Here is a 56,782-nt window from a genome sequence, read left to right as displayed (position 1 = left end):
ACCCTTCCCATCCAGCGGCCCCAACTCACATTGGTGATGGGCAACGTGGCGGCGGCGCTGGTGGACCGCAATGGCAAGGTCGCCGCTTTCTCCGTAAACAGATGGGGGACGGAACAATGGCGCAGCGCCACGACCATCACGGAGATGCCGCTGGACGCGCGCACGCAGGAGACATTTGTGAGCGAGTTGCGCCGCCTGATCGCGGTCAACACCAGCATCCGCATGAAGGATTTGGGGTACTAGAGGCGTCCCAGCGCTGGCCTTGGGCTTGTCACAGCACAAGCCGCGCCAGCGCATCCCGAGCGTGGTCGCGTGTCAGATGCCCGTAGTGCCTCTCGATCATCAGCACCGAAGTTCCGCTGAGTTGTGCGACGGTGAGGGTATCCAGCCCGGAGTGGATCAGGTCGGTGATGACGCTGTGGCGGATCGCGTAGCAGGTCACGCCGTCAGGGAGCTTGGCCGCCGTCACCGCATCCTTGACCGGATACTTCCAGGCATCTTTGTCCCATGCCTTGCCGCTGGCACGGGAAAACAGCGGAGCTCCCGGGAGCTTGTCCTTGCAGAGGTCCGCAAAGAATGTCGCGGTGGCGTCTGGAAGGGTGATCTTGCGGTCTTTCCCGGCCTTGTCCCTGCCAATCGTTAGCGTCTTCAGCCGCTTGTCATAGCTGGCCACCGTAAGTGCTGCAAGGGCACCGGGCCGCAGGGGAATGAGGGACAAGCCCCGCAGCAGGGTCGCCAACTCTTCGGGCGCATGGATGACCAATTGCCGCCTCTGGTCCGCGTCAAGATAGATGTCACGCCGCCGATCCGCATTCTTGACAGGTAGCAGCTTGCTGCGCCAAGCAAAGTCGGATGTCACCAGCCCGTCCCTGTAGGCGAGATTCAGCGCTGCACGAAGGCAAGTCATGTCCCTATTCAACGAGCTGTCTGACCGCTTCTCGCCCCGCCTTGGTCCACTGGCTGTCGGCCTTTCGCGGAGTGACTTGCGCCAGCCTTCGATGTGGGCAGGTGTGAGCTTTGTGAGCTCAACGTCGGTGAGCTTCCGATCGGGCAGTACGTAAGCCCTAAACCGCGCCTGAACGTCGTCGGCAGCGCGAGTGCCTCTTGACTCGCGAACGTGCTCGACGTACCGGTCGCAGGCGTCGCGGACAGTCGCGGCGTGGGCGCTGCCACCTCTTCCGAGGTGCTCAAACCACTCCATAGCGGCCTTTAGCGCTGCGTCGTACCGTTGGTGCTCTGGAAGCTCTGAAAACGAGCCTAGCGGCTTATAGACCTGCTTCCCGGTGCCTTCATCCAGAAGGCGAGCCAACCATGTGCCTTCGCTCGTGGAACTCATCTTCCTGTAGCCGAGATAGCAGCCCTTGCTGATCTTGGTCCAGTACGGGTCGCGCCTGGGCTTGAGTTTGTGCCGTTCCGCGACCTTGGAAAGCGAGGTGGCCATTGGCGTGAGTGTGAAAAGAGTATGAAAACATTCTACGCTTTTCGTTGGACTTTGTGGGACAGTCTTCCTCGTCGTACAGAAGGAAAATGACGTCCGAGGAAGTCCAAGGAGGTCTTTCATCCCCACCTTGACATGGTGGGGGTCGTTGGTTCGAGTCCAATCGCGCCTACCAATCGTCCTTATCAATCACTGGTAAGCGATTCGTTTGTCCAACCAGGGCAAACAACTTCCCCGGTCCCCTCCTGCCATCGCCGCCTGCAAACTTGCGCGGCGCGTTCCGGTCTGCCTTGCGCGGAGCTCACAGCACGGCTTCGAGGTAGATCGCCGGGCCGCGGAACCTGTAGCTGAGCTCGCCGCGAAAGCGCTCCTTCGTGCCGCTCAACTGGTAGTCGACATAGCGGTACCCGAGCCCGGCGCCGAAGTTTTTCGAGAAGCGCCAGGTGACGGCGCCCATCAGGTTCAGGAGCGAGCCGTCGTACTTCCCATAGTCGAGCGACAGGTAGTCGGCGCGTCCGCGAATCATCCAGTCGGGGGACAGCAGGTAGCTGCCGTACAGGCCGAGCGTCGGCAGGGGCACACGCGCGTTCTCTTCGCTCTGGAAGGTCCCACTCAGAGGGGTCCCGCCCAACGCGCCCGAGCCCTGGCCGGACAAGGCGATGGCGAAGTCGGTGGCGTGCACGCCGAGGGCGGCGCCGAGTTCAGCCGTCGGGTTCCGCAGGAAGGAGTAGCCGGCGCTGAAGCGGTAGATCTTCGAATCGAAGCGGCTGGCCACATTGCTGGAAGCGGGAAATACAAGGTCGCCCCAGCGGATGTCGCGATGGATCGTGCCGGAGCCCTGGCGGTTGAGTTCGTAGTACTCGAACTCGAGGCGCCATCGCTCGCCCAGCCGAAGGCCCATCAGGAAGTAGGGAAGTGACTTGCTGTCCGACAAGCCGAGTTCGTCCTCGAACTTGACCTCCGTGCCCTGGACCGGGAGGCGGGGGACGTCGAAGCGGGCTGTCGATTCGATGGCCGGGCGGAAGCCTTCGATCTGGATCCAGTAGCGGTCACTCGGCCCCTCCGCCGATGCCGGGTCCGCACAGACGGCCAGCATGGCAGCGGCAAGAGCCAGCCAGTACGCAAGGCGCGCAAGAGCGCAGGGGTGCATTCCCGCTTATGTGCTTGTTCGAGAGAACCGTCGCGAGCAGGATGCCGCGAAACAGGGGACAGTGCCACGCACGCTCCCGCGACGTCAACCTCAGCAATAACTGGCGCTCTCGCACCAGCTCATCGGCATCGTGTGGCGGATTCGCGCTGTTCGATCGTCTCCGCCGAACCAGTGGCGCAAGATGGCCCCAGGGACTACGATGGCATCCGATCGGATCTCGTCATTCGGGTTCTCGTTCTGAAAGGGATCGCCATGGCTCATGCGCTCGACAAGACCCATGCCGTGCAACCCCCGGCCATGCCGAAAGTGCGGCGTGTGCCACTGGGAGCACCTTTCCACTGGCTGCGGCTGGGTGCGCGCGACCTGAAGCACAGCCTGGGTCCGAGCCTGGCGGTGGGACTCGCGGTCGCGGCCGCCGGATGGATGCTGATGGCGGCGACCTGGCAGCTCGCGCACCTGGCGCCGGCGCTGCTCGGCGGCTTCCTGTTCGTGGCGCCTTTCGCCGCCATCCCCATCTACGGCTATGCGCGCCAGCTGGAGCGCCGCGACAGCATCGATCCGACCGAAACACGCGGGGTGTGGCGCACCAACGCAGGATCCATTGCGCTCTTCGGCCTGATGCTCGCCGTCGCGCTCATCTTCTGGGAGCGTGTCGCGGCGATCGTGTTCGCGGTGTTCTATCGCGGCGAACCCTTGCAGATGTCGAACCTGGTCAGCATGGTCTGGTCGAGCGGCCATGTGCCGCTGCTGGTCGCCTTTGCCGCGGCAGGGGGCCTGATGGCCCTGGTCGTGTACGCCTTGAGCGTGGTGACCGTGCCGCTGCTGCTCGACCGTCCGGTCGACATCATCACCGCGGCCATCACCAGCTTCCAGTGCTGCCTGCGCAACCCCGGGGCGGCGCTGTTGTGGGCCCTGCTGATTGCGGCGATCACCTGGTTCGGCCTGGTCACGTTCATGGTCGGCCTGGTGGTGGTCTTCCCGTGGATCGCGCATGCGAGCTGGCACGCCTATCGCGAGATGGTGGTCCAGGAGCAGTGACGGCAGTTCAGCCGTTCTGACAGAAATTTCCCACTTCGCGCTGAGCTTTTCGTACCTTGCGCGGCGCGGTGGGACGCAGCAAGCTGCGCTTCAGGCGATCTTGCCTGCCAATCGCAGCTTGCTGGAAAACGATGCCCGCTTCGCAATGGCGCGCTGGAGACTGGGTCCAGGTGCGCAGCCGCGAGGAGATCCTCGCGACGCTCGATGAACAGGGGCGCCTCGATGGCATGCCCTTCATGCCCGAGATGCTGGCCTTCTGCGGACAGACCCTGAGGGTCTTCAAGCGCGCACACAAGACCTGCGACACCATCGCGTACAGCGGCATCCGCAAGCTGGAACGCACCGTCCAGCTGGAGGTGCGCTGCGACGGCAGCGCGCACGGAGGATGCGAAGCGGCCTGCTCCCTGTTCTGGAACGAAGCCTGGCTCAGGCCGGCCGCCGCGCCGGGCGCGCCCGAGCCGCTTTCGCGCGCCACGCCGGCGGCGCCGCGGGCGCGCGGCTGCAGCATCGAGCAGCTGATGGCGGCCACGCAGCAGGGGCAGGACCCCGAGAAGGGCCCGCGCTATGCCTGCCAGGCCACCGAGATCCTGAATGCGAGCCAGCCCATGTCGAACTACGACATGGGCCAGTACGTCGAAGACTATCGCTCCGGCAACGTCGGCCTGGGGACGCTGCTGCGCGGCACGGTGTACCGCGTCAGCATGTACGTCCTGCGGCGCGCCGACCGCTGGGGGCGGCGGATCGGGCTGGGGGATGCGCTGGCGAGGGCGGTGATGGCCGGCTACGACCTGCTGCAGCGGCTGCTGCCGCACGGCATTCCTTTTCCGCGGCGCCAGGGCCTGGTGCCGTCCGGACAGCAGACGCCGCAGCAGGGCCTCGGCGGGATCGGGCCGGGCAGCTGCGTTCGCGTGAAGCCCTATCGCGAGATCCTGGCCACGCTGGACGGCAGCAACAAGACGCGCGGGCTGTATTTCGACGCCGAGCATGTGCCTTATTGCGACAAGGAGTTCCGGGTGCGCTCGCTGGTGAACCAGATCGTCGATGAGCGCACCGGCTACATGCTGCGCTTCAAGTCGCCGTCCATCATCCTGGAGTCCGCCGTCTGCCAGGGCGCGTACAGCGACAACCGCATGTTCTGCCCGCGCTCCATCTACCCGTACTGGCGCCCGATATGGCTGACCCCGGTGGAGCGGCTTCGGGGCAAGGATGGTTCAGCGGCCGAGCTTTAGGGGTAAACCTTGGGGGTAGGGGGAGTCACCCCTTCCTAGAATCTGCTGCGATGCAACACATCGGGCGTGATCGACACACCCGAGCCAGGAGCGAGCCAGTGCAAAGCAAAAAAGCCAGCGGAGGAAAGCCCGCCCAGCGGGTGATCAAGAAGTACCCCAATCGGCGGCTCTACGACACCGATACTTCTTCCTACATCACCCTGGCCGAAGTCAAGCATCTCGTGATGGACAACGAGCACTTCGTGGTGCGTGACGCCAAGAGCAACGAGGACCTCACGCGCAGCATCCTGTTGCAGATCATCCTGGAAGAAGAGGCCGGCGGCGCACCCCTGTTCAGCGAGGCCGCCCTGGCGAACCTGATTCGCATCTATGGCCATTCGGCGCAGGCCTTCATGGGCACCTATCTCGAGAAGAACGTGCAGGCGTTCACGGAGATTCAGGCCAAGCTGGCCGAGCAGTCCAAGACCATCACCCCCGAGATGTGGTCGCAGTTCATGAGCGTCCAGAACCCCCTGATGCAGGGGATGATGGGCAATTACGTCGAACAGTCCAAGAAGATGTTCGAAAGCATGCAGGAGCAGATGCAGAAGCAGACCGAGCAGATGCTGGGCGCCTTCGGCATCTCGCCGCCCAAGCGCTGACCGGCCTCCGGGGCCGGGCCGGGCGCCTGAGTTCGCCCTCTGGGACAATACGGGGATGAGCGAAGTAATGGCTGTGGGCGAGAAGACGCCCAGGATCGGCTTCGTCAGCCTGGGCTGCCCCAAGGCGCTGACGGACTCCGAATTGATTCTCACGCAACTGAGTGCCGAGGGCTACCAGACCTCCAAGACTTTCGAGGGGGCGGACCTCGTGATCGTCAACACGTGCGGCTTTATCGACGACGCCGTCAAGGAGAGCCTGGACACCATCGGGGAAGCACTGGCTGAAAACGGCAAGGTGATCGTCACCGGCTGCCTGGGCGCCAAGGCGGGCGAGGGCGGCGGCAACCTGGTGCGGCAGATCCATCCCTCGGTCCTGGCGGTCACCGGACCGCACGCGACCCAGGAGGTGATGGACGCGGTGCACGCGAACCTGCCGAAGCCGCACGACCCCTTCGTGGACCTGGTGCCGGCGGCCGGCGTCAAGCTGACGCCCAAGCACTACGCCTACCTCAAGATCAGCGAGGGCTGCAACCACCGCTGCACCTTCTGCATCATCCCCTCGATGCGCGGCGACCTGGTCAGCCGGCCGATCGGCGACGTGCTGAAAGAGGCGAAGGCGCTGTTCGAAGGCGGGGTCAAGGAGCTGCTGGTGATCAGCCAGGACACCTCGGCCTACGGCGTGGACCTGAAATACCGAACCGGATTCCACGACGGCCGGCCGGTGAAGACGCGCATGCTGGAACTGGTACAGGCGCTCGGCGAAATGGCCGAACCTTTCGGCGCTTGGGTGCGGCTGCACTACGTGTACCCCTACCCCTCGGTGGACGAAGTCATTCCGCTGATGGCCACCGGCAAGGTGCTGCCCTACCTGGACGTGCCCTTCCAGCACAGCCACCCTGACGTCCTGCGCCGCATGAAGCGGCCCGCCAGCGGCGAGAAGAACCTGGAGCGCATCCAGCGCTGGCGCGAGGCCTGCCCCGAGATCGTGATCCGCAGCACCTTCATCGCCGGGTTCCCGGGCGAAACCGAAGAAGAGTTCGAGCATCTGCTGGAATTCATGCGCGAGGCCCGCATCGATCGCGCGGGCTGCTTTGCCTACAGTCCGGTGGAGGGCGCGGCGGCCAACGAACTGCCCGGCATGGTGCCGGCCGAACTGCGCGAAGAGCGGCGTGCCCGTTTCATGGCGGTGGCCGAGGAAGTCTCGGCGTCGAAGCTGCGCGAGCGCGTCGGTGCGACCATGCAGGTGCTGGTCGATTCGGCGCCGGCCCTGGGCCGCAAGGGCGGCGTCGGCCGCAGCTACGCGGATGCGCCCGAGATCGACGGCACCGTCAGGCTGCTGCCGCCGGAGAAGCTGAGCAAGCAGCTGAAAGTGGGGGAGTTCACGAAGGCGCGCATCGTGGGCGCCGAAGGGCACGACCTCATCGCGGTGCCGGTCTGACGAAGATGCAAACCCGCGGCCGCGCTCATCGTCGCGGCCTTGTCGTGGTCCGGCGAGTTCTCATGAACTCGCTTTCCTTCGCACCAAAAAATAAAGCCGGCTGCGCCGGCTTTATCATCTGTTTGGTGCCCAGGAAGGGACTCGAACCCCCACGATGTTACTCGCTAGTACCTGAAACTAGTGCGTCTACCAATTCCGCCACCTGGGCATTTCAGGAAAGAAAAGGATTCTAACATCAAAAATATCGACAACCTCTCGGGCGGCTTGCTCGACGAGATCGAAGGCGTGATCCAGGGACATCGCGATGGCCACGGATACGTGGTGCGCGACGACGGCGACTCCGACATCTACTTGCCGCCCAACGAAATGCGGGCCGTGCTGCACAAGGACCGCGTGAAGGCGCGCATCGTGCGGCACGACCGCAAGGGCCGTCCGGAAGGGCGCGTGGTCGAAATCCTCGAGCGGCCCGCCCAGCCGATCATCGGCCGGCTGCTGCACGAGAGCGGCGTCTGGCTGGTGGCCCCCGAGGACAAGCGCTACGGCCAGGACGTCCTGATCCCCAAGGGCGCCACCGGACTGGCCAAGCCCGGTCAGGTGGTGGTGGTCGAACTGACCGAGCCGCCCAGCCTCTATGGGCAGCCGGTGGGCCGCGTCAAGGAGGTGCTGGGCGAGATCGACGACCCCGGCATGGAAATCGAGATCGCGGTGCGTAAGTACGGCGTGCCGCACGAGTTCTCGGAAGCCTGCATCGGCCTGGCGCGCTCGCTGCCGGACAAGGTGCGGCCGGCTGACAAGAAGCGGCGCGTGGACCTGACCGACATCCCGCTGGTGACCATCGACGGCGAAGATGCGCGCGACTTCGACGACGCGGTGTACTGCGAGCCGGCCAAGGTCGGCCGCGGCAAGGGCTGGCGCCTGCTGGTGGCGATCGCCGACGTGAGCCACTACGTGGACACCGGCGGCGCGATCGACGTGGACGCCTACGACCGCGCCACCAGCGTGTACTTCCCGCGCCGCGTGATTCCGATGCTGCCGGAAAAGCTCTCCAACGGCCTGTGCTCGCTCAACCCCGAGGCCGACCGCCTGTGCATGGTGGCCGACATGCTGATCACCGGGACCGGCGAGATCCAGGCCTACCAGTTCTACCCGGCGGTGATGTGGAGCCATGCCCGCTTCACCTACACCGAGGTCGCGGCCATCCTGGCCAACACGCGCGGACCCGAGGCGGCGCGGCGCAAGGAGCGCGTGACCGACCTCATGAACCTGCACGACGTGTACCGCGCGCTGCTCAAGGCGCGCGAGCAGCGCGGTGCGGTGGACTTCGAGACGACCGAGACCCAGATCATCTGCGACGAGAACGGCCGCATCGAACGCATCGTGCCGCGCGTGCGCACCGACGCCCACCGCCTGATCGAGGAGGCCATGCTGGCAGCCAACGTGTGCGCGGCCGACTTCATCCAGCAGAGCAAGCATCCGGGCCTCTACCGGGTCCACGAAGGCCCGACGCCGGAGAAGAAGGAGATCCTGCGCAACTACCTCAAGGCCATGGGTGTCACGCAGACCATCACCGAGGACCCGCAGCCGGCCGAGTTCCAGCGCATCGCCGAGGCCACCAAGCAGCGGCCGGATGCCCAGCAGATCCACACCATGCTGCTGCGCTCCATGCAGCAGGCGATCTACACGCCGATCAACAGCGGCCACTTCGGCCTGGCCTACGACGCCTACACCCACTTCACCAGCCCGATCCGGCGCTATCCGGACCTGCTGGTGCACCGGGTCATCAAGGCCGTGTTGACGAACGAGCGCTACGAGTTGCCGACGTTGCCGACGCCTGGCGAGGCGCACGAGAAGCTGGCCCGGCGGCTGGCCGGCAGGGTCAAGCCGCCGACGCACAAGCTGAAGAAGCCCGCCGCGCCGCCCAGCCGCGAGCAGCAGGGCTGGGAAGCGGCCGGGCTGCACTGCAGCGCCAACGAGCGCCGCGCCGACGAGGCCAGCCGCGACGTCGAGGCCTGGCTCAAGTGCAAGTACATGCGCGAGCACCTGGGCGAGGAATACAGCGGCGTGGTCACGGCCGCCACCAGTTTCGGCATCTTCGTCACGCTCGACCAGATGTACGTCGAGGGGCTGGTGCACATCACCGAACTGGGCGGCGAATACTTCAAGTTCGACGAGGCCCGGCAGGAGTTGCGCGGCGAGCGCACTGGCATTCGCTACGCGATCGGCACGCGGGTGCGCGTGCAGGTCAGCCGCGTCGACCTGGACGGCCGCAAGATCGATTTCCGCCTGGTGCGCGAGGGTGAGGAACTGACGGCGCGGGCGATGAAGGACAAGGGTGCACCGCCGGCTGCCGGGCCTGCCAAGAAAGGCAGCGTCTCCCGCGCGTCGGCCAAGCGCTCCACGCGCAAGCCACCGTCGACAGAAAAACAGGCCAAGGTGGCGGCCAAGAAGGCGGCCGCCAAGAGCAAGGGCCGCCGCGCGCGGCGCTGACAGGCTGACACTGCGAAGGAATCGACATGGCTGAACAAGAAAAAAGGCGCGTGGCCGTGGTGACCGGCGGCGGCACGGGCATCGGCAAGGCGGCGGCGCTGGCGCTGCTGCGCGACGGCTGGCATGTGGCGCTGGCCGGCCGGCGCCAGGAGCCGCTGGATGCGGCGATCGCCGAGTCCGGCGCAGCCGGCCGCGCGCTAGCGGTGCCCACCGACGTCACCGACGCGGCGGCAGTCGAGGCGCTGTTCGCGGCCGCGGTCAAGGCCTGGGGCCGGGTCGACCTGCTGTTCAACAACGCCGGCATGGGGCTGGGCGGCGCGCTGCTGGAAGACATCGCCGTCGACGACTGGAAGCGGGTGGTGGACACCAACCTCAACGGCATGTTCTACACGATCCGCGAGGCTTTTCGCGTGATGAAGTCGCAAACGCCCAGGGGCGGCCGCATCATCAACAACGGCTCGATCTCGGCGCATGCGCCGCGCCCCAACTCCATCGCCTACACCTCCACCAAGCACGCGGTGACCGGCCTGACCAAGGCCGCGTCGCTCGATGGCCGCAAGTACGACATCGCCGTCGGCCAGATCGACATCGGCAACGCGCTGACCGATCTGGCCGCGCGCATGGCCAAGGGCGTGCCGCAGGCCAACGGCGAGATCGCGGTCGAGCCGCTCATGGACGTCGATGTCGTGGGGCAGTCGGTCCTCTACATGGCGAACTTGCCGCTGGAGGCGAATGTGCTGTTCCACACGGTGATGGCGACGAAGATGCCGTTCGTCGGCCGCGGCTGAATCGCTTTCTCCCTCACCTATCGGGGGAGGGTTGGGGCGGGGGCGCCTGCCAATCTGCCTGGGAGCGCCCCCATCCCAACCTTCCCCCGGAGGGGGAAGGAGAGAAGTCCCTCGGGCTCACCCAACAAGGCCGCGCGCCAGCGCCGACGCGGTGAGTGTTTCGGCCGGCGGCCACCGGTCGGCCGCCAGCCCGTGATCGAACACCGCGCCCGCAGCGGCTTGCTGCGCGTCATCCGACGTGCCCAACCGTGCCGCCATGAGCCCCGCCAGCACATCCCCCGTGCCCGGCGTGGCCAAGCGCGCATTCCCGGTGGGATTGATGAAAGGCGCGCGGTCCGGCGCCGCGATCACGGTCCCCGATCCCTTCAGCACCGCGACGCAGGCAAAGCGGCCGGCGAGGTCTCGCGCCGCGGACAGCCGGTCGCCCTGGACATCGGCCGTGCCGCGACCCAGCAGCCGGGCGGCCTCCAGCGGGTGCGGCGTGATCACCGTCGCCCGGCCACGCTGGCCGCGCGCGCGCAGCAGCGCCTGCAGTTGCGTGTCGGCGGCGATGGCGTTCAGCGCATCGGCATCCAGCACCAGCGCCCGGGCCGTCGACAACACCTTGGGCAGGACGGCGCGCACCGCTTCGCCGCCGCCGCAGCCGCAGGCCACCGACATGGCGCGCAGGTCGAGCGTCTCCCAGGCGCGCATCATGAGCTCCGGCTGCGCGCTGTCCAGCGCCGCTGCGCGTTCGTCGAGCGCGCCCACGAATACCCGGCCGGCGCCCGCATGCAGAGCGGCAGACGCGGCCAGCAGCACGGCGCCGGCCATGCCAGGCGCCCCGCCGATCACCGCGACGTCGCCCCAGGTGCCCTTGTGGGAGGCGTGGGGACGCGGGACCGCAGGCGGCGGCCCCGCCAGCCAGGCGGCCGGGGCTTGCGCCGGCGCGGAGATCCCCAGGTCGTCGAACCAGACCTGGCCGGCATGGTCGCGGCCCAGGGCCGTGAAGAGCCCGGGCTTCAGCGTGAGCAGGCTCAGGGTGTGGGTGGCGCGCACGGCGTCGCCGGTGCCAGTATCGGTGGCCAGCCCCGAAGGAAGGTCCACAGCCAGCACGGGCGCGCGCGCCGCGCCCAGTTGCCGTGCCCAGGCCTGGATCCGGCCTTCCAGCGGACGCGCGCCGCCGATGCCCAGCAGGGCGTCGATGCCGAGATCGAAGGCCGCCGGCGGCGCTTCGGCGAAGCTCACGCCGGCGCCGCGCGCGCGCTGCAGCGAGGCGCGCGCGTCAGCCGGGGTCTTCGCTTCGTCGCCGGCCCAGGTGACCGTGGCGCGCTTGCCCCAGCGCTGCAGGTGCATGGCGGCCTCGAAGCCGTCGCCGCCGTTGTTGCCGGGGCCGCAGGCGATCCAGACGTCCCGCGCGTGCGGGGCGATGGCCAGGGCGAGGCGGGCCACCGCCAGGCCGGCCCTCTGCATCAGGGTGTGCGGCGGCAGGCCGGCGGCGGCCGCCGCTTCGACCGCGCGCGAGGACGCTGCATCGTGCAGCGGCCACGCTCGGTCGGGGGTGATGCGGCGCATGGGGCAATTCTGGCACCGCCCGCAGCTGCGCGCTCAGACCAGGCGTTCGATGCCCAGGCCTTCGATGTCGACTTCCGGCTGGCGGCCTGACATCAGGTCGGCGACCACGCGCGCGCTGCCGCAGGACAGCGCCCAGCCGCTGGAGCCGTGTCCCAGGTTGATCCAGACGCCCGGGATGCCGGTGGCGCCGATCAGGGGCGGGCCGTCCGGCAGCATGGGCCGGGCGCCTTTCCATTCCTGCACTGCCGCGCCGGTGTTGGCCAGCTGCGCGGCGCCCGGGAACCAGTCGTGCAGCACCTTGTACAGGGTCTGCAGCGAAGCGGCGCGTTTCTTCTGCGGCGAGCCGCCGATTTCGGCGCTGCCGGACACGCGCACGCGGTTGCCCATGCGCGAGATCGCCACCTTGTAGCGCTCGTCCATGATGCCGCTGCGCGGCGCGTGAAGCGGCTCGCGCACCGGCGCGCTGACCGAGTAGCCCCAGACGGCAGCCAGGGGGATCTCCAGCCCCAGCGGCCGCAGCAGCATCGCAGAATCGACGCCGCCGCACACCACGACGGCGTTGAAGTTCCATTGCTCCGCCGGGGACTGCCCGCCGGCCGGGCGCACGCGCAGCGAACCCGGGGTTGTCGGGTCGAGCGGTTCCACCACGGTGTTGAATTCGAAGCGCACCCCGAGCGCCTGGGCCTGGGCCTTCAGCTGCAGCGCGAACTGCCGGCAGTTGCCGACCTCGTCGGCGGGCAGGTGGATGGCGCCCGCGAAATCCGTGTCGGGATTGAGGGCCGGCTCGATGGCGCGCGCCTCGTCGGCGCCGATTTCCTTGAACGTGACCCCGGCGTCGCGCAACACCTGCAGCCCCGGCTGGATGATCTTGCGTTCCTTGTCGCCGCGCAGCATGACCATGTAGCCGTCGCTGCGGTCGTATTCGAGCGTGAAGTGCTCGGTGATCTCGTGCAGGCGGGTGCGGCTGTAGAACGCCAGCCGCTGCATGCGCGTGCGGTTGGCGGTGTAGGTGGCCAGGTCGCAGGCCTGCAGCCACTTCCACATCCAGGCGGCCTCCGCCGCGGCCAGCGGCAGGCTCACCCGCACCGGGGCGTGCTCGCTCAGCAGGAAGCGCGCGACCTTGGCCGGCATGCCCGGCGCCGCCCAGGGCGTGACGTAGCCGGGCGCGATGACGCCCGCATTGGCGAAGCTGGTTTCTTCCGCGGCGGAGGAGTGCCGCTCGAAGACGGTGACCTGATGACCGTCGACGGCCAGCTCGAAGGCCGTGGTGACGCCGATGATGCCGGCGCCGATGACGGCGACCCTCATCGCCGCCCCTCCCAATTGATCATGGATTACCTGTGTTTTTCTGCCAGTGCTGCTTCGGCCTGCCGCGCAACGTTCAGGACCGTGTCGTCCCGCATCGCACTTTGCCAGATCATGAGGCCCACCGGCAGCTCACCGGGGGTGTGGCAGGGAATGGAAATCGCGCAGCCATCGAGCATGTTCACGACACTGGTGTTGCGAAGCAACAGCGTGTTGACACGGAAGAACTCCGCGTCCCGTTCCGCGCCGGGCGCCACCTGCGCCAAAGGCGGCGCCACGATGGGCACGGTGGGCGAAAGCACCGCGTCGAAGCCTTCGATCCCGGCGGTGATGCGGGCGATCCACTGGCGCCGCGCCTGGAGCAGGTCGACGTACTCGTACGCCTTCATGTTGGCGTTCTGCTCGATGCGAAATCGAACGCGCGGGTCGTACCGGTCGCCGGCCTTGGCGAGCAGGTCCCGGTGCCAGGCGTAGCTCTCGGCTCCCGCGAAAGTGCCCCGGGCCAGGATGGCGCCGAGGTCCCGCATGGGCGCAAGCTCGATTTCCTCCACGCGGGCCCCGGCATCGCGCAAGGCCGCCAGCGCGCGATCGAAGGCGAGTGCCACCGGGGCCTCCAGGCCGTCGAGCATCCAGGCCCGCGCCACCGCCAGCCGCAAGCCGGCCAGCGGCACGTCGCTGAGGGGGACCTTGCGGTCCGCCAGGATTTCGTGCGCCAGGATCGCATCGCGTACCGAGCGCGTCATGGCGCACACGGTGTCCAGCGTGGTGGAAAGGGGCAGGGCGCCTTCGGTGGGCACCCGCCGCGCCGTGTTCTTGAAACCCACGATGCCGCACAGGGCTGCCGGGATGCGGATCGAGCCGTTGGTGTCGGAGCCCAGGCCGATGAAGGCGGCTCCGGTGGCGACCGAGACGGCCGCGCCGGAGGAGGAGCCGCCGGGAATTCGCGGCACCGTCGGGTCGGCCGGGTTGGCCGGGGTGCCGAAATGGGGATTGATGCCCACGCCGGAGAAGGCGAACTCGCTCATGTTGGTGCGGCCCAGCAGGCCGGCGCCGGCGGCATGCAGGCGCGCAACCGGGGGGCAGTCCTGCGCCGCCGGCGCCGCACCGGCCAGCACCAGCGAGCCGGCGGCGGTGGTCTCGCCGCGCACATCGAACAGGTCCTTCACCGACACCGCCAAGCCCATCAATGGCGAGGCCACGGTGGCGGGGTCCGCCGCCAGGCGGCGCGCCTCGTCGAAGCCGGTCTTCAGGAAAGCGTGCTCGCAGGCGGCCGAGCGGGCGATATCGATGGAAAGCTCCAGCTCGGCGGCCGCGCTGCCGGCGCCCCGGCGCAGCGCCTCGCGGGTGGTGTGCAGGTCGGGGCGGGAGGGCGGCGACAGGGGCACGTGCTAGAATCCTTGGGTTTTGCCGGGTGGAGCCTTTGAGGGCTTTTCCTAGAGCGCAAGACGAAACGCGAATCCAGCCCACCTAGGTGTTGCTGCGGCCTTTGCAGGCACGGCAATTTCGGGCTGGATTTTAGACCCAACCTTCAGGAACATACATGTCCGTGACCATGCGCGAAATGCTGGAAGCCGGTGTCCATTTCGGACACCAGACCCGCTTCTGGAACCCCAAGATGGCCCCCTTTATCTTCGGCCATCGCAACAAGATCCACATCATCAACCTCGAGAAGTCGCTCCCGATGTTCGAGGACGCGATGAAGTTCGTGCGCCAGCTGTCGTCCAACCGCGGCACCATCCTCATGGTCGGCACCAAGCGCCAAGCCCGCGAGATCGTCGCGACCGAGGCGCGCCGCGCCGGCGTGCACTTCGTCGACCAGCGCTGGCTGGGCGGCATGCTGACCAATTTCAAGACGGTCAAGACCTCGATCAAGCGCCTGAAGGACATGAAGGCGCAGCAGGAAGCCGGCCTGGAATCCATGAGCAAGAAAGAGCAGCTCATGTTCCAGCGCGAGATGGAAAAACTCGAGAAGGACATCGGCGGCATCCAGGACATGAACAGCCTGCCGGATGCGATCTTCGTGATCGACGTCGGCTTCCACAAGATCGCCGTCTCCGAAGCCAAGAAGCTGGGCATCCCGCTGGTGGGCGTGGTCGACTCCAACCACTCGCCCGAGGGCATCGACTACGTGATCCCCGGCAACGATGACTCGTCCAAGGCCGTGACGCTGTACGCGCGCGGCATCGCCGACGCGGTCCTGGAGGGCCGTGCCAACGCCGCGGCCGACGTGGTGCGCGCCGTCTCCGAAGGCGGCGACGAATTCGTGGAAGTGAAGGAAGGCGCTGCCTGACCCCGCCACCCCGGCACATTGAGAACAAGGGGGCTTTCGGGCCCCCTTTGACCATCGATTTTTTGAAAGGTTGAGACAAATGGCTGCAATCACCGCAAGCATGGTCGCCGAACTGCGCGCCAAGACCGACGCCCCCATGATGGAGTGCAAGAAGGCGCTCACCGAGGCCGAAGGCAACATGGAGAAGGCCGAGGAGCTCCTGCGCGTCAAGCTGGGCAACAAGGCCGGCAAGGCGGCCGCCCGCATCACCGCCGAAGGCGTGGTGTCGGCGTTCATCGACGGCACGACCGGCGCGCTGCTCGAGACCAACTGCGAAACCGACTTCGTGACCAAGAACGACAGCTTCCTGGCCTTGGCCAAGGCGGCCGCCGAGCTGGTGGCGAAGAACAACCCGGCCGACATCGCCGCGCTGTCCGCGCTGCCCTACTCGCAGGACGGCTTCGGCCCGACGCTGGAAGACGTGCGCAAGGGCCTGATCGGCAAGATCGGCGAGAACATGAGCTTCCGCCGCTTCAAGCGCTTCAGCGGCGGCAGCAAGCTGGCTTCCTACCTGCACGGCACCCGCATCGGCGTGGTGGTCGAATTCGACGGCGACGAAGTGTCCGCCAAGGACGTGGCCATGCACGTGGCTGCGATGAAGCCGGTGGCGCTGACCAGCGCCGACGTGCCGGCCGAGCTCATCAACAAGGAGCGCTCGGTGGCCACCGCCAAGGCCGCCGAATCGGGCAAGCCCGCCGACATCGCCCAGAAGATGATCGAAGGCTCGGTGCAGAAGTACCTGAAGGAAGTCTCGCTGTTCAACCAGCCCTTCGTGAAGAACGACAAGCAGACCGTGGAGCAGATGCTCAAGGAAAAGGGCACCCAGGTGAAGGGCTTCACCCTGTACGTGGTCGGCGAAGGCATCGAGAAGAAGGTGGACGACTTCGCGGCCGAAGTGGCGGCGCAGGTCGCTGCGGCCAAGCAGACAGCCTGACGGCTGCCTTACACCGATGCGCCGCGTAACCGCGCGGCGCATCTGATGACAAAATGGCGCCCAGCCCCTTTTGTCGCTCCGCGGCCAAAAGCCGCCCCGCAATTCAGCCATCCACACCAGAAGGAACCCATCCATGACCGACGCCAAGCCGGCCCACAAGCGAATCTTGTTGAAGCTGTCCGGCGAGGCATTGATGGGGGATGACGCCTTCGGCATCAACCGCTCGACCATCGTCCGCATGGTGGAAGAGGTGGCCGAGGTCGTGAACCTGGGCGTGGAAGTGGCCATCGTGATCGGTGGCGGCAACATCTTCCGCGGCGTGGCCGGCGGCTCGGTCGGCATGGACCGGGCGACCGCCGACTACATGGGCATGCTGGCCACGGTGATGAACTCGCTGGCGCTGGCCGATGCCATGAACAAGCAGGGCCTGGTGGCGCGCGTGATGTCGGCCATCGCCATCGAGCAGGTGGTCGAGCCCTATGTGCGCCCCAAGGCGCTGCAATACCTCGAGGAAGGCAAGGTCGTGGTGTTCGCGGCCGGCACCGGCAACCCCTTCTTCACCACCGACACCGCCGCCGCGCTGCGCGGCGCCGAGATCGGCGCCGAGCTCGTGCTCAAGGCGACCAAGGTCGACGGCGTCTACAGCGCCGACCCCAAGAAGGATCCGTCGGCCACGCGCTACACCAAGATCTCGTTCGACGACGCAATGGCGCAGAATCTGGGCATCATGGACGCCACCGCCTTCGCCCTGTGCCGCGACCAGAAGCTGCCGATCAAGGTCTTCTCCATCTTCAAGCACGGCGCCCTGCGCCGGGTGGTGATGGGCGAGGACGAAGGCACGCTCGTTTATGCCTGACGAACCGAGGAGAGCCGCATGAACAGCATTCCTGAAATCAAGAAGAACATGGAAAGCAAGATGGACCAGTCCATCGCCGCTTTCAAGAACAACCTGACCAAGATCCGCACCGGGCGCGCCAACCCCGGCCTGCTCGACACCGTGCACGTCGACTACTACGGCTCGATGCTGCCCATCAGCCAGGTGGCCAACGTGGCGCTGCTGGACGCGCGCACGATCAGCGTGCAGCCCTGGGAAAAGGGCATGGGCGCCAAGATCGAGAAGGCCATCCGCGACAGCGACCTGGGCCTGAACCCGGCCTCCATGGGCGACCTCATCCGCGTGCCGATGCCGCCGATGAGCGAGGAGCGGCGCAAGGAGATGACCAAGCTCGTGCGGCACGAAGGCGAAGCCGCCAAGATCGCGGTGCGCAACCTGCGGCGCGACGCCAACGAGCACGTCAAGAAGCTGGTGAAGGACAAGGAAGCGTCCGAAGACGACCAGAAGCGCTCCGAAGCCGACATCCAGAAGCTCACGGACAAGCACATCGCCGAGATCGACAAGATGGTCGCGGGCAAAGAGCAGGAGATCATGGCGGTTTGACCGCCCAGGGCATGACTCACCCGCGTATCCCGCACCACGTCGCGATCGTCATGGACGGCAATGGGCGCTGGGCGACCCGCCGCTTCCTGCCGCGCGTGGCGGGCCACAAGAAGGGCATGGACGCGCTGCGCGCCTGCGTGCGCCACTGCGGCGAGCGCGGCGTGAAGGTGCTGACCGTGTTCGCTTTCTCTTCCGAGAACTGGAACCGTCCGGCCGAGGAGGTCTCCGGCCTGATGGAACTGCTGGCGGCGGCGCTTTCGCGCGAGGTGCCCCAGCTCAAGGCCGAGGGCGTGCGCATCCATTTCATCGGGGACCGCGCCGCGCTGACCGACAAGGTGCGCCACGGCCTGGCGCAGGCAGAGGCCGCCACCGCATCCAACACGCACCTGGTCTTCAACATCTGCTTCAACTACGGCGGGCGCTGGGACATCGCCCAGGCTGCTGCCCGCGTGACGGCGCGGGGAGAGCTGGTCACCGAGCAGAACCTGGTCGCGGCCATGGCGCTGGCGCATGTTCCCGACCCCGATCTGGTGATCCGCACGGGCGGCGAGAAGCGCCTTTCCAATTTCCTGCTCTGGCAGGCCGCCTATTCGGAACTGCACTTCTCCGACAAGTTGTGGCCTGAATTCGACGAGGCCGAGATCGATGCGGCCCTGGCCGAATATGCGCGCCGTGAGCGCCGCTTTGGCAAGACCTCGGAGCAGGTCGCGGCACCCGCGCAGAAGGCGGCCTGAGTGCGCGCTAGGGTCCTGGCTGGAGGCTGAATGCTCAAGCAGCGCGTGATCACGGCCATCGTCCTGCTGGCCATCCTGCTTCCGGCCCTGTTCTGGCCCTCGCCGGTGCCGTTCGCGGCGGTGGCGCTGGTCCTGATCGCGGCGGCGGCCTGGGAATGGGGCCGGCTGAATGGAATGGATTCGACCGGTGCCGTGGTGCTTGGCGCGGTCTGCCTGGCCTTGTGCGGGCTCTCCTGGCAGCTAGGCTGGACCCACACACCGCTCCCCCTGCTCTGGTATGCGGCGGCAGCCTGCTGGGTGCTGGGCGGTGCCGCGCTGCTGCGCGCCGGTGTGGCCGGCTGGCCCCACATCGCGAGGCCGGTGCGCATCGCCGGCGGCGTGCTCGCCCTCTGGGTGGCGTGGCTGGCGGTGGCGCAGGCCCGCAGCATCGGCATCAACTTCCTGCTGTCCGTGCTGGTGCTGGTGTGGGTCGCGGACATCTTCGCCTATTTCGCCGGCCGCAGCTTCGGTCTGAAGTTCACCCGCCAGCGCCTGGCGCCGACGATCAGCCCGGGCAAGAGCTGGGAGGGCGTGTGGGGCGGCATGGCCGGCGTGGTGCTGCTGGCGTTCGCGTGGACCTGGGCCGACCGTGAATTCGGCGGCTCCGACCTCAGCCTCTACTCGCGCCTGGCCGCGCACGGCTGGTGGCTGCTGGTCGTCGCGGCGCTGTTCCTCGCCGCGATGAGCGTGGTGGGCGACCTCTCCAAGTCGGTCGTCAAGCGCAGCGTGGGCGTGAAGGACTCCAGCAACCTGCTGCCGGGGCACGGCGGCGTGCTCGACCGCGTGGACGCGCTCCTGCCCACCGTGCCGCTGGCCATGATGCTCGCAACCCTGGCCGGACGATGAAGCAGCAGGTCGCCGTTCTCGGCTCCACCGGCTCGGTGGGCGCCAACACACTGGACGTGATCGCGCGCCATCCGGACCGTTTCGAGGTGTTCGCGCTGACGGCATCCACCCGGGTGGACCTGATGCTGGAGCAGATCGGCCGCTTCCGCCCCGCATTCGCGGTCATGGCCGACGAAGCCGCCGGGCGCGAGCTGGCCGGCCGGCTGGCCGGCGAGGACCTGCGCACCCGCGTGCTCTGGGGCGCGAAGGCGATCGAAGAGGTGGCCGCGCATGAAGCCGTGCACAGCGTGATGGCGGCCATCGTGGGCGCGGCGGGGCTGGCGTCCTGCATCGCGGCCGCGCGCGCCGGCAAGCGCCTGCTGCTGGCCAACAAGGAGGCCCTGGTCGTCGGCGGCGAGCTGTTCCTGGCGGCCGTGCGCGAGGGCGGCGCCAAGCTGCTGCCCATCGACAGCGAGCATTCGGCGATCTTCCAGTCGCTCCCTGAGGATCCCGCCACCTGGGACGCGCGCGTCGACAAGATCATCCTGACCGCGTCGGGCGGGCCGTTCCGCACGCGCGAGCCAGCGTCGCTGCGCCACGTGACCCCCGAGGAGGCCTGCGCGCACCCGAACTGGGTGATGGGCCGCAAGATTTCGGTGGACTCGGCCACCATGATGAACAAGGCGCTCGAGGTGATCGAGGCGCGCTACCTGTTCGGCCTGCCGCCCGAGCGCCTGGAAGTGGTGATTCATCCGCAAAGCGTGATCCACTCGATGGTCCAGTTTCGCGACACCTCGGTGGTCGCGCAGCTCGGCACGCCGGACATGCGGGTGCCGATCGCCTACGGCCTGTCCTGGCCCGAGCGTGTCGCGTCCGGCGCCGCGGCGCTGGACTTCCACACGCTGGCCGACATGAGCTTCGAGTCGCTGGACAGTCGCGGCCACCCCGAGCGTTTCCCCGGGCTGGCGCTGGCCTGGGAGGCGCTGCGCGCGCCGCCCGGCACCACCGCTGTGCTGAACGCGGCCAACGAGGTCGCAGTGGCGGCCTTCCTCGACCGCCGGATCCGCTTCGACCAGATCCACCGGGTCAACCTTGCAACTTTGTCGGCGGTCCACCCCTCCAAACCGGAGTCGCTGGAAGATCTGCTGGGGCTGGATGCGCTGTCGCGAGAGGCCGCGCACGCCGCCATCGGCAGGCTGGGCGAGTGAGAGTGATACTGTAAAGAGCCAAGCAAAGGAGTCCCGCTTGCTCACCACCATCCTGGCCTTCATCGTCGCGCTCGGGCTGCTGATCGCCGTACATGAGTACGGCCACTACCGCGTGGCCGTGGCGTGCGGCGTCAAGGTGCTGCGCTTTTCCGTGGGCTTCGGCAAGACGCTGTACCGCTACAAGCCCCGGAAGCAGCGTCCCGGGCAGGACACCGAGTTCGTCATCGGAGCCTTTCCGCTGGGCGGCTACGTGCGGATGCTCGACGAGCGCGAGGGCGACGTGCCCCCCGAAGAGCGCCACCTGGCCTTCAACACCCAGCCGCTGAAGTCGCGGGCGGCCATCGTGGCCGCCGGCCCGCTGGCCAACCTGTTGCTGGCCGTGCTGCTCTATGCCGGCGTGAACTGGTGGGGGGTACAGGAGCCGATGGCCGTCCTGGCCAGCCCGGTGCCGGGCTCGATCGCCGAGCAGGCGGGGCTGCGCGGCGGCGAGCGCGTGGGCGCCGCCGGCTTCGATGGCGATGCCATGCAGCCGGTCCGCTCGTTCGAGGACCTGCGCTGGCTGATCACCCGCGGCGCGCTGGACGGCCGCGACGTGCGGCTGCAGCTCGAAGGCGGCTCGCGCCAGCCCGTGCTCGCGCTCAGCCGGCTGCCGGTGCGCGAAGCCGACGCGCAGCTTTTTCGCCGGATCGGGCTGATCGGGCCCTGGACCCCGCCGCTCATCGGCGAACTGGTGGACAAGGGCGCGGCGCAGCGCGCGGGCTTGCGCAAGGGCGACCTGGTGCTGGCGGTCGGCGGCGTCGACGTGGCCGACGGCATGCAGCTTCGCGAGCGCATTCGCGCCTCGGTCAAGAACGGGCAGGGCGCGCGCGAGACCTGGCGCGTGCGGCGCGAAGGCCAGGTGCTGGACCTCGAGGTCCAGCCCGATGCCGTGCCGGAGGGCCAGGCCGTCGTCGGGCGCATCGGCGCCTACGTCGGGGCGCCGCCGGAAACCACGGTGGTGCGCTACGGCCCGGTCGAGGGCCTGTGGAAAGGCGTCGTCCGCACCTGGGAGGTCTCGGTCATGACGCTGCGCATGATGGGCCGGATGGTGATCGGCCAGGCCTCGATCAAGAACCTGAGCGGGCCGCTCACCATCGCCGACTACGCGGGCAAGTCGGCCAGCATGGGGCTGACCCAGTACGTGGTGTTCCTGGCCCTGATCAGCGTGAGCCTGGGCGTGCTGAACCTGCTGCCTCTCCCAGTGCTGGATGGGGGGCACCTGATGTACTATATGTATGAGGCCGTCACGGGCCGGAGCATCTCCGACGCCTGGATGGAGCGCTTGCAGCGAGGCGGGGTCGCGGTGCTGCTGCTCATGATGTCGATCGCGCTGTTCAACGACGTCTCTCGTCTCTTTGGATAACTAAGAAATAACTAGCTGCCGCCCATGCCGTCGCCTCGAAGCGATGCGGGCCGAACCCTGATCAATGAAGAAACAAATCAAGCGCTTTCGCGTGCGTACCGTTGCGGCCGTGGCGGCAGTGGCGTTCGCGGCCAACGCATGGGCGGTGGACCCGTTCACGGTGCGCGACATCCGCGTCGAGGGGCTGCAGCGGGTGGAGCCGGGCACGATCTTCGCGTCGCTGCCTTTCCGGATCGGCGACCAGTACAACGACGAGAAAGGCTCGGCCGCAATCCGCGCCTTGTTCGGGCTGGGGCTGTTCAAGGACGTGCGGCTGGAAGTCAGCGGCGACATCCTCGTGGTCATCGTGGAGGAACGTCCGACGGTGGCCGACGTCGACTTCGCGGGCATCCATGAATTCGACAAGGACAACCTGCGCAAGGCGCTGCGCGAGATCGGGCTGACCGAAGGCCGCCCCTTCGACCAGGGCCTGGCCGACCGCGCCGAGCAGGAACTGAAGCGCCAGTACATCAACAAGAGCCTGTACGGCGCCGAAGTGGTGACGACCGTGACGCCGGTCGAGCGCAACCGGGTGAACCTGACCTTCACCGTGTCCGAGGGCGATCCCGCCCGGATCCGCGAGATCCGCATCGTCGGCAACCAGGCCTTCAGTGAGTCCACGCTGCGCAGCCTGTTCGACCTCGACACCCCCGGCTGGCTGTCCTGGTACACCAAGTCGGATCGCTACTCCCGGGCCAAGCTCAACGCCGACCTGGAGACCCTGCGCTCGTACTACCTGGCGCGCGGCTACCTGGAATTCCGGGTCGACTCCACCCAGGTCGCGATCTCGCCGAACAAGCAGGACATCAGCATCACGATCAACGTCAGCGAGGGCGAGCGCTACGTGGTGTCCGGCGTCCGGCTGGAAGGCAACTACCTCGGCAAGGACGATGAGTTCAAGTCGCTGGTGACCATCCGCCCGGGCGATCCCTACAACGCCGACAAGGTGGCCGAAACCACCAAGGCGTTCACCGATTACTTCGGCAACTTCGGCTTTGCCTTCGCCCAGGTGGAAGCGCGCCCGGAGGTCGACCGCCAGAACAACCGCGTCGCCTTCGTGCTGGCCGCCGACCCGTCGCGGCGCGCCTACGTGCGGCGCATCAACGTCTCGGGCAACACGCGCACCCGCGACGAAGTGGTCCGCCGCGAGTTCCGGCAGCTGGAGTCGTCCTGGTACGACGCCGACAAGATCAAGCTGTCGCGCGAGCGTCTCGACCGCATCGGCTACTTCAAGGACATCAACGTCGAGACCAGCGACGTGCCCGGTGCGCCGGACCAGGTGGACCTGAACATCACCGTCACCGAAAAGCCCACCGGCAGCCTGCAGCTGGGCGCGGGCTACTCCAGCGCGGAAAAGCTGGCGCTGTCCTTCTCCATCAAGCAGGAGAACGCCTTCGGCACCGGCAACTACCTGGGCGTCGACGTCAACACCAGCAAGTACAACCAGACCCTGGCGTTCACCTCGGTCAATCCGTACTTCACGCCCGATGGCGTCTCGCGCACCATCGACGTGTACCACCGCGCGTCCGAACCGTACGAGAACCAGGGCGGCAATTACCAGCTGGTCACCACCGGCGCCGGCCTGCGCTTCGGCGTGCCGTTCAGCGAGCTGGACACGGTGTTCTTCGGCGGCAGCCTCGAGCGCATCGAGATCAAGCCGGGCACCAACATCCCGGCCGCCTACCTGGCTTACGGCGAGGCCTTTGGCTTCACCAGCGTCTCGCTGCCGCTGACGGTGGGCTGGGGACGCGACAACCGCGACAGTTCCATCGCGCCGACCCGGGGCCGGCTGCAGCGCGCGGCCGGCGAGCTCGGGCTGCTGGGCGATGCGCGCTACCTGCGCGCCAGCTACCAGTTCCAGCAGTTCATTCCGATCACCCGGCAGTTCACCTTCGGCATGAACGGCGAACTGGGATACGGCAAGGGCCTGTCCGGCCAGCCCTACCCGGTGTTCAAGAACTTTTATTCGGGCGGCCTGGGCTCGGTGCGCGGCTTCGAACAGGGCACGCTGGGTCCCAAGGACGTGACCGGTTCGGTTATCGGCGGTGCCCGCAAGATCAACCTCAACGCGGAAATCCTCACGCCCTTCCCGGGCGCGGGCAACGACCGGTCGCTGCGCATGTTCGGCTTCATCGATGCCGGCAACGTGTTCGGCGAGAACGAGCAGGTGAGCTTTGCCGACCTGCGCGCCTCCACCGGCGTTGGCCTGTCCTGGATTTCGCCGGTCGGACCGCTCCGGGTCGCCTTTGCGCATCCGCTGCGCAAGTTCCCTGGCGATAGAATCCAAAAAATGCAATTCCAGATCGGAACCTCCTTCTGATGAAGTACCTGTCCCGCCCCTGGCTGCCGGTCGTGTTCGCTGCGCTCTCCCTGCTTGCGCACGCCCAGGCGCAGGCCGAGGACTTCCGCATCGGATTTGTCAACACGGACCGGATCTTCCGCGAGGCGAATACCGCCAAGGCCGCCCAGGCCAAGCTGGAGCAGGAATTCTCCCGCCGGGAGAAGGACATCGCCGAGCTCGGCAATACGCTCAAGGCCGCTTCCGAGCGCTTCGAGCGCGAGGCGCTGACGCTGTCCGAGAGCCAGCGCGCGCAGCGGCAGAAGCAGCTCGTCGACACGGAGCGCGACTTCCAGCGCAAGCGCCGCGAGTTCCAGGAGGACCTGAATTCGCGCAAGAACGAGGAACTGCAGCAGGTCCTCGAGCGCGCCAACCGTGTGGTGAAGCAGGTGGCCGAGCAGGAGAAGTACGACGTGATCCTGCAGGAAGCCGTCTACATCAACCCGAAACACGACATCACCGACAAGGTGATCAAGGCGCTCAACGCGTCGAAGTAGGGCGCAATGTGCGGGTCCGCCTAGGCTCCATCGTCGAGGCCCTTGGCGGTGAACTGCTCGGCGACGCCGAGCGAGCGATCGAGGGCATCGCGCCGCTGGATGCGGCCACCCCGGCGCACCTGAGCTTCCTCAGCAATCCCAAGTACCAGCAGCAGCTGCTCGCCTCGCAGGCGGCTTGCGTGATCGTCGGCCCGGCCGCGCGCGAAGCGGCGCAGGCGCGCGGCGACTGCATCGTCGCCGCCGACCCCTACCTCTATTTCGCCCGCGTCACCCAGTGGTGGAAGCGGCAGCTGGGCCAGGACCAGGGCCCGGCGGTCCATCCGAGCGCCGTGGTCGATCCCGGTGCGGTGGTGCATCCTCACGCTCGCATCGGGCCGCTGTGCGTGGTCGAGCGCGGCGCCAGCATCGGCGCCGGCACCGTGCTCAAGGCGCGGGTGAATGTGGGCGAGAACTGCGTGATCGGTGAGCGCTGCATCCTGCATCCTGGCGTGGTCATCGGCGCGGACGGTTTCGGCTTCGCCCCGCAGCAAGGCGAGTGGGTCAAGATCGAACAGCTGGGGGCCGTGCGCATCGGCAACGACGTGGAGATCGGGGCCAACACCTGCATCGACCGTGGGGCGCTGGCCGACACCATCATCGAAGACGGCGTGAAGCTGGACAACCTGATCCAGATCGCCCACAACGTGCGCATCGGCAAGCACACGGCGATGGCCGGCTGCGTTGGCGTGGCCGGCAGCGCCAGTATCGGCGCCTACTGCACCGTGGGCGGCGGCGCCGGCATCGTCGGCCACCTGACGATCGCCGACCACGTGCACATCTCCTCGTTCTCGCTGGTGACGCGCTCCATCCTCAAGCCCGGCCATTACACCGGCGTCTTTCCCATAGACGACAATGCGTCCTGGGAAAAGAACGCCGCGACGCTCAAGCAATTGCACACCTTGCGCGAGCGCATCAAGGCGCTGGAAAAGAAAACCTGAAGTCATGGACATCCACCAGATCCTGAAGAAGCTGCCGCACCGCTACCCGATCCTGCTGGTGGACCGGGTGCTCGCCGTCGATCCCGGCAAGTCGATCAAGGCGCTGAAGAACGTCACCATCAACGAGCCGTACTTCATCGGCCACTTTCCGCATCGCCCGGTCATGCCCGGCGTGCTGATGCTGGAGGCGATGGCGCAGGCGGCGGGCCTGCTCGCCTTCGCCGACGAGTCCGACGGGCGGGACACGAACTCCGTCATTTACTTCGTGGGCATCGACGGTGCCCGCTTCAAGCGCCCGGTGGAACCGGGCGACCAGCTGATCCTGGACGTGGAAGTCCTGCGCAACAAGGCCGGCATCTACAAGTTCAAGGGCATCGCAAGCGTCGCCGGCGAGGTCGCCTGCGAGGCCGAGCTGATGTGCACGATGCGCACGGTGGGCTGAGCGCAGGGCCCGGCTCGCCATGGCGAACATCCACCCGACCGCGATCGTCGATCCGAAGGCGCAGGTCGACGCGTCGGTCACCATCGGCCCCTACAGCATCGTCGGGCCGCATGTGAAGATCGGGGCCGGGACCTGGGTCGGCCCGCACGTGGTGATCGAGGGCCACACGAGCATCGGCCGCGACAACCGCTTCTTCCAGTTCGGCTCGATCGGCGCCATCAACCAGGACAAGAAGTACGCGGGCGAGCCCTGCGAGCTGGTGATCGGCGACCGCAACACGGTCCGCGAGTTCGTCACCTTCCACATCGGCACGGTGCAGGACAAGGCCGTGACGCGCATCGGCGACGACAACTGGATCATGGCCTACACCCACATCGCGCACGACTGCGTGGTGGGCAGCCACACCACGCTGGCCAACAACACCACGCTGGGCGGGCACGTCGAGCTGGGTGACTGGGTGACGGTGGGCGGCCTGACCGGCATCCACCAGTTCGTCAAGGTCGGCGCGCATGCCATGCTGGGCTTCCAGAGCGCGGTCTCGCAGGACGTGCCGCCCTACATGCTGGTGGACGGTAATCCGCTGTCGGTGCGCGGCGTCAACGTCACCGGCCTGAAGCGCCGCAACTTCAGCGCCGAGCGCATCCAGGCAATCCGCCAGATGCACAAGCTGCTTTACCGCGAGGGCCGCACGCTGGAAGACGCCAAGGCCGCGATCGACGCGCTTGGCAAGCAGGCGCCCGCCGCTGCCGAAGACATCGCGCTGATGCAGCGTTTCCTGGCAGCCGCCGACCGCGGCATCGCGCGCTGACCGCATGTCGCCGCGCCTGGCCATGGTCGCCGGTGAAGCGTCCGGCGACCTGCTGGCGGGACTGCTGCTCGAAGGACTGACCCGGCGCTGGCCGCAGCTGGTGAGCCAGGGCATCGGCGGCCCGCAGATGCAGCGCCACGGCTTCCAGCCCTGGTGGCCGCACGAAAAGCTGGCGGTGCGCGGCTACGTCGAGGTGCTGCGGCACTACCGCGAGATCGTCGGCATCCGCGACCAGCTCCGGCAGCGCTTGCTGGCCGATCCGCCCGATGCCTTCATCGGCGTCGATGCGCCCGACTTCAACCTCGGCCTGGAAGAGGCGCTGAAGGCGCGCGGGATCAAGACCGTGCACTTCGTGTGCCCCTCGATCTGGGCCTGGCGCCCCGAGCGCGTGCACAAGATCCGGCGCGCGGCCGACCATGTGCTGTGCCTGTTTCCCTTCGAGCCGGAGATCCTCGCGCGCGAAGGCATTCCCGCCACCTACGTCGGGCATCCGCTGGCCAACGTCATCCCGCAGGAGCCGGACCAGCTCGGCGCGCGCCGGCAATTGGGCCTGGCCGCCGGGGACGAGGTGCTGGCCGTGCTGCCCGGCAGCCGCGCCTCCGAGGTCGACTATCACGCGCAGGCCTTCCTCGGCGCGGCGGCCCGCCTGCAGCGCGCGCGGCCCGGGCTGCAGGTCGTGGTGCCGGCGATCCCGTCCCTGCGGCCGCGCATCGAAGCGGCCGCGCAGCGTGCCGGGCTCGGCCGCGATGTGCGCATCCTCGACGGGCAGTCCCACGCGGCGCTGGCCGCCTGCGACCTCACGCTCATCGCCAGCGGCACCGCCACACTGGAGGCGGCGCTGTTCAAGCGGCCGATGGTGATCGCCTACCGCGTCAACTGGATCACCTACCGGCTCATGAAGCCGAAGCACCTGCAGCCCTGGATCGGCTTGCCCAACATCCTGTGCCGGGATTTCGTAGTGCCCGAGCTGACGCAGGGCGAGGTGAATCCCGAGTCGCTGGCGCAATCCCTCTTGGACTGGCTCGAAGCTCCTGAGAAAATGGCTGCCGTCCGCAGCCGCTTCGGCGCGCTGCACGAGCTGTTGCGCCGCGATACCGCCACCCTTGCCACCGATGCCATTGAAAAGACTCTCCAAGGGTGAACAGACCCGCCTCGAAGGCTGGGACCCGATCGGCCTGACGGCCGGCGTGGATGAAGCCGGGCGGGGCCCGCTGGCCGGGCCGGTGGTCGCCGCGGCGGTGATCCTCGACGACACCAAGCGCATCCGCGGCCTGGCGGATTCCAAGGTCCTGACGCCGCTGCAGCGCGAGAAGCTGTACGACCAGATCCGCGACAAGGCGCTGTGCTGCTCCATCGGCGAAGCCTCGGTCGAGGAGATCGACACCCTCAACATCCTGCACGCGACCATGCTGGCCATGAAGCGCGCGGTGGAGGGGCTGCGGCTCAAGCCGGCCCGGGTGCTGGTGGACGGCAACCGCCTGCCGCGCATCGAGATCTATTCGGAAGCGATCGTCGGCGGCGACGCCAAGATCAAGTCGATCTCCGCGGCCTCGATCCTGGCGAAGGTCCACCGCGACCGCCTGCTCGAGCAACTGCACCAGGAATTCCCGCAGTACGGTTTCGCCTCGCACAAGGGCTACAGCACGCAGGAGCATCTGGAGGCGCTGCGTCTGCACGGGGCCTGCAGGCACCACCGCAAATTCTTCAGCCCGGTGGCGGCGACCTTCACCACGCCCGACGGCGAGGTGATCGAGCTGCTGGCGAACGAAGCGGACGAGTGAGCCCGGACCGGCCCCAGTTCATCAGCTCGGCAGCCAACCCGCTGCTCAAGGACCTGCGCCGGCTGGCGCAGGACAGCACCGCCTACCGCAAGCAGGGCCGCATCTGGCTCGAGGGCGACCACCTCTGCGGCGCCGCGCTGGCGCGCGGCATCCAGCCGGCCATCGCCGTCTTCAGCGAGTCGGCCTGGCACGCCCAGCCAGCGCGCTGGAGCGGCCTGCAGGCACGCATCGTGCTGCTCGCCGATGCCCTGTTTGCCTCGCTGAGCGCGCTGGATTCGCCCGGGCACATGGGGTTCGTGATCGAACTTCCCGCGGCGCCGGCCGTCGCGCCGCATGCGGCTTCCGTCATCCTCGACCGCGTCCAGGATGCCGGCAACGTCGGCTCCGTGCTGCGAAGCGCGGCGGCTTTCGGTTTCACGCAAGTGCTGGCCTTGAAGGGGACGGCCGCCCTCTGGAGCCCCAAGGTGCTGCGCGCCGGGATGGGCGCGCACTTTGCCCTCTCGCTGGTCGAAGGTGTGGAATTACCGGATCTGGAGCGGCTGGCGGTGCCGCTGGTCGCCACCAGTTCGCACCACGGTGATTTCCTGCACGAGGCGAGACTGCCGCGGCCCTGCGCCTGGATGCTGGGGCACGAAGGGCAGGGGGTCTCGCCGGAACTCGCGGCACGCGCGGCGCTGTCGGTCAGGATCATGCAGCCAGGCGGCGAGGAGTCGCTGAACGTGGCCGCAGCGGCCGCGATCTGCCTGCATGCAAGCGCCTGCGCCAGCGTCGGATAGGCACCTTCGGGCTATAATGGGAGGCTTTCCCGCAAACCCCACGTACGCCTAGCGCACAAGCTTCTCCCTGACAAAACTCGGCAAACAAGAGGACACTCTTGGAGCGCGGTTGGGCGTACCCGTCAAACTCGGAGAACCCAGTGCTTTTGTCTCAACAGGGAACTTCCCCTGCCGCCATCCTGGCACTCGCAGACGGCACGGTCTTTATCGGCAACTCGATCGGAGCCCCCGGCTCCACCACCGGCGAGGTCGTCTTCAACACGGCGCTCACCGGCTACCAGGAAATCCTCACCGACCCGAGCTACTGCCGGCAGATCGTGACGCTCACGTATCCGCACATCGGCAACTACGGCGTCAACGAAGAAGACATCGAAGCCGCCAAGGTCCACGCCGCTGGCCTCGTCATCCGCGACCTGCCCCTGGTCGCTTCGAATTTCCGCGCCGGCCTGTCGCTGTCGGAGTACCTGCGCCGCCAGGGCACCGTGGCCATCGCCAACATCGACACGCGCAAGCTCACGCGCCTGTTGCGCACCAAGGGCGCGCAAAACGGCTGCATCATGAGCCTGGCCGCGGGTGAACAACCCACGCCGGCGCTGATCGACAAGGCTGTGGCCGCGGCGAAGTCCGCGCCGGCCATGAACGGGCTGGACCTCGCCAAGGTGGTCTCGGTGGCGCAGTCGTACCCGTGGAGCGAAGGCGAATGGACCCTGGGTTCCGGCTACGCCGAGCACCCGAACGGCAAGCACCATGTGGTTGCCTTCGACTTCGGCGTCAAGCGCAACATCCTGCGCATGCTGACCGAGCGCGGCTGCCGCGTCACCGTGGTGCCCGCGCAAACCAGCGCCGCCGATGTGAAGAAGCTCAACCCTGACGGCGTCTTCCTGTCCAACGGCCCCGGCGACCCGGAGCCTTGCGACTACGCGATCGCCTCCTCGCGCGAGCTGATCGAGGCGGGTTATCCGACCTTCGGCATCTGCCTGGGCCACCAGATCATGGCGCTGGCCAGCGGGGCCAAGACCTTCAAGATGAAGTTCGGCCACCACGGCGCCAACCACCCGGTCAAGGACCTCGACACCGGCCGCGTCAGCATCACCAGCCAGAACCATGGCTTCGCGGTGGATGAAAAGACGCTGCCGTCCAACCTGCGCCCGACCCATGTGTCCCTGTTCGACGGCACATTGCAGGGCCTGGCGCGGACCGACAAACCTGCTTTCTGTTTCCAGGGCCACCCGGAAGCCTCGCCGGGTCCGCACGACATCGGTTACCTGTTCGACCGGTTCACCGGCCTGATGGACCAGAAAAAGAAGAAGTAAGACATGCCGAAACGTACCGACATCAAGTCCATCCTGATCATCGGGGCGGGGCCGATCATCATCGGCCAGGCTTGCGAGTTCGACTACTCCGGCGTGCAGGCCTGCAAGGCGCTGCGCCAGGAGGGTTACAAGGTCATCCTGATCAACAGCAACCCGGCGACGATCATGACCGACCCGGCGACGGCCGATGTGACCTACATCGAGCCGATCACCTGGCAGACGGTTGAAAAGATCATCGCCAAGGAAAAGCCCGACGCGATCCTGCCGACCATGGGCGGCCAGACGGCGCTGAACTGCGCGCTGGACCTGTGGCACCACGGGGTGCTGGAAAAGCACGGCGTGGAACTGATCGGGGCCACGCCCGAGGCGATCGACAAGGCCGAAGACCGCCAGAAGTTCAAGGAGGCGATGACCAAGATCGGCCTGGGCTCGGCGCGCTCGGGCATCGCGCATTCGCTGGAGGAGGCCTGGGCGGTGCAGAAGACCGTGGGCTTTCCCGTCGTGATCCGCCCCAGCTTCACGCTGGGCGGCACCGGCGGCGGCATCGCCTACAACCCGGAGGAGTTCGAGACCATCTGCAAGCGCGGCCTGGAGGCTTCGCCGACGAGCGAGCTGCTGATCGAGGAGTCGCTGCTGGGGTGGAAGGAATTCGAGATGGAAGTTGTCCGCGACAAGGCGGACAACTGCATCATCGTCTGCTCCATCGAAAACCTCGACCCGATGGGCGTGCACACCGGCGACTCCATCACCGTGGCACCGGCGCAGACCCTGACGGACAAGGAATACCAGATCATGCGCAACGCATCCATCGTGGTGCTGCGCGAGATCGGCGTCGATACCGGCGGCTCCAATGTGCAGTTCTCGATCAACCCTCAGGACGGGCGGATGATCGTGATCGAGATGAACCCGCGCGTGTCGCGGTCCTCGGCGCTGGCGTCCAAGGCCACCGGCTTCCCGATCGCCAAGGTCGCGGCCAAGCTGGCCGTGGGCTACACGCTGGACGAACTGCGCAACGAGATCACCGGCGGCGCCACGCCCGCCAGCTTCGAGCCCAGCATCGACTACGTGGTCACCAAGATTCCGCGCTTCGCCTTCGAGAAGTTTCCGCAGGCCGATTCGCGCCTGACCACGCAGATGAAATCGGTGGGCGAGGTGATGGCCATGGGCCGCACCTTCCAGGAGTCGTTCCAGAAGGCCCTGCGCGGCCTGGAAGTCGGCGTCGACGGCCTGAACGAGAAGACCCAGGACCGCGAAGTGCTCGAAAAGGAACTGGGCGAGCCCGGGCCGGAGCGCATCTGGTACGTGGGCGACGCCTTCGCCCAGGGCATGAGCGTGGACGAGGTCTACGAGCTGACCAAGATCGACAAGTGGTTCCTGGTGCAGATCGAGGAGATCGTGCAGATCGAGCTGGCGCTCGAAAAGATGAGCCTTCATGACCTCGACGCGGCGCAGCTGCGCATGCTCAAGCGCAAGGGCTTCTCCGACCGGCGCCTGGCCCGCCAGCTCAAGACCACCGACAAGGTCATCCGCGACCGCCGCCGCGCGCTGGGCATCCGCCCGGTGTACAAGCGCGTGGACACCTGCGCGGCCGAGTTCGCCACCAACACCGCCTACATGTACTCGACCTACGAGGACGAGTGCGAAGCCGAGCCGACCGATCGCAAGAAGATCATGGTGCTGGGCGGCGGTCCCAACCGCATCGGCCAGGGCATCGAGTTCGACTACTGCTGCGTCCATGCGGCCCTCGCCATGCGCGAGGACGGCTACGAGACCATCATGGTCAACTGCAACCCGGAGACCGTGTCCACCGACTACGACACCTCCGACCGCCTGTACTTCGAGCCGCTCACGCTCGAGGACGTGCTGGAGATCGTCGACAAGGAAAAGCCGCTGGGCGTGATCGTCCAGTACGGCGGCCAGACCCCGCTGAAGCTCGCGCTGGGCCTGGAAGCCGAGGGCGTGCCCATCATCGGCACCAGCCCCGACATGATCGACGCGGCCGAAGACCGCGAGCGCTTCCAGAAGCTGCTGCATGAGCTGGGCCTGCGCCAGCCGCCGAACGCCACCGCGCGCACCGAGCAGGAGGCCCTGGAAAAGGCGGCCGCGCTGGGTTACCCGCTGGTGGTGCGGCCGAGCTACGTGCTGGGCGGCCGGGCGATGGAAATCGTGCACGAGCAGCGCGACCTCGAGCGCTACATGCGCGAGGCGGTCAAGGTCTCGAACGACTCGCCGGTGCTGCTGGACCGCTTCCTCAACGACGCCATCGAGTGCGACGTCGACTGCCTCAGCGACGGCCAGCGCACCTTCATCGGCGGCGTGATGGAACACATCGAGCAGGCGGGCGTGCATTCGGGCGACTCGGCCTGTTCGCTGCCGCCGTATTCGCTGTCCAAGGAGACGGTGGATGAGCTCAAGCGCCAGACGGCAGCCATGGCCCGCGCCTTGAACGTGGTGGGCCTGATGAACGTGCAGTTCGCGATCCAGCAGCAGGACGGCAAGGACGTGATCTACGTGCTGGAAGTCAATCCGCGCGCCTCGCGCACCGTGCCTTACGTCAGCAAGGCCACCGGCATCCAGCTGGCCAAGGTCGCGGCCCGCTGCATGGTCGGGCAGACGCTGGACCAGCAGGGGATCAAGGACGAGGTGACCCCGCCGTACTTCAGCGTCAAGGAAGCGGTGTTCCCCTTCGTGAAGTTCCCGGGCGTGGACACCATCCTGGGGCCGGAGATGAAGTCCACCGGCGAGGTGATGGGCGTGGGCAAGACCTTCGGCGAGGCCTTCGTGAAGAGCCAGCTGGGCGCCGGCACCCGCCTGCCGCGTCCGGCCGATGCGGCCAAGAAGGTCTTCCTCACGGTAAAGAACAGCGACAAGCCGCGCGCGGTCGAGGTGGCGCGGCAGCTGGCCGTGCAGGGCTTCGAGATCGTCGCCACCAAGGGAACGGCCGCGGCCATCAGCGCCGCCGGCATCGCCTGCCAGGCCGTGAACAAGGTCACGGAAGGCCGCCCGCACGTGGTGGACATGATCAAGAACAACGAGATCTGCATGGTGATCAACACCGTGGAAGAGCGCCGCAACGCCATTGCCGACTCGCGGGCCATCCGCACTTCGGCCCTGCTGGCGCGCGTGACGACCTTCACCACCATCGCCGGCGCCGAGGCAGCGGTGGAAGGCATGAAGTACATGGACGCGCTGACGGTGTCTTCGCTGCAGGAGCTTCACGCCCAGCTTGCCTGAACGGCCCAGGCAGGGGTGTCTTATAATTCATCCCTGCAAGGACACGAACCGCCGGTCGGCAACGGCCGGCGGTTTCGCTTTTATTCCCGAAACTGAACATGGCCACCATTCCAATCACCAGACGCGGGGCGGAGCAGCTCAAGACCGAGTTGCATCGCCTGAAGACCGTTGATCGGCCTTCGGTGATCAATGCGATCGCCGAGGCCCGCGCGCAGGGCGACCTGTCGGAAAACGCCGAGTACGACGCAGCCAAGGACCGCCAGGGCTTCATCGAGGGCCGGATCCAGGAAATCGAAGGCAAGCTGGCGGCGGCCCAGATCATCGACCCGACCTCGGTCGAGGCCGGCGGGCGCGTGGTGTTCGGCGCCACCGTCGAGCTCGAGGAGGAGGACAGCGGCGAACAGGTCAAGTACCAGATCGTCGGCGAGGACGAAGCCGACCTCAAGCAGGGACTCATCAACATCTCCAGCCCGATCGCGCGTGCGCTGATTGGCAAGGAGGAGGGCGACACGGCCGAGGTGCAGGCACCCGGCGGCATCAAGCGCTACGAGATCGTCGGCGTCGAGTACGTCTGAGGCCGATGAGGGCGCGCGTCCCGGTGCTGGCCGCCGCCCTCTGGTGGGGCAGCCTGACGGCGATCGGCTTCATGGCCGTGCCCCTGCTGTTCGTGCACCTGCCGACCCCGGCCCTGGCCGGCCAGACGGCCGCCAAGCTGTTCAGCGCGCAAACCTGGGTGTCGCTGGGCTGCGGCGTGATGATGCTGCTGGCTTCGCGCTCCCCGGGTGAGCCGGCGCGGATGGACTGGGGGCGAGGGGCGCTGGTCTTCGTCGTCGCCGGTTTGCTGTGTGCGCTGTTGCAGGAGTTCGCGATCGCACCGCGCATCATGGCGCGTGAGAACCTCAGGCTGTGGCACGGGATCGGCAGCGGCCTGTTTGCCCTGCAGTGGCTGTGCGCGCTGGTGACGCTGTGCAAGCTGGCGCCGGGAAGCCGGCCGGCCTGATCCGGGCGGCCCTCAGCGCCCCTTCTTGGTCGACTTCTGCTTGGGCTTGGCGCGCTTGACCTGGCCGCCGGGCGTGAGGCGCTGGTTGCCGAGGACGCGCAGGGTCTTGACTTCCGGACGCTGGCCGCCGCGGCTGCTGTACTTGAGGACCTTGAACTCGCGCGGCCCCGGCATGCGGTCCTCGTCGACGGCCTTTTCCTTGGCCGGCTTCGGCCGCCAGAACACGAACAGCTTGCCGATGTGCTGGATGGGGGCGGCGCGGAGCTCATCGGCCAGCGCGAGGAACATCTCTTCGCGCTGCTCTCGGTCGTCGCCCAACACGCGGACCTTGATGAGCCCGTGGGCCTTGAGGGCCGCGTCGATCTCCTTGCGAACGGCGGGCGTCAGCCCGTCGCTGCCGATCATGACCACGGGGTCGAGGTGGTGCGCTTCGGCGCGGTGGACCTTGCGTTCGGCCACGGAGAGTTCGATGCGGGGCATGTGCGTATTATCTCTGGAGCGATAAGCCCTAACGATGAAGATCAAGACGAAGAGCAAGAAGGTGAATCGGGCATGGTTGAACGACCATCTGAACGATCCCTATGTGAAGCTGGCGACCAAAGAGGGCTACCGGGCGCGGGCGGCCTACAAGCTCAAGGAGATCGACGAAACCTTGAGCCTGATCAAGCCGGGCCACATGGTGGTGGACCTGGGCTCGGCGCCCGGCGCCTGGAGCCAGTACCTGCGGCGCAAGCTGGCCCCGCAAGGGGCGGCGGCCGGGGAGCTCAATGGCAGCATCCTGGCGATGGACATCCTGCCCATGGAGCCGATCGAGGGCGTGCGCTTCCTGCAAGGCGACTTCCGGGAACCGCAGGTGCTGGACCAACTGCACGAAGCCATGGGCGGCCGGATGGCCGACGTGGTGGTCTCGGACATGGCGCCCAACCTCTCGGGCATCGAGTCCTCCGACGCCGCCCGGATTTCCCATCTGGTGGAACTGGCCGTGGAATTTGCCCAGGTCCACCTTAAGCCGGAAGGGGCGCTGGTGGTCAAGCTGTTTCATGGCAGCGGCTATAGCCAGCTGGTCAAGCTGTTCAAGGAAACTTTCCGGACCGTCAAGCCTCTCAAGCCCAAAGCCTCGCGCGACAAGTCTTCCGAGACCTTCCTGGTGGGCATCGGCCTGAAACGGCACGGATGAGCTGGGGAGCGCCGGGTGGCCCACCGCCATCTGCCGCTGCCCCCTGGTCAAGTGGCAGTACTACGTCATGCCCTACTTGAAACCCCTAGAATGGGTGGCAACTAGGGTCAAACCCCCTTCCGGAGACGCGTTTGAACAATCAGTGGTTTTCCAAGATTGCGGTGTGGCTGGTGATAGCACTCGTGCTGTTCACCGTCTTCAAGCAATTCGACACGCGCGGCGCCGCGGGCGCGTCGGTGGTCGGCTATTCCGACTTCCTCGAGCAGGTGCGCAACAAGCAGATCAAGAACGCCGTCATCCAGGAAGGGCAGGCCGGCAGCACCGAGATCGTGGCCATCACCACCGATGACCGCAAGGTGCGCACGACCGCGACCTACCTCGACAAGGGGCTGGTGGGCGACCTGATCAACAACAACGTCAAGTTCGACGTCAAGCCGCGCGAGGAAGGCTCGCTGCTGATGACCCTGCTGGTCAGCTGGGGCCCGATGCTGCTGCTGATCGGCGTGTGGATCTATTTCATGCGCCAGATGCAGGGCGGCGGCAAGGGCGGCGCCTTCAGCTTCGGCAAGAGCAAGGCGCGCATGCTCGACGAGAACAACAACCAGGTGACCTTCGCCGACGTTGCCGGCTGCGACGAAGCCAAGGAAGAAGTCAAGGAAGTCGTCGACTTCCTGAAGGACCCGCAGAAGTTCCAGAAGCTGGGCGGGCGCATTCCGCGCGGCCTGCTGCTGGTCGGCCCGCCAGGCACCGGCAAGACGCTGCTGGCCAAGGGCATCGCCGGCGAGGCCAAGGTGCCGTTCTTCTCGATCTCCGGCTCCGATTTCGTCGAGATGTTCGTCGGCGTGGGCGCGGCGCGCGTGCGCGACATGTTCGAGAACGCCAAGAAGAACGCCCCCTGCATCATCTTCATCGATGAAATTGACGCGGTCGGCCGCCAGCGCGGCGCCGGCCTGGGCGGCGGCAACGACGAGCGCGAGCAGACGCTCAACCAGATGCTGGTCGAGATGGACGGCTTCGAGACCAACCTGGGCGTGATCGTGGTGGCCGCCACCAACCGCCCGGACATCCTGGACGCCGCGCTGCTGCGCCCGGGCCGCTTCGACCGCCAGGTCTATGTGACGCTGCCCGACATCCGTGGTCGCGAGCAGATCCTGAACGTGCACATGCGCAAGGTGCCGATTGGCCAGGATGTCAATCCAGCCGTGATCGCCCGCGGCACGCCGGGCATGTCCGGCGCCGACCTGGCCAACCTGTGCAACGAGGCTGCCCTGATGGCCGCCCGCCGCAACGCGCGCGTGGTGGAGATGCAGGACTTCGAGAAGGCCAAGGACAAGATCATCATGGGCCCGGAGCGCAAGTCCATGGTCATGCCCGAGGAAGAGCGCCGAAACACCGCCTACCACGAGGCCGGCCACGCGCTCATCGGCAAGCTGCTGCCCAAGTGCGACCCGGTGCACAAGGTCACCATCATCCCGCGCGGCCGCGCGCTGGGCGTGACCATGAGCCTGCCCGAGAAGGACCGCTACAGCTACGACCGCGAGTACATGCTCAACCAGATCGCCATGCTGTTCGGCGGGCGCATCGCGGAAGAGGTGTTCATGAACCAGATGACCACCGGCGCTTCCAACGACTTCGAGCGCGCCACCCACCTGGCGCGCGACATGGTGATGCGCTACGGCATGTCCGACGCGCTCGGCCCGATGGTGTACGCGGAGAACGAGGGCGAGGTCTTCCTCGGCCGCTCGGTCACCAAGACCACCAACATCAGCGAGCAGACCATGCAGAAGGTCGACCAGGAAGTGCGCCGCATCATCGACGAGCAGTACCACCTGGCGCGCAAGCTGATCGAGGACAACAGCGACAAGATGCATGCCATGGCCAAGGCCCTGCTCGAGTGGGAAACCATCGACGCCGAGCAGCTCGACGACATCATGGCCGGCAAGGATCCGCGTCCGCCCAAGGACTTCACGCCGCGCACGCCGCCCTCGTCCGGGCCCGGCGGCAGCGCGGTGGGCGCCGACAATCCCGCGCCCAGCGCGGCCTGATCCCGCATCGCACGTACTGGGGCTGGGTGGTGACCCAGCCCCTTTTTCTTTGGCCTCTTCTCCGACCCAGGGCGCCCGCGCGGAGCGGGCACAATCGCCTCATGCATTGGCAGACGTCACGCTTTCGCATCGACCTGTCCCGGCCCCGGGTGATGGGCATCGTGAACGTGACGCCGGATTCATTCTCCGACGGCGGCCGTTTTGCCAGCACGCCGTCGGCGGCGGCGCACTGCGAGGCGCTGCTCGCGCAAGGCGCGGACATCCTGGACATCGGTGGCGAATCCAGCCGGCCCGGCACGCCGCCGGTGGACCTGGAAGAGGAGCGCCGGCGGGTGTTGCCGGTGTTGCGCCACGCGGTGACGCTGGGCGTGCCGGTGTCGGTGGACACGTACAAGCCGGAGATGATGCGCGAGGCCCTGGACCTGGGCGCCGACATCGTCAACGACATCTTCGGGCTGCGGCGACACGGTGCGCTGGAAGCGGTGGCTGCTCATCCGCGATGCGGCGTCTGCATCATGCACATGCATGGGGAGCCGCAGACCATGCAACGCGATCCCATGCAGGGCGACGCGGTGCCGCAGGTGCGGCAGTTCCTGCAGGGCATCTCGCAGGCCCTGCTCGAACGCGGCGTGGCGCGCGAACGCGTGGCCTGGGACCCGGGCATCGGCTTCGGCAAGACGGTGGAGCAGAATTTCGCGCTGCTGGCCCGCCAGCAGGAACTGCTGTCGGCCGGGTACGCGCTGCTGGTGGGCTGGTCGCGCAAGTCCTCGCTGGGCACCGTCACCGGACTGCCGGTCGACGAACGCCTGGCACCCAGCGTGGCGGCGGCGCTGCTGGCGGTGGAGCGGGGCGCGCACGTGGTGCGCGTCCACGAAGTGAAGGAAACGGTGGCCGCGCTGAAGGTGCGGGTCGCCATGATGGCCGCGCTGGGCGCGAGCCTGGAGCACAGGGAATGAGCAGAACCTATTTCGGCACGGACGGCATCCGCGGCACGGTCGGCCAGGCGCCGATCACGCCCGATTTCGTGCTGCGCCTGGCGCATGCGGTGGGCCGCGTGCTCAAGCGCCGCGAGCAGCGCCCCACGGTGCTGATCGGCAAGGACACCCGCATCTCCGGCTACATGCTGGAGAGCGCGCTGGAGTCCGGCTTCAACTCCGCCGGCGTGGACGTGGTGCTGCTCGGGCCCTTGCCCACGCCGGGCGTGGCCTACCTCACGCGGGCCCAGCGCGCCAGCCTGGGGGTGGTGATCAGCGCCAGCCACAACGCGTATCCGGACAACGGCATCAAGTTCTTCAGCGCCCAAGGCACCAAGCTGCCCGACGAATGGGAGATGGCCGTCGAAGCCGCGCTGGCCGAGCCGCCGGCCTGGGCCGATTCGGCGACGCTGGGCAAGGCCCGGCGCCTGGACGACGCCCCCGGCCGCTACATCGAGTTCTGCAAGAGCACCTTCGCCAGCGACCTGAGCCTGCGCGGCCTGTCCATCGTGGTCGATGCGGCCAACGGCGCGGCCTATCACATCGCACCCAAGGTCTTCCACGAACTCGGTGCCGAGGTGCACGGTATCGGCTGCTCGCCGGACGGCCTGAACATCAACGACAAGGTCGGCGCCACGCATCCCGCAGCGCTGGTCGAGGCGGTGAAGGCGCGCGGTGCCCAGTTCGGCATCGCGCTGGACGGCGACGCCGACCGGCTGCAGCTGGTGGATTCGAGCGGCCGGCTGTTCAACGGCGACGAGCTGCTCTACATCATGACCATCGACCGCTTGGCGCACGGCGAGCAGGTGCCGGGCGTGGTTGGGACGCTGATGACCAACATGGCGGTCGAAGTGGCGCTGAAGGCCCGGGGCGTGGAGTTCGTGCGGGCCAAGGTGGGCGACCGCTACGTGCTCGAGGAGCTGGAGCAGCGCGGCTGGCTGCTGGGTGGCGAAGGCTCGGGCCACCTGTTGGCGCTGGACAAGCACACCACCGGCGACGGCCTGATCAGCGCCTTGCAGGTGCTCAAGGCCTGCGCCCGCAGCGGCAAGTTGCCCGCCGAGCTGCTGGAGGGCGTGACGCTTTTTCCGCAGACGCTCATCAACGTGCGCATGGCCGGCGGCGAGGACTGGCGGCAGAACCGCGCACTGGCCGAAGAAACCAAGCGCGCGGAAGCCGAGCTCGGCGATCACGGCCGCGTCCTGATCCGCGCCAGCGGCACCGAGCCGGTGCTGCGGGTGATGGTGGAAGCGCGCGACGCCGGGCAGGCCCAGCGCACCGCGGAGCGCCTGGCCGATACCGTGCGCGCCCGCTGAGCGGCCGGCGGCCGGCTGTCACCGGCCTGCCACGCAGGAAGCCTGGCGGCTCGCGCGGCCGCCATCCGATGCTTCAGCTCCGGATGACTCATCGCCGGCAAGCGTCACGAAACAGACGCCAAACTGCCATGTGCATGTCACCTCAGCAGCTCAGACTCCTCGGACATGAGCGAACTGCTGCATGCGATCAATGACATTTCCTCCGGCTTCCCGCGCCGAGGCATGGCCCCGGCCACCCCGGCCGGCGTTGGCGCGCACACCACGGTGGCTTGGGCCCGGCACCTGGACGAAGTCCGGGAAGCACAGCGCCTGAGATACAGCGTGTTCGCCGGCGAGATGGGCGCCCAGCTCGGTGGCACCGTTCCCGGGCACGACGTCGACCTGTTCGACGACTACTGCGAACACCTGCTGGTGCGTGAGGGCGCGACCGGCCGGGTGATCGGCACCTACCGCGTGTTGACGCCGGCGCAAGCCAAGCGGGCGGGCAGTTTTTACAGCGACACGGAGTTCGACCTCACGCGCCTGCGCCACCTGCGCGACCGCATGGTGGAGCTGGGCCGCAGCTGCGTGCATCCCGACCACCGCCATGGCGGCGTGGTGCTCGCCCTCTGGGGGGCGCTGGCGGACTTCATGGCACGCAACCGCCTGGACAACATGATCGGCTGCGTCAGCATCCCCATGCTGCACAACGGCGGGCTGGGCGGCGATGCGGCGGCCAGCATCTGGCGGCAGGTGCAGCGCACGCACCTGGCGCCCATCGAGTTCCAGGTGCGTCCGCGCATGCCGCTGCCGCTGGAGCACCTCGACGGCTCGCTCGATGTGGAACCCCCGGCGCTGGTGCGCGCCTACCTGCGCCTGGGCGCCAAGGTGCTGGGGCCGCCGGCCTGGGATCCCGACTTCAACTCCGCCGATCTGCCGATGCTGATGCGCATCGCCGAGCTGCCGGCCCGTTTCCGCAGGCAGTTCGCGGCGTGAGCGCGCGCATGGCCTTCGATGCCGTCATTCCCCCGGGAGGCGGCATCGCGGCCGCCGGCGCGCAGGAGCTTGCACATGCGTCGCCCGGGCGCCGCGTGCGCACGGTGTTCGTGTCCGACATCCACCTCGGCACGCCGGGTTGCCAGGCGCTGGCCCTGCTGGATTTCCTCAAGCACCACCCTTGCGAACAGCTGTACCTGGTGGGCGACATCGTCGACGGCTGGCAGCTGCGCAAGCGCTGGTTCTGGCCGCAGCCGCACAACGACGTGGTGCAAAAGCTCCTGCGCGCCGCCCGCAAGGGCTGCCGCGTGATCTACGTGCCCGGCAACCATGACGAGTTCGCGCGCCAGTTCGACGGCCAGTCCTTTGGCGGCATCGAGGTCGCGCGCGAGGCGGTCCACACCATGGCGGACGGGCGCCGGCTCTGGGTGGTGCACGGCGACGACTTCGATGCGGTGGTGCAGTGCGCGAAGTGGCTGGCCTACGTCGGCGACAACCTCTACGAGCTCATGCTCAGGCTCAACCGTCACCTGAACCGGCTGCGCGGCCGGCTTGGGCTGCCGTACTGGTCGCTGTCGGCCTACCTCAAGCACAAGGTCAAGAAGGCACTGAACTACGTCACCGACTTCGAGCAGGCCGTGGCCGGCGAAGCGCGCCGGCGCGGCTACCAGGGCGTGGTCTGCGGCCATATCCATCGCGCCGAGATGCGCAGCATCGGCGGTGTGCTCTATTGCAACGACGGCGACTGGGTCGAGAGCCGCAGCGCGCTGGTCGAACACCTGGATGGGACGCTGGAACTGGTGCACTGGGCCCCGACCCACGAAGTGCCGCCGGCCCGGTCGAGCAGGACACTGCAGGAGGCCTCATGAGAATCGCGCTGGTCACGGATGCCTGGCAGCCCCAGGTCAACGGGGTGGTCACCACGCTGGTCGAGCTGGTGCGCGAGTTGCGCGCGGCCGGCCACGAAGTCAAGGTGATCGAGCCCCAGCAGTTTCCGCGCCGGCCGTGCCCCGGCTACCCCGGGATCGATCTTGCGGTCCGTCCCGCGCGCCGCCTGGGCGAATTGCTGGACGCCTTCCGGCCGGAAGCCATCCACCTCGCCACGGAGGGGCCGCTCGGCTGGGCGGCACGCCGCTACTGCCTCAAGGCCGGCCTGGCCTTCACCACCGCTTTCCACACCAAGTTTCCCGAGATCGTGAACGCGGCGCTGAGGGTGCCCGTGTCCTGGGGCTACGCGCTGATGCGCCGCTTCCACCGGCCGTCCTCGGGCGTCATGGTGCCGACCGAGAGCGTCCTTCGGATGCTGGATCAGCGCGGCTTTCGCAATCTGCGGGCCTGGACTCATGGCGTGGACGCCTCGCTGTTCCAGTTCCAGGCACAGGCGCGTGACTGGGTGCCGCTGGGCGACTTGCCGCGCCCGCTGGCGCTGTTCGTCGGTCGCGTTTCGTACGAGAAGAACATCGGCGCCTTCCTGGACATGGAGTTCCCCGGCAGCAAGGTGGTGTGCGGCGTTGGGCCGGTGGAAGCCCAGCTGAAGCAGCGCTACCCGCATGTGCGCTGGGTCGGCTTGCTGTCGCGCGACCGGCTGGCCCAGCTGTACGCCGCGGCCGACGTGTTCGTGTTCCCCAGCCACGCCGACACCTTCGGGCTGGTGATGGTCGAGGCCATGGCCTGCGGCACGCCGGTCGCGGCCTATCCGGCCGACGGCCCGCTGGAAGTGCTGGGCCGCCGCAACGAGAGCGGCCGCACGCTGGGCGGCGCGATGCATGAGGACCTTCGCCAGGCCTGCCACGCCGCCCTGGCCGTTCCGCGCGGGGAGGCGCGCGCGAGGGCGCTGGACTTCAGCTGGGGCCGGGCCGCCGCCGTGTTCGAGAGCCATCTCGTTCCCGCGCGCGCCGGCGCCAGGTCGAACGTGGACTGCGCTGTCACACAACTGTCATCCGGGCGTTCGACACTGTCATGACTCAGCCACGAAAGAGTCATGTCCGCCGTTCCCGTGCCGCCCCTCCATGAGGCGGTTGCCTTCATCGATCGCGACCACAGCATCCTCGCCTTCAACGAGCGGGTGCTCGACTGGGCCCATCGCACCGATGTGCCGCTGCTGGAGCGCCTGCGCTACCTGTGCATCGTCTCATCCAACCTGGACGAGTTCTTCGAGGTGCGCGCGGCGACGCACCTCGATGCGCTGAAGGCCGGCGATCTGAAGGGCGCGCAGGGCTTCGAAGCCCTGGCGCGCGCGGCGCATGCGCTGGTGGGCCGCCAGTACGCGCTCTACAACGACGAGCTGATGCCGGCCTTCGCCAGGCAGGGCATCGCCATCGTGGCGCATGGCGAGCGCAACGCGGCCCAGCGGGCCTGGGTGCATTCGTACTTCGAGTCCGAAGTGCGTCCCCTGCTGGTCCCGGTCGGGCTGGATCCTGCGCACCCCTTCCCGCAGGTGGCCAACAAATCGCTCAACTTCATCGTGCGTCTGGGCGGCAAAGACGCCTTCGGCCGCGAGAACGAGATCGCGATCGTGAAGGTGCCGCGCGTGCTGCCGCGGCTGATCCGAATGCCGCCCAAGGTATCGGGGAAGAAGACCCTGTTCGTATCACTGTCCAGCGTCATCCGGGCCCACCTGGCCAGCCTGTTCCCGGGTCGAGAGGTGGGCGAGTTCTCGCAGTTCCGCGTCACGCGGCACTCCGACCTGGCGGTGGACGAGGACGATGTGAAGGACCTGCGCACGGCCCTTCGCCTGGGGCTGCAGCAGCGCCACTACGGACAGGCGCTACGGCTGGAGGTGTCCGCCGGGTGCTCCGAGTTCCTGGCCGCCTTCCTGCTGGCGCAATTCGCACTGCCCGCGCCATGCCTGTACCGCGTCCACGGACCGGTGAACCTGGTGCGGCTGGCGCAACTGATCGATCTGGTCGATGCGCCCAAGCTGCTGTTTCCCGCGTTCAGGCCCTCGTATCCGGTGCAGCTGCAGCCGGGGCGTTCGATCCTCGACCAGGTCAGGAAGCGCGACATCCTCGTGCACCACCCCTTCGAGAGCTTCGACGGCGTGCTGGCCTTCCTGCGCGAGGCCGTGCAGGACCCCAAAGTGCTGGCGATCCGCCAGACCATCTACCGCACCGGCGCGGACTCGGAGCTGATGGAACTCCTGGCCGAAGCGGTGCGCCTGGGCAAGGAAGTCACCGCCGTGGTGGAACTGAAGGCCCGTTTCGACGAGGAAGCCAATATCAACTGGGCCGAGCGGCTCGAGGCGATCGGCGCCCAGGTCGTGTATGGCGTCGTGGGCCTGAAGACGCACGCCAAGATGCTGCTGGTGACGCGGCGCGAGGGTCGCAGCCTGGTGCGCTATGCCCACCTGTCGACGGGCAACTACAACCCGCAGACCGCGCGCCTGTACACCGACCTCGGCTTCTTCACGGCCGACCCCCACATCACGGCGGATGTCGACAACGTGTTCGTGCACCTGGCCAGCCACAGCCGGCTGCCGCGCATGGCGCAGGTCTGGCTCGCGCCTTTCCACCTGCATCGTAAGCTGATCGACAGGATCGAAGCGCTTGGCGCCGCCGCGGCCCAGGGTAAGAAGGCCCGGATCGTGCTCAAGCTCAATGCGCTGACCGACGTTCCGCTGAGCGAGGCGCTGGTGCGCGCCGGCAAGATGGGCGTGCACATCGACCTGCTCGTGCGGGGCGCCTGCATCCTGCCGGCGCGCCAGCCGGGCGTCACCGACAACATCCGGGTGCGCTCCGTCATCGGCCGCTTCCTGGAGCACTCGCGCGTCTTCTACTTCCGCCTCGACCACGACGAGCAGGTGTACCTCTCCAGCGCCGACTGGATGAACCGCAACATGCTCCGGCGGGTCGAGCTGGCATGGCCGGTCAACGACCCGGCGCTGCGCCAGCGCATCATCGACGAGTGCCTGGTGGCCTACCTGCACGACGACTGCGATGCCTGGGACCTGATGCCCGATGGCCGCTACAAGCGCGCGCCCCGGGCAGGCGAGCTCAAGGGCCATGGCGCCCAGGCGGCGCTGATGACCAGGTATGCGGCGCCGGCGGGACAGGAAAGGGCTTGAGAAGGTGGAACTGATCCTGTGGCGGCATGCCGAAGCGGAAGAGGTCGCCCCGGGCGCCGACGACCTGCGGCGCGCGCTCACGACCCATGGCGAGAAGCAGGCCGCCCGCGTGGCCCTGTGGCTGGACCGGCAACTGGTGGACAGCGCCCGGATCCTGTGCAGCCCGGCCCTGCGCTGCGAGCAAACGGTGATGGCGCTGGGCCGCAAGTACAAGGTGCGCGAAGAGCTGGCGCCAGGCGGCAGCCCCGATGCGCTGCTGGCGGCGGCACGGTGGCCTGACAGCAGGCAGCCGGTCCTGATCGTCGGCCACCAGCCTCTCTTGGGTGAGACCGCGGCCCATCTGCTGGGCGTCGACGGCCGCGGGCTGACGATCCGGAAGGGCGGGGTGTGGTGGTTCCGCTCGCGCGAGCGCGAGGGCGGGCAGGAGGCCGTGCTGATGGCGGCGCTCTCACCCGGCCAGGCCTGACCTCAGCCCAGCTCGAAAGCCCAGGGCGTCTTCTGCCAGGCGGCGGCTTCCTCGCGCAGCAGCCAGGCCGATTGCGGATGCTTCGCTGACCAGGCGGCGGGCAGCTTCAAGGTCATGCTGCGGTCGCCGCCCGAAAGCTGCAGGCCGCGCAGTTCGGGGTCGCGCCGCGCATGGCACAGGATCACCGCCAGCCGGATGCAGGCCAGCTGGTGCACAAAGGGTTCGTCGCCGAAGTCGATGTCGAGCTTGCGCAGCTTGCCCCGGTGCCCGAGCACCAGCTGGCCCAGGCGATGCAACTCATGCGCCGCGAAACCCGGCGCGTCGGTGTTGTCGAGAATGTAGGCGCCGTGCTTGTGGTAGTCGCTGTGCGAGACCGTGCTGCCGATCTCGTGAAGCTGCGCGGCCCAGGAGAGCTTGCGCTCGTGACGGGCCAGCACCTGGTCGTCATCGGCATGCCGCAGCTGGCGAAGCAGGGTGCAGGCTGCGGCAGCCACCCGCGCCGCCTGCGCCGCATCGGCGTCGAACTTCGCGCACAGGCGTTTCACCGTGGTCGATCGCATGTCGGTCACCGGCTGCTCGCGATCGAGCATGTCGTAGAGCACGCCATGGCGCAGCGCGCCTTGCGCGGCCTGCATGCTGTCGATCTGCAGGGTGTCGAACACGGCGCGCAGGACGCTCAGACCCCCGCCGATCACCGGCCGGCGGTCGTCCTTGAGGCTGGGAAGCCGCACCTTGTCGACATGGCCGCTGGCCACCAGCTCGGCCCGCAGCCGGTCCAGGTCTTCGCGGGTGATCAGGCCGGCCGGCCCGCCGGCCGCGGCAACGATGTCGGCTACCGCGCCTATGGTGCCCGAGGAGCCGTAGGCCACCTCCCACCGGTCGCGCTCGTAGGCGTCCAGCGCTTCCTCCAGCACCGCCTGCGCGGCGAGTTCGGCTTCATCGAAGGCCTCGTGCGTCAATGCGCCCTGCGGGAAGTAGCGCATCGACCAGGCGACGCTGCCCACGCGATAGCTGGCCATCAGGTTCGCATCAACGTGCTGCCCCAGGATCAGCTCCGTGGACCGTCCGCCGATGTCCACCACCAGCCGCTGTTCATCCGATTGCGGCAGCAGGTGGGCCACGCCCTGGTAGATCAGGCGCGCCTCTTCGGTGCCCGAGATCACGTCGATGGGAAAGCCCAGGGTCCGGTGCGCCTGGGCCAGGAAGGCGTCGCGATTGCGCGCCTCGCGCAGCGTCTGGGTGGCCACGGCGCGCACTTGCGAGCGGCGAAAGCCGGCCAGGCGCTCGGCGAACCTGGCCAGGCAGTCCCAGCCGCGCTGCATGGCTTCCTGGGTGAGGTTGCGGGAGGCATCGAGCCCGCTGCCTTGGCGGACGGTCTCCTTGATGTACTCGGTGCGCCGGATCTGCCCGTGCTCCAGGCGCCCGATTTCCAGGCGGAAACTGTTGGAGCCGAGATCGACCGCGGCGAGCAGGGAACCGTTTTGCATTCGGGAATCGAACAGAAGGATGGGCCAGCATGTTAGCGGCCGCCGGTGCCCCCGGGCCGGTCAGCCGATCACCCGGCCGTCGGTGGTGAGCATGCTTTGCGTGACGAAGGTGCCGCCGCGGCGACGGCCGTCGTAGCTGACGCGGAAGCCGCCGACGTCGAGCGTCTCGCGCCGCTGGAAAGCTGCGAGCACGGAGGCTCGGCTCAGCTGGCCGTCCACGCCACCCAACACCTCGAACGCGTAGCGGGCGGCGATGAAGCCGGCCAGGCTGAGGGGCGCCGGCGGCTCGTCGAACAGCCGGGCCAGCACCTCACGGTACTTGCGCACGATGGGGTGGCTGGCCGTGACCATGGGCACGGACTGCGTGGCGATCACCGGCGTGTGGCGGGCGGCGCCCATCTGCTGCAGTGTCTGCAGGTTGACGTCGGCCAGCGCCACGACGTAGCGCTGACGCGATTGCCGCTCCAGCCCCTGGGTGAACTGGACCAGCTCGGGCGTGCCGCCGACGAACAGCAGGATGGCCGGCGAGGCCTGCGTCAGTTGCTGGCCCAGCTGCGCCAGGTTGCTGCCGCGGTAGGCGACGATCTTCAGGCCCAGCGCGGCTGCGGCGTGCTCCAGCTCATTCCTGTGCCCGGCGTACTCCTGCTCGCCCGCATAGACGACCCCGAGCTCGCGCACGTTCACCACGCTCAGCGATTTGAGCGCATGGGCGATCTGTTCCTGCCGCGGCGCGAAGATCGGGAAGGTCTGGTCGTCCAGCTCGAGCCCGGAGTTCTGCAGCCAAGGGGCCACATGCGCGATGCCGAGCCGTTCCGCGCGCAGCGCCGTGGCCACGCGGGTGGCGGCGACATCGCCGGCGCTGCCGCACAGCAGCAGGCAGTCGGGGTTGTCGCGCACCGAGGCAAGCGCGGCACGCACGCTGGCGGCCGTGCCGTCGACTTCGATCGTCGCGTGCTGCACGGTGCGGCCGCGCAGGCCGCCGCGGGCATTGACGTCCTGCCACGCGGCGCGCGAGCCGATCAGGAAGTCCTTGGAAACGTCTTGCTGGGCTGGCGAGGTGTCCACGATCTGCGCGATCGTGATGCCGCGGGCGGACGCCTTGCCCGACTGCGCCAGCGCCCACGCCGGGGCAGCGAGGGTGGCCGCCGCAGCCAGCATCTGGCGGCGGTTGATGGGTCGCGATCTCACGATTTCAGCGGGACGGCGGCAGCAGCACGCGATCGACCGTATGCACGACGCCGTTGGCCGCCGCGATATCGGCGTGCTGGACCATGGCGTCCTCGACCGTCACGTAGCTGCCGGCGCGCGAGAGCTCGAGCTTGGCGCCCTGGCTGGTCTGGACACTGCCGTTGCGCACGTCGGCCGCCATGAGCCTTGAGGGCAGGACGTGGTAGGACAGCACGGCCTTCAGGCGCGCCGGGTTGCTGTTCAGCTCGTCCATGGTCTTGGCCGGCACGGCCTTGAACGCGGCGTTGGTCGGCGCGAAGAAAGTGTAGGGGCCGCCGGTGCGCAGCGTTTCGGACAGGCCGGCGCGGTTGACGAGCTCATTGACCGTGCTCAGCTCGGGATCGCGGGCCAGGGCATCGGCGACGGAGGCCGGTTGCGGGGTGGAGGTCGCGCAGGCAGCAAGGAGCGCGGCGGCGGGCAACAGGGCGACGAGGCGGCGTTGGATCATTTTGGATTTCCTCGAGGTTGAGACGGGGCAGAGCTTAGGAAGCCGATGTGACGCATCTGTGACCGCCGCATGACGCTTCGATGACAGCGGGCGGTGTTGCGCGGGAAATTTCCCCGCACCGCCGGGCCATGTCACGGGGTTGTCACAAATCATTCCTAGAGTCGGCCGCATTGATTGCACAAAAGAGGTGAATCCATGAACCGACTGATACCCCTGCTGATGATCGGCGGCGCCGCGCTCGCCGCCACCGGAGTCGCGACTGCCCAGGAAGTGACTGGCGCCGGCGCCAGCTTCCCGGCGCCCGTGTACGCCAAGTGGGCGGCCGACTACAACAAGGCCACCGGCGCCAAGGTGAACTACCAATCCGTGGGTTCCGGGGCCGGCATCCGCCAGATCGACGCCAAGACGGTGGACTTCGGCGCCTCCGACATGCCCCTGAAGGACGATGAACTGGCCAAGAAGGGCCAGCTGCAGTTTCCGACGGTGATCGGCGGGGTGATCCCCGTCGTCAACATCAAGGGCATCAACCCGGGCCAGCTCCAGCTGACCGGCCAGGTCCTGGGTGACATCTACCTGGGCAAGATCGCCAAGTGGAATGATCCGGCGATCAAGTCGCTCAATCCGAACCTCAATCTGCCGGATGCCGCGATCGCGGTCGTCCGCCGTGCCGACGGCTCGGGCACCAGCTTCATCTTCACCAACTACCTGTCCAAGGTGAACCCCGAGTGGAAGGCCAAGGTCGGTGAAGGCACCGCCGTCAACTGGCCGACCGGTGCCGGCGGCAAGGGCAATGAGGGGGTGGCAGCTTTCGTCGGTCGCCTGCCGAACTCGATCGGCTACGTCGAATACGCCTACGTCAAGCAAAACAAGATGACCTACGCGCTGGTGCAGAACGCCGCCGGCAAGTTCGCCAAGCCCGATTCGACCTCCTTCAAGGCCGCCGCGGCGAACGCCGACTGGTCCAAGACCTTCTACCAGATCCTGACGAACCAGCCGGGCGACACCACCTGGCCGATCACCAACGCCACCTACATCCTGATGCACAAGGTGCAGGACAAGCCCGCGCAGGGCGCCGCCGTGCTGAAGTTCTTCGAATGGGCCTACAAGAACGGCGACAAGACCGCCGACGACCTCGACTACGTGCCCATGCCCGCCACCGTCAAGACCCAGATCGAGAAGGCCTGGGGCGAGATCAAGGACGGCTCGGGCAAGCAGATCGCAGCCAAGTAAGGCATCCGGGCGGCGTGCATGTCTTCTACACTCTCGGCCCATGAGGCCTCCCTGGACTTGGCCCTTGGCAGCCGCGAGCGTTCAATGACGCCGCCGCCCGCGCCCGCGCGTCGCAGAAGTCCGTTGGCCGACCTGCTGTTCGGCTGGGCCGCCAAGGGCGCGGCCCTGCTCACGCTCAGTCTGCTGCTGGGCATCATGCTGTCCCTGGTGGTCGGCGCCTGGCCGGCCATCGAGAGATTCGGCCTCGGCTTCCTGTTCAGTCCCGTCTGGGACCCGGTGGGCCTCGAGTTCGGCGGGCTGGTGATGATCTACGGCACGCTGGCCACCTCGCTGATTGCCTTGCTGATCGCCGTGCCGGTGAGCTTCGGCATCGCGCTGTTCCTGACCGAGCTGTCGCCCGCCTGGCTCAAGCGCCCGCTGGGCACGGCGATCGAACTGCTGGCGGCCGTCCCTTCCATCGTCTACGGCATGTGGGGCCTGCTGGTGTTCGGTCCCATCCTCGCCACCTGGGTCCAGCAGCCGCTGCAGGCGCTGTTCGGCAACGTGCCCATCCTGGGCGCGCTGTTCTCGGGGCCGCCGGTGGGCATCGGCGTGCTGTCGGCGGGAATCATCCTCGCCATCATGATCATCCCCTTCATCGCGGCGGTGATGCGCGACGTGTTCGACGTCACGCCGCCCATGCTCAAGGAATCGGCCTACGCCCTGGGTTCGACCACCTGGGAGGTGGTGACCCGGGTCGTGCTGCCCTACACCAAGTCGGGCGTGATCGGCGGCATCATGCTCGGGCTCGGCCGCGCGCTGGGTGAGACGATGGCCGTCACCTTCGTGATCGGCAACTTCAACCAGCTCGACACCCTGTCGCTGTTCCAGGCCGCCAACAGCATCACCTCGGCCCTGGCCAACGAGTTCGCCGAAGCCGCCAGCGGCCTGCACCAGGCGGCGCTGATCTACCTCGGGCTGGTGCTGTTCTTCATCACCTTCGTGGTGCTGTCCTTCTCGAAGCTGCTGCTGGCGCGCATGCGCCGCGGCGAGGGAGGCAAGGCATGAGCCGCACGGCCGCTCCGAAGGCTCATAGCACCGCAGCCCGCAGGGCGGAGGTTATCCAATGAGCCGCACGGCCGCTCCGAAGGCTCATGGCACCGCAGCCCACAGGGCGGAGGTTATCCAATGAGCCGCGCCGGTGATGCCCTGACAGGCACTGGCGCGCGGCTGCTGCACTCGGCCGACGAGCAGCAGGCGCGCGACCGGCGCTACCACGCGCGCAAGCGCGTCAACCGCATCGCGCTCACGCTGTCGCTGGTGGCGATGGGCTTCGGAATGCTCTGGCTGGTGTGGATTCTCTGGGAAACGCTGATCCTGGGGGTCGGCGGGTTGGCCTGGTCCACCTTCACCCAGATGACGCCACCACCCAACGAGGCGGGCGGCATCGCCAACGCGCTCTGGGGCTCGTTCGTGATGGTCCTGCTGGCCACCTTCGTGGGCACGCCCATCGGCATCATGGCCGGCGTCTACCTGGCCGAGTACGACCCCAAGGGCTGGCTGGGCAACACCACGCGCTTCGTCAACGACATCCTGCTGTCGGCGCCATCCATCGTGATCGGCCTGTTCGTCTATGCGGTCGTGGTGACCCGGATGAAGTCCTTCTCGGGCTGGGCCGGCGCCATGGCGCTGGCGCTCATCGTGATCCCGGTAGTGGTCCGCACCACCGAGAGCATGCTGCTGCTGGTGCCGTCCGCCATGCGCGAAGCCGCCTACGCGCTCGGCGCGCCCAAGTGGAAGGTGATCACCAGCATCACGCTGCGCGCCGCGCGCGCCGGGGTGGTCACCGGCGTGCTGCTGGCCGTGGCCCGCATCTCCGGCGAGACCGCGCCGCTGCTGTTCACTTCGCTGAACAACCAGTTCTGGACCAGCGACTTCGACCAGCCGATGGCCAGCCTGCCGGTGACCATCTTCAAGTTCGCCATGAGTCCCTACGAGAACTGGCAGCAGCTCGCCTGGGCGGGCGTGTTCCTGATCACGCTGGCCGTGCTGGGGCTGAATATCGCCGCGCGCCTGCTGACGCGCAGCAAGCATTGAACATCATGACGCCATCGATTCATTCGACTCTTTCGACTCAGGCAGCGGCCAAGATCTCGGTGCGCAACCTGGACTTCTACTATGGGCGCTTCCATGCGCTTAAGGGCATCAACCTCGAAATCCCGGAGCGCAAGGTGACGGCCTTCATCGGCCCGTCGGGCTGCGGGAAGTCGACCCTGCTGCGCACCTTCAACCGCATGTACTCGTTGTACCCGGAGCAGCGCGCGGAAGGCGAGGTCGTGATGGACGGCGAGAACCTGCTCACCTCGAAGAAGGACGTGGCGCTGATCCGCGCCAAGATCGGCATGGTGTTCCAGAAGCCCACGCCGTTCCCGATGTCGATCTACGACAACATCGCCTTCGGCGTCAGGCTGTTCGAGTCCCTGGGCTCGGCCGAGATGGACGACCGCGTGGAGTGGGCCCTGCGCAAGGCGGCACTGTGGAACGAGGTGAAGGACAAGCTGGGCCAGAGCGGCCTCGGGCTGTCCGGCGGCCAGCAGCAGCGGCTGTGCATCGCGCGCGGCATCGCGATCAAGCCCGAAGTGCTGCTGCTGGACGAGCCCTGCTCGGCGCTGGACCCGATCTCCACCGGCCGGATCGAGGAGCTCATTGCAGAGCTGAAGGATGATTACACCGTGATCATCGTCACGCACAATATGCAACAGGCCGCACGCTGCAGCGACTACACGGCTTACATGTACCTGGGCGACCTGGTCGAGGTCGGCGAGACCGAGCAGATCTTCTTCAAGCCCCGGCGCAAGGAAACCGAGGACTACATCACCGGCCGGTTCGGCTGAAGGTGCGGCAAGGAAACACACGCATGCCCGACAAGCATCTTTCCACCCAGTTCGACAGCGAACTCAACGGCGTCTCGTCCCGCGCGATGGAGCTCGGCGGCCTGGTCGAGTCGCAGATCCGCCAGGCGATCCACGCGCTGTCCGAGTTCAGCGCGGAGTCCGCCGCCCGGGTCCTCGAAGTCGAGGACCAGGTGAATGCGATGGAGGTCGAGATCGATCGCGAGCTGTCCTCGATCATCGCCCGCCGCCAGCCCACGGCGCGCGACCTGCGCCTGCTCATCGCGATTTCCAAGGCCACCGCCAACCTCGAGCGCGTGGGGGACGAGGCCGCCAAGATCGCGCGCATGGTGCAATCCATCCTCGGCAAGAGCGGCGGCGCGCGCTCGCTGCCGGCGTCGGAACTGCGCGTGGCGTCCGACCTGGCCTCGGGCCTGCTGCGCAAGGCGCTGGACGCGTTCGCCCGGCTCGACACCGGGACGGCCGTCGCGATCCTGAAGGAAGACGACCTGATCGACAAGGAATTCGACGGGTTCGTGCGCAAGCTCATCACCTACATGATGGAAGACCCGCGCACCATCTCGGCCAGCCTGGACCTGCTGTTCCTGGCCAAGGCCATCGAACGCATCGGCGACCACGCCAAGAACATCGCCGAACTGATCATCTACATCGTCAAGGGCGCCGATGTGCGCCACACGTCGATCGAGAACATCGAATCCGCAGTCCAATGAAGCCTCGCATCCTCATCGTCGAGGACGAACCCTCCATCGCCGAGCTGATCTCGGTCAACCTGCGCCACAACGGCTACCAGCCGGTGTGGGCGGAAGACGGGACCGCGGCGCAGCGCGAAGTGGACGCGGTGCTGCCCGACGCCATCCTGCTGGACTGGATGCTGCCGGGGCACAGCGGGATCGTGCTGGCGCGCAAGTGGCGCGCCGAGCCGCGCACCCGGGCCATTCCCATCCTGATGCTCACCGCGCGCGGCGACGAGCCGGACAAGGTAGCCGGGCTGGACGCCGGGGCCGACGACTACATCACCAAGCCGTTCTCGATGCAGGAGATGCTGGCGCGCATCCGCGCCGTGCTGCGCCGGCGCGCGCCGGAGCAGGTTTCGGAGGCGGTCACCATCGGCCAGCTGGCCCTGGACGCCGCCACGCATCGCGCGACCTGGAAAGAGCTGCCGGTGAAGCTCGGACCCACCGAGTTCAAGCTGCTGCACTACTTGATGAAGCACGCGGAGCGCGTCCACAGCCGGGCGCAGCTGCTCGACAAGGTCTGGGGCGACCACGTGTTCATCGAGGAACGCACGGTGGACGTGCACATCAAGCGCCTGCGCGAGTCGCTTGGCGAGGCCGGCGCCATGGTGGAGACCGTGCGCGGGGCGGGTTACCGCCTCACGGCCGGCGTCTGAGTTTTTTCGTACCCTGTCCATAATCGCGCCCATGGGCATTGCCTTGCTGCTTTTCGCCTGCGCGGCCGCATCGGCCGCTGTGGCCTTCGTGGCCGGGCCGGCCTACGCCCCCGCCGGCGCGCTGCTCGTGCTGCTGGTGAAGTGGCTGGTCGACCGCGCGCACCTGCGCAGGCTGATGGACGCGCTGCGCGACGACGCGGTCAGCGCCTTGCCGGCCCGCTCGCGCAGCGTCTGGGGCGAGATCGCGCACCGGGTCGCCCGCCTGCTGCGCGACCGGGATGAGCGCCTGCGCGAGAGCCAGGCGCGCCTGCAGGAATTCCTGGTGGCGCTGGAGAACTCCCCCAACGGCGTGGTGCTGCTGGACGAGAACGGCCGCATCGAATGGTGCAACCAGACCGCGGCCGGGCATTTCGGCTTCGACGCCCAGCGCGACCAGCTCCAGTACGTCGGCAACCTGGTGCGCGACCCGGCGTTCGCCGCCTACCTGGCGTCGTGGAACTATGCGCGCGAGGTCGTGCTGAGCATGTCCCGGCCGGGCGGGGCGCCCCTGAAGCTCTCGGTGCAGGCGCACCCGTACGCCGGCAGCCGCCGCCTGATCCTCAGCCGCGACGTGACGGCGATGGAGCAGGCCGAGGCCATGCGGCGCGATTTCGTGGCGAACGTCTCGCACGAGATCCGCACGCCGCTGACCGTGCTGGCGGGCTTCGTGGAGACCATGCAGACCCTGGCGCTGGAGCCGGGGGAGCGGGCGCGCTACCTGCAGCTGATGTCGCAGCAGGCCCAGCGCATGCAGACCCTGGTGAACGACCTGCTGGCCCTGTCCCGGCTGGAAGGCAGCCCGCCCCCGGGCGTGGGCGAGTGGCTGCCGCTGCGCACGCTGGTGGCGCCCTGCGAGGAGGAGGCGCGCTCCCTGTCGCGCGTGCTGGCGCCCCAGCGGCCGCACGAACTGGTGTTCGCGCCGCTGCCAGCGCTGGAGGTGTCGGGTTCGCCCGGCGAACTGCAAAGCGCCATCTCCAACCTGCTCAGCAATGCCGTGCGCTATACGCCGCCCGGCGGCAGCATCGACATCAAGTGGCAGCGGCGGCCCGACGGCCGCCTGGAGCTGGCGGTCCGGGACAGCGGTCCCGGCATCGCACCCGAGCATTTGTTGCGCCTGACCGAGCGCTTCTACCGTGTCGATCGCAGCCGCTCGCGCGAAACCGGCGGCACCGGCCTGGGCCTGGCGATCGTCAAGCACGTGGTCCAGCGGCATGGTGCCGAGCTGAAGATCGAAAGCACGCCGGGCGCGGGATCGACCTTCTCGATCATGCTGCCGGCGTCGCGGATACGGGGGGACGTCAGCGCCGGTGCCGGTGCACGGCCCGCCACAGAATCGCTGCCAGGATAGGGCCGAGCAGGACCAGCGCCCCCGCGCCCGCCATCCAGAAGGCGCGGGGCGAATGCTGGGCCGCCAGAGGCCCCAGGCCCTGGTAGGCCAGCGCATAGCCGCCGGCCAGGCCCACGCCCCACAGGAGCACGCAGTACGCGAGCAGCGGCGCGACCGTGACGCGATAGCAGCGCAGCACGAACACGCACAGCGCCTGCGCAGCGTCGCCCAGGTGGAAGAGGGCCAGCCAGCCGAGCAGCCCCGCCGCCACCGCCACCACCTCGGGGTTCGGTGAATAGACCGCCGCCAGCTGCCAGCGGGCCAGCGCGACACCGGCGGCCAGCAGCAGCGCCATCGCCAGTCCCAGCCGGAACCCGGCGCCCACCGCGTGGCGCGCCTTGCGGACATCGCCCGCGCCCAGCCAGTAGCTCACGCGCGCGCTGGTGGCGATCGCCAGCGACAGGGGCACCATGTACAGGACGGCGGCGAGGTTGGAGGCCACCTGGTGCGCCGCCGAAGCCACCGTGCCCTGACGGGCGATGAACAGC

53 protein-coding genes and 1 tRNA gene (2 of these 54 only partly in view) are annotated in these 56,782 nt (G+C 67.7%); 43 read left to right on the top strand and 11 right to left on the bottom strand.

Annotation, left to right across the window (positions count from 1 at the left end):
* Positions 1-243: the end of a hypothetical protein gene (locus tag UC35_RS00840; protein ID WP_145979303.1), read on the top strand. It extends 432 nt beyond the left edge of the window; 243 of the gene's 675 nt are visible here — the last part of the coding sequence; the start codon falls outside the window, past its left edge; it ends in the stop codon at positions 241-243.
* Positions 244-271: 28 nt separating this feature from the next.
* Here UC35_RS00840 and UC35_RS00835 read toward each other — a convergent pair whose 3' ends face one another.
* Together UC35_RS00835 and UC35_RS00830 are read right to left on the bottom strand one after the other, a co-directional pair.
* Positions 272-1,441: a tyrosine-type recombinase/integrase gene (locus UC35_RS00835; protein ID WP_061495162.1), complete on the bottom strand. Its 1,170-nt coding sequence runs from the start codon at positions 1,439-1,441 to the stop codon at positions 272-274.
* A gap of 298 nt (positions 1,442-1,739) precedes the next feature.
* Complete coding sequence (locus tag UC35_RS00830) at positions 1,740-2,534, bottom strand: hypothetical protein (RefSeq protein WP_061495160.1); 795 nt, start codon at positions 2,532-2,534, stop codon at positions 1,740-1,742.
* 306 nt (positions 2,535-2,840) lie between these two features.
* Here UC35_RS00830 and UC35_RS00825 point away from each other — a divergent pair, with 306 nt between their 5' ends.
* From UC35_RS00825 to rimO, 4 genes are all read left to right on the top strand, one after another.
* Positions 2,841-3,626: a DUF2189 domain-containing protein gene (locus UC35_RS00825; protein ID WP_061495158.1), complete on the top strand. Its 786-nt coding sequence runs from the start codon at positions 2,841-2,843 to the stop codon at positions 3,624-3,626.
* A 131-nt stretch (positions 3,627-3,757) separates the two neighbouring features.
* Positions 3,758-4,855, top strand: a complete 1,098-nt coding sequence (locus UC35_RS00820) for a hypothetical protein (protein ID WP_061495156.1) — start codon at positions 3,758-3,760, stop codon at positions 4,853-4,855.
* 98 nt (positions 4,856-4,953) lie between these two features.
* A complete protein-coding gene (gene phaR, locus UC35_RS00815) occupies positions 4,954-5,496 on the top strand; it encodes a polyhydroxyalkanoate synthesis repressor PhaR (protein WP_061495155.1) in 543 nt (180 codons plus the stop codon).
* Between the two features lie 55 nt (positions 5,497-5,551).
* The gene (gene rimO / locus UC35_RS00810; RefSeq protein WP_061495153.1) at positions 5,552-6,934 is read left to right on the top strand and encodes a 30S ribosomal protein S12 methylthiotransferase RimO; all 1,383 of its coding nucleotides are present in this window, start codon (positions 5,552-5,554) and stop codon (positions 6,932-6,934) included.
* Between the two features lie 123 nt (positions 6,935-7,057).
* On the opposite strand, the gene UC35_RS00805 is transcribed toward rimO, so the two are convergent.
* Positions 7,058-7,142 (bottom strand) — tRNA-Leu (locus UC35_RS00805).
* 56 nt (positions 7,143-7,198) lie between these two features.
* On the opposite strand from UC35_RS00805, the gene rnr reads away from it, so the two are divergent.
* Both rnr and UC35_RS00795 read left to right on the top strand, forming a co-directional pair.
* A complete protein-coding gene (gene rnr / locus UC35_RS00800) occupies positions 7,199-9,421 on the top strand; it encodes a ribonuclease R (protein ID WP_145979302.1) in 2,223 nt (740 codons plus the stop codon).
* 26 nt (positions 9,422-9,447) lie between these two features.
* A complete protein-coding gene (locus UC35_RS00795) occupies positions 9,448-10,209 on the top strand; it encodes an SDR family oxidoreductase (RefSeq protein WP_061495151.1) in 762 nt (253 codons plus the stop codon).
* Between the two features lie 117 nt (positions 10,210-10,326).
* Here UC35_RS00795 and UC35_RS00790 read toward each other — a convergent pair whose 3' ends face one another.
* Genes UC35_RS00790 through UC35_RS00780 form a run of 3 tightly spaced genes read right to left on the bottom strand, consistent with a single transcriptional unit; the run spans position 10,327 to position 14,447 of the window.
* Positions 10,327-11,763, bottom strand: a complete 1,437-nt coding sequence (locus UC35_RS00790; protein WP_061495149.1) for a bifunctional ADP-dependent NAD(P)H-hydrate dehydratase/NAD(P)H-hydrate epimerase — start codon at positions 11,761-11,763, stop codon at positions 10,327-10,329.
* 33 nt (positions 11,764-11,796) lie between these two features.
* Positions 11,797-13,071: a D-amino acid dehydrogenase gene (locus tag UC35_RS00785; RefSeq protein WP_061495148.1), complete on the bottom strand. Its 1,275-nt coding sequence runs from the start codon at positions 13,069-13,071 to the stop codon at positions 11,797-11,799.
* A gap of 26 nt (positions 13,072-13,097) precedes the next feature.
* On the bottom strand, positions 13,098-14,447 hold the full coding sequence (locus UC35_RS00780) for an amidase (protein WP_061503613.1): 1,350 nt from the start codon (positions 14,445-14,447) through the stop codon (positions 13,098-13,100).
* A gap of 161 nt (positions 14,448-14,608) precedes the next feature.
* Here UC35_RS00780 and rpsB point away from each other — a divergent pair, with 161 nt between their 5' ends.
* From rpsB to UC35_RS00680, 20 genes are all read left to right on the top strand, one after another.
* A complete protein-coding gene (gene rpsB, locus UC35_RS00775) occupies positions 14,609-15,358 on the top strand; it encodes a 30S ribosomal protein S2 (RefSeq protein WP_061495147.1) in 750 nt (249 codons plus the stop codon).
* Positions 15,359-15,437: 79 nt separating this feature from the next.
* The gene (gene tsf / locus UC35_RS00770; protein ID WP_061495146.1) at positions 15,438-16,331 is read left to right on the top strand and encodes a translation elongation factor Ts; all 894 of its coding nucleotides are present in this window, start codon (positions 15,438-15,440) and stop codon (positions 16,329-16,331) included.
* A gap of 133 nt (positions 16,332-16,464) precedes the next feature.
* A complete protein-coding gene (pyrH, locus tag UC35_RS00765; RefSeq protein WP_061495145.1) occupies positions 16,465-17,187 on the top strand; it encodes a UMP kinase in 723 nt (240 codons plus the stop codon).
* 18 nt (positions 17,188-17,205) lie between these two features.
* Positions 17,206-17,769 carry a ribosome recycling factor gene (gene frr / locus UC35_RS00760; RefSeq protein WP_061495144.1) on the top strand — a complete coding sequence of 188 codons (564 nt, stop codon included), beginning with the start codon at positions 17,206-17,208 and terminating at the stop codon, positions 17,767-17,769.
* A gap of 11 nt (positions 17,770-17,780) precedes the next feature.
* On the top strand, positions 17,781-18,503 hold the full coding sequence (uppS, locus tag UC35_RS00755; RefSeq protein ID WP_061503612.1) for a polyprenyl diphosphate synthase: 723 nt from the start codon (positions 17,781-17,783) through the stop codon (positions 18,501-18,503).
* A gap of 30 nt (positions 18,504-18,533) precedes the next feature.
* Positions 18,534-19,388 (top strand): phosphatidate cytidylyltransferase, encoded by an 855-nt coding sequence (locus tag UC35_RS00750; protein ID WP_061495143.1) that lies wholly within the window; start codon positions 18,534-18,536, stop codon positions 19,386-19,388.
* Complete coding sequence (locus UC35_RS00745) at positions 19,385-20,575, top strand: 1-deoxy-D-xylulose-5-phosphate reductoisomerase (protein WP_061495142.1); 1,191 nt, start codon at positions 19,385-19,387, stop codon at positions 20,573-20,575. The genes UC35_RS00750 and UC35_RS00745 overlap by 4 nt, the downstream gene beginning before the upstream one ends.
* A gap of 37 nt (positions 20,576-20,612) precedes the next feature.
* Entirely contained in the window at positions 20,613-21,977 is a 1,365-nt protein-coding gene (gene rseP, locus UC35_RS00740; protein WP_061495140.1) for an RIP metalloprotease RseP, read from the top strand.
* Between the two features lie 64 nt (positions 21,978-22,041).
* On the top strand, positions 22,042-24,336 hold the full coding sequence (bamA, locus tag UC35_RS00735) for an outer membrane protein assembly factor BamA (RefSeq protein WP_061495138.1): 2,295 nt from the start codon (positions 22,042-22,044) through the stop codon (positions 24,334-24,336).
* On the top strand, positions 24,336-24,851 hold the full coding sequence (locus UC35_RS00730; protein WP_061495137.1) for an OmpH family outer membrane protein: 516 nt from the start codon (positions 24,336-24,338) through the stop codon (positions 24,849-24,851). Before bamA ends, UC35_RS00730 begins: the two co-directional genes overlap by 1 nt.
* 8 nt (positions 24,852-24,859) lie before the next feature.
* Positions 24,860-25,828, top strand: a complete 969-nt coding sequence (gene lpxD, locus UC35_RS00725) for a UDP-3-O-(3-hydroxymyristoyl)glucosamine N-acyltransferase (RefSeq protein ID WP_061495135.1) — start codon at positions 24,860-24,862, stop codon at positions 25,826-25,828.
* 4 nt (positions 25,829-25,832) lie between these two features.
* Positions 25,833-26,270, top strand: a complete 438-nt coding sequence (gene fabZ, locus UC35_RS00720) for a 3-hydroxyacyl-ACP dehydratase FabZ (RefSeq protein ID WP_061495134.1) — start codon at positions 25,833-25,835, stop codon at positions 26,268-26,270.
* A gap of 19 nt (positions 26,271-26,289) precedes the next feature.
* A complete protein-coding gene (gene lpxA / locus UC35_RS00715) occupies positions 26,290-27,078 on the top strand; it encodes an acyl-ACP--UDP-N-acetylglucosamine O-acyltransferase (RefSeq protein ID WP_061495131.1) in 789 nt (262 codons plus the stop codon).
* A 4-nt stretch (positions 27,079-27,082) separates the two neighbouring features.
* Positions 27,083-28,219, top strand: coding sequence for a lipid-A-disaccharide synthase (lpxB, locus tag UC35_RS00710; RefSeq protein WP_227820421.1), 1,137 nt, complete (start codon positions 27,083-27,085; stop codon positions 28,217-28,219).
* Positions 28,191-28,859: a ribonuclease HII gene (gene rnhB / locus UC35_RS00705; RefSeq protein ID WP_061495129.1), complete on the top strand. Its 669-nt coding sequence runs from the start codon at positions 28,191-28,193 to the stop codon at positions 28,857-28,859. Before lpxB ends, rnhB begins: the two co-directional genes overlap by 29 nt.
* Positions 28,856-29,635 (top strand): TrmH family RNA methyltransferase, encoded by a 780-nt coding sequence (locus UC35_RS00700; protein ID WP_061495127.1) that lies wholly within the window; start codon positions 28,856-28,858, stop codon positions 29,633-29,635. The genes rnhB and UC35_RS00700 overlap by 4 nt, the downstream gene beginning before the upstream one ends.
* Before the next feature lie 140 nt (positions 29,636-29,775).
* Complete coding sequence (carA, locus tag UC35_RS00695) at positions 29,776-30,948, top strand: glutamine-hydrolyzing carbamoyl-phosphate synthase small subunit (RefSeq protein ID WP_061495125.1); 1,173 nt, start codon at positions 29,776-29,778, stop codon at positions 30,946-30,948.
* A gap of 3 nt (positions 30,949-30,951) precedes the next feature.
* A complete protein-coding gene (gene carB / locus UC35_RS00690) occupies positions 30,952-34,182 on the top strand; it encodes a carbamoyl-phosphate synthase large subunit (protein ID WP_061495123.1) in 3,231 nt (1,076 codons plus the stop codon).
* A 98-nt stretch (positions 34,183-34,280) separates the two neighbouring features.
* Positions 34,281-34,757: a transcription elongation factor GreA gene (greA, locus tag UC35_RS00685; RefSeq protein WP_061495122.1), complete on the top strand. Its 477-nt coding sequence runs from the start codon at positions 34,281-34,283 to the stop codon at positions 34,755-34,757.
* A 5-nt stretch (positions 34,758-34,762) separates the two neighbouring features.
* A complete protein-coding gene (locus UC35_RS00680; RefSeq protein WP_061495120.1) occupies positions 34,763-35,182 on the top strand; it encodes a DUF4149 domain-containing protein in 420 nt (139 codons plus the stop codon).
* A gap of 12 nt (positions 35,183-35,194) precedes the next feature.
* Here the strand turns inward: UC35_RS00680 and UC35_RS00675 are convergent, their stop codons facing one another.
* Positions 35,195-35,662, bottom strand: coding sequence for a YhbY family RNA-binding protein (locus tag UC35_RS00675; protein ID WP_061495118.1), 468 nt, complete (start codon positions 35,660-35,662; stop codon positions 35,195-35,197).
* 34 nt (positions 35,663-35,696) lie between these two features.
* Here UC35_RS00675 and UC35_RS00670 point away from each other — a divergent pair, with 34 nt between their 5' ends.
* From UC35_RS00670 to sixA, 9 genes are all read left to right on the top strand, one after another.
* Positions 35,697-36,359, top strand: a complete 663-nt coding sequence (locus UC35_RS00670) for an RlmE family RNA methyltransferase (protein ID WP_061495116.1) — start codon at positions 35,697-35,699, stop codon at positions 36,357-36,359.
* A 131-nt stretch (positions 36,360-36,490) separates the two neighbouring features.
* Complete coding sequence (gene ftsH / locus UC35_RS00665; protein ID WP_061495115.1) at positions 36,491-38,404, top strand: ATP-dependent zinc metalloprotease FtsH; 1,914 nt, start codon at positions 36,491-36,493, stop codon at positions 38,402-38,404.
* Between the two features lie 101 nt (positions 38,405-38,505).
* Entirely contained in the window at positions 38,506-39,360 is an 855-nt protein-coding gene (gene folP / locus UC35_RS00660) for a dihydropteroate synthase (RefSeq protein WP_061495113.1), read from the top strand.
* Positions 39,357-40,691, top strand: a complete 1,335-nt coding sequence (gene glmM, locus UC35_RS00655; RefSeq protein ID WP_061495110.1) for a phosphoglucosamine mutase — start codon at positions 39,357-39,359, stop codon at positions 40,689-40,691. The genes folP and glmM overlap by 4 nt, the downstream gene beginning before the upstream one ends.
* Before the next feature lie 222 nt (positions 40,692-40,913).
* Positions 40,914-41,666 carry a GNAT family N-acetyltransferase gene (locus tag UC35_RS00650; protein WP_227820533.1) on the top strand — a complete coding sequence of 251 codons (753 nt, stop codon included), beginning with the start codon at positions 40,914-40,916 and terminating at the stop codon, positions 41,664-41,666.
* An 8-nt stretch (positions 41,667-41,674) separates the two neighbouring features.
* Positions 41,675-42,535 carry a UDP-2,3-diacylglucosamine diphosphatase gene (locus UC35_RS00645; RefSeq protein WP_082793467.1) on the top strand — a complete coding sequence of 287 codons (861 nt, stop codon included), beginning with the start codon at positions 41,675-41,677 and terminating at the stop codon, positions 42,533-42,535.
* The gene (locus UC35_RS00640; RefSeq protein ID WP_061495106.1) at positions 42,532-43,629 is read left to right on the top strand and encodes a glycosyltransferase family 4 protein; all 1,098 of its coding nucleotides are present in this window, start codon (positions 42,532-42,534) and stop codon (positions 43,627-43,629) included. Before UC35_RS00645 ends, UC35_RS00640 begins: the two co-directional genes overlap by 4 nt.
* An 18-nt stretch (positions 43,630-43,647) precedes the next feature.
* A complete protein-coding gene (gene ppk1, locus UC35_RS00635) occupies positions 43,648-45,729 on the top strand; it encodes a polyphosphate kinase 1 (RefSeq protein WP_061495104.1) in 2,082 nt (693 codons plus the stop codon).
* Positions 45,730-45,733: 4 nt separating this feature from the next.
* Positions 45,734-46,195, top strand: a complete 462-nt coding sequence (gene sixA, locus UC35_RS00630; protein ID WP_061495102.1) for a phosphohistidine phosphatase SixA — start codon at positions 45,734-45,736, stop codon at positions 46,193-46,195.
* 2 nt (positions 46,196-46,197) lie between these two features.
* Here the strand turns inward: sixA and ppx are convergent, their stop codons facing one another.
* From ppx to UC35_RS00615, 3 genes are read right to left on the bottom strand one after another with little or no spacing between them, the layout of a single operon-like run.
* On the bottom strand, positions 46,198-47,682 hold the full coding sequence (ppx, locus tag UC35_RS00625; RefSeq protein ID WP_061495100.1) for an exopolyphosphatase: 1,485 nt from the start codon (positions 47,680-47,682) through the stop codon (positions 46,198-46,200).
* 60 nt (positions 47,683-47,742) lie between these two features.
* The gene (locus UC35_RS00620) at positions 47,743-48,870 is read right to left on the bottom strand and encodes an ABC transporter substrate-binding protein (RefSeq protein ID WP_227820420.1); all 1,128 of its coding nucleotides are present in this window, start codon (positions 48,868-48,870) and stop codon (positions 47,743-47,745) included.
* A gap of 4 nt (positions 48,871-48,874) precedes the next feature.
* Positions 48,875-49,357, bottom strand: a complete 483-nt coding sequence (locus UC35_RS00615) for a fasciclin domain-containing protein (RefSeq protein WP_061495096.1) — start codon at positions 49,355-49,357, stop codon at positions 48,875-48,877.
* Positions 49,358-49,576: 219 nt separating this feature from the next.
* Here UC35_RS00615 and pstS point away from each other — a divergent pair, with 219 nt between their 5' ends.
* From pstS to phoR, 7 genes are all read left to right on the top strand, one after another.
* Positions 49,577-50,587 (top strand): phosphate ABC transporter substrate-binding protein PstS, encoded by a 1,011-nt coding sequence (gene pstS, locus UC35_RS00610; protein ID WP_227820532.1) that lies wholly within the window; start codon positions 49,577-49,579, stop codon positions 50,585-50,587.
* An 18-nt stretch (positions 50,588-50,605) separates the two neighbouring features.
* Entirely contained in the window at positions 50,606-51,634 is a 1,029-nt protein-coding gene (gene pstC / locus UC35_RS00605; protein ID WP_061495092.1) for a phosphate ABC transporter permease subunit PstC, read from the top strand.
* Positions 51,635-51,754: 120 nt separating this feature from the next.
* A complete protein-coding gene (gene pstA, locus UC35_RS00600) occupies positions 51,755-52,663 on the top strand; it encodes a phosphate ABC transporter permease PstA (RefSeq protein WP_061495089.1) in 909 nt (302 codons plus the stop codon).
* Between the two features lie 5 nt (positions 52,664-52,668).
* Entirely contained in the window at positions 52,669-53,460 is a 792-nt protein-coding gene (pstB, locus tag UC35_RS00595) for a phosphate ABC transporter ATP-binding protein PstB (RefSeq protein ID WP_061503609.1), read from the top strand.
* A 23-nt stretch (positions 53,461-53,483) separates the two neighbouring features.
* Positions 53,484-54,188, top strand: coding sequence for a phosphate signaling complex protein PhoU (phoU, locus tag UC35_RS00590; protein WP_061495087.1), 705 nt, complete (start codon positions 53,484-53,486; stop codon positions 54,186-54,188).
* Positions 54,185-54,868 (top strand): phosphate regulon transcriptional regulator PhoB, encoded by a 684-nt coding sequence (gene phoB, locus UC35_RS00585; RefSeq protein ID WP_061495085.1) that lies wholly within the window; start codon positions 54,185-54,187, stop codon positions 54,866-54,868. Before phoU ends, phoB begins: the two co-directional genes overlap by 4 nt.
* A gap of 31 nt (positions 54,869-54,899) precedes the next feature.
* Positions 54,900-56,255 (top strand): phosphate regulon sensor histidine kinase PhoR, encoded by a 1,356-nt coding sequence (gene phoR, locus UC35_RS00580; protein ID WP_061495083.1) that lies wholly within the window; start codon positions 54,900-54,902, stop codon positions 56,253-56,255.
* On the opposite strand, the gene UC35_RS00575 is transcribed toward phoR, so the two are convergent.
* Positions 56,206-56,782, bottom strand: partial view of an MATE family efflux transporter gene (locus UC35_RS00575; protein ID WP_061495081.1) — the end only. It continues 764 nt past the right edge of the window; 577 of the gene's 1,341 nt are visible here — the last part of the coding sequence; its start codon lies off the right edge, out of view; the stop codon is at positions 56,206-56,208. The genes phoR and UC35_RS00575 overlap by 50 nt on opposite strands.

It is taken from the genome of Ramlibacter tataouinensis (assembly GCF_001580455.1).
In the GTDB taxonomy this organism is placed as follows: domain Bacteria; phylum Pseudomonadota; class Gammaproteobacteria; order Burkholderiales; family Burkholderiaceae_C; genus Ramlibacter; species Ramlibacter tataouinensis_B.
This window is presented reverse-complemented; position numbering and strand designations above follow the sequence as displayed.

What these genes read in the sequence shown, in the direction of transcription:
- UC35_RS00835 (WP_061495162.1), bottom strand. Translation starts at nt 1,441, where the DNA reads ATGGCCACCTCGCTTTCCAAGGTCGCGGAACGGCACAAACTCAAGCCC.
- UC35_RS00830 (WP_061495160.1), bottom strand. Translation starts at nt 2,534, where the DNA reads ATGCTGGCCGTCTGTGCGGACCCGGCATCGGCGGAGGGGCCGAGTGAC.
- UC35_RS00825 (WP_061495158.1), top strand. Translation starts at nt 2,841, where the DNA reads ATGGCTCATGCGCTCGACAAGACCCATGCCGTGCAACCCCCGGCCATG.
- UC35_RS00820 (WP_061495156.1), top strand. Translation starts at nt 3,758, where the DNA reads ATGCCCGCTTCGCAATGGCGCGCTGGAGACTGGGTCCAGGTGCGCAGC.
- rimO (WP_061495153.1), top strand. Translation starts at nt 5,552, where the DNA reads ATGAGCGAAGTAATGGCTGTGGGCGAGAAGACGCCCAGGATCGGCTTC.
- UC35_RS00795 (WP_061495151.1), top strand. Translation starts at nt 9,448, where the DNA reads ATGGCTGAACAAGAAAAAAGGCGCGTGGCCGTGGTGACCGGCGGCGGC.
- UC35_RS00790 (WP_061495149.1), bottom strand. Translation starts at nt 11,763, where the DNA reads ATGCGCCGCATCACCCCCGACCGAGCGTGGCCGCTGCACGATGCAGCG.
- UC35_RS00785 (WP_061495148.1), bottom strand. Translation starts at nt 13,071, where the DNA reads ATGAGGGTCGCCGTCATCGGCGCCGGCATCATCGGCGTCACCACGGCC.
- rpsB (WP_061495147.1), top strand. Translation starts at nt 14,609, where the DNA reads ATGTCCGTGACCATGCGCGAAATGCTGGAAGCCGGTGTCCATTTCGGA.
- tsf (WP_061495146.1), top strand. Translation starts at nt 15,438, where the DNA reads ATGGCTGCAATCACCGCAAGCATGGTCGCCGAACTGCGCGCCAAGACC.
- pyrH (WP_061495145.1), top strand. Translation starts at nt 16,465, where the DNA reads ATGACCGACGCCAAGCCGGCCCACAAGCGAATCTTGTTGAAGCTGTCC.
- frr (WP_061495144.1), top strand. Translation starts at nt 17,206, where the DNA reads ATGAACAGCATTCCTGAAATCAAGAAGAACATGGAAAGCAAGATGGAC.
- uppS (WP_061503612.1), top strand. Translation starts at nt 17,781, where the DNA reads ATGACTCACCCGCGTATCCCGCACCACGTCGCGATCGTCATGGACGGC.
- UC35_RS00750 (WP_061495143.1), top strand. Translation starts at nt 18,534, where the DNA reads ATGCTCAAGCAGCGCGTGATCACGGCCATCGTCCTGCTGGCCATCCTG.
- UC35_RS00745 (WP_061495142.1), top strand. Translation starts at nt 19,385, where the DNA reads ATGAAGCAGCAGGTCGCCGTTCTCGGCTCCACCGGCTCGGTGGGCGCC.
- bamA (WP_061495138.1), top strand. Translation starts at nt 22,042, where the DNA reads ATGAAGAAACAAATCAAGCGCTTTCGCGTGCGTACCGTTGCGGCCGTG.
- UC35_RS00730 (WP_061495137.1), top strand. Translation starts at nt 24,336, where the DNA reads ATGAAGTACCTGTCCCGCCCCTGGCTGCCGGTCGTGTTCGCTGCGCTC.
- fabZ (WP_061495134.1), top strand. Translation starts at nt 25,833, where the DNA reads ATGGACATCCACCAGATCCTGAAGAAGCTGCCGCACCGCTACCCGATC.
- lpxA (WP_061495131.1), top strand. Translation starts at nt 26,290, where the DNA reads ATGGCGAACATCCACCCGACCGCGATCGTCGATCCGAAGGCGCAGGTC.
- lpxB (WP_227820421.1), top strand. Translation starts at nt 27,083, where the DNA reads ATGTCGCCGCGCCTGGCCATGGTCGCCGGTGAAGCGTCCGGCGACCTG.
- rnhB (WP_061495129.1), top strand. Translation starts at nt 28,191, where the DNA reads ATGCCATTGAAAAGACTCTCCAAGGGTGAACAGACCCGCCTCGAAGGC.
- carB (WP_061495123.1), top strand. Translation starts at nt 30,952, where the DNA reads ATGCCGAAACGTACCGACATCAAGTCCATCCTGATCATCGGGGCGGGG.
- greA (WP_061495122.1), top strand. Translation starts at nt 34,281, where the DNA reads ATGGCCACCATTCCAATCACCAGACGCGGGGCGGAGCAGCTCAAGACC.
- UC35_RS00680 (WP_061495120.1), top strand. Translation starts at nt 34,763, where the DNA reads ATGAGGGCGCGCGTCCCGGTGCTGGCCGCCGCCCTCTGGTGGGGCAGC.
- UC35_RS00675 (WP_061495118.1), bottom strand. Translation starts at nt 35,662, where the DNA reads ATGCCCCGCATCGAACTCTCCGTGGCCGAACGCAAGGTCCACCGCGCC.
- UC35_RS00670 (WP_061495116.1), top strand. Translation starts at nt 35,697, where the DNA reads ATGAAGATCAAGACGAAGAGCAAGAAGGTGAATCGGGCATGGTTGAAC.
- folP (WP_061495113.1), top strand. Translation starts at nt 38,506, where the DNA reads ATGCATTGGCAGACGTCACGCTTTCGCATCGACCTGTCCCGGCCCCGG.
- glmM (WP_061495110.1), top strand. Translation starts at nt 39,357, where the DNA reads ATGAGCAGAACCTATTTCGGCACGGACGGCATCCGCGGCACGGTCGGC.
- UC35_RS00650 (WP_227820533.1), top strand. Translation starts at nt 40,914, where the DNA reads ATGGCCCCGGCCACCCCGGCCGGCGTTGGCGCGCACACCACGGTGGCT.
- UC35_RS00645 (WP_082793467.1), top strand. Translation starts at nt 41,675, where the DNA reads ATGGCCTTCGATGCCGTCATTCCCCCGGGAGGCGGCATCGCGGCCGCC.
- UC35_RS00640 (WP_061495106.1), top strand. Translation starts at nt 42,532, where the DNA reads ATGAGAATCGCGCTGGTCACGGATGCCTGGCAGCCCCAGGTCAACGGG.
- ppk1 (WP_061495104.1), top strand. Translation starts at nt 43,648, where the DNA reads ATGTCCGCCGTTCCCGTGCCGCCCCTCCATGAGGCGGTTGCCTTCATC.
- ppx (WP_061495100.1), bottom strand. Translation starts at nt 47,682, where the DNA reads ATGCAAAACGGTTCCCTGCTCGCCGCGGTCGATCTCGGCTCCAACAGT.
- UC35_RS00615 (WP_061495096.1), bottom strand. Translation starts at nt 49,357, where the DNA reads ATGATCCAACGCCGCCTCGTCGCCCTGTTGCCCGCCGCCGCGCTCCTT.
- pstS (WP_227820532.1), top strand. Translation starts at nt 49,577, where the DNA reads ATGATCGGCGGCGCCGCGCTCGCCGCCACCGGAGTCGCGACTGCCCAG.
- pstC (WP_061495092.1), top strand. Translation starts at nt 50,606, where the DNA reads ATGTCTTCTACACTCTCGGCCCATGAGGCCTCCCTGGACTTGGCCCTT.
- pstA (WP_061495089.1), top strand. Translation starts at nt 51,755, where the DNA reads ATGAGCCGCGCCGGTGATGCCCTGACAGGCACTGGCGCGCGGCTGCTG.
- pstB (WP_061503609.1), top strand. Translation starts at nt 52,669, where the DNA reads ATGACGCCATCGATTCATTCGACTCTTTCGACTCAGGCAGCGGCCAAG.
- phoU (WP_061495087.1), top strand. Translation starts at nt 53,484, where the DNA reads ATGCCCGACAAGCATCTTTCCACCCAGTTCGACAGCGAACTCAACGGC.
- phoB (WP_061495085.1), top strand. Translation starts at nt 54,185, where the DNA reads ATGAAGCCTCGCATCCTCATCGTCGAGGACGAACCCTCCATCGCCGAG.
- phoR (WP_061495083.1), top strand. Translation starts at nt 54,900, where the DNA reads ATGGGCATTGCCTTGCTGCTTTTCGCCTGCGCGGCCGCATCGGCCGCT.